50 protein-coding genes and 1 tRNA gene are annotated in these 46,358 nt (G+C 63.8%); 25 read left to right on the top strand and 26 right to left on the bottom strand.

Features of this window, described 5'->3' with window-relative positions; translation table 11 throughout:
* Positions 1 to 195 precede the first annotated feature (195 nt).
* The 6 genes from FHS78_RS18250 to FHS78_RS18225 all read right to left on the bottom strand — a co-directional run bounded on the left by FHS78_RS18250 (position 196) and on the right by FHS78_RS18225 (position 6,289).
* A complete protein-coding gene (locus FHS78_RS18250) occupies positions 196 to 1,290 on the bottom strand; it encodes an ABC transporter substrate-binding protein (RefSeq protein ID WP_205305380.1) in 1,095 nt (364 codons plus the stop codon).
* Between the two features lie 37 nt (positions 1,291 to 1,327).
* On the bottom strand, positions 1,328 to 2,188 hold the full coding sequence (locus FHS78_RS18245; RefSeq protein ID WP_167095824.1) for an ABC transporter permease: 861 nt from the start codon (positions 2,186 to 2,188) through the stop codon (positions 1,328 to 1,330).
* Entirely contained in the window at positions 2,185 to 3,216 is a 1,032-nt protein-coding gene (locus FHS78_RS18240; protein WP_167095822.1) for an isopenicillin N synthase family dioxygenase, read from the bottom strand. Before FHS78_RS18240 ends, FHS78_RS18245 begins: the two co-directional genes overlap by 4 nt.
* A complete protein-coding gene (locus FHS78_RS18235) occupies positions 3,213 to 3,923 on the bottom strand; it encodes a hypothetical protein (RefSeq protein ID WP_167095820.1) in 711 nt (236 codons plus the stop codon). The genes FHS78_RS18240 and FHS78_RS18235 overlap by 4 nt, the downstream gene beginning before the upstream one ends.
* A 167-nt stretch (positions 3,924 to 4,090) precedes the next feature.
* Positions 4,091 to 4,864 carry a lipid-binding SYLF domain-containing protein gene (locus FHS78_RS18230; protein WP_167095818.1) on the bottom strand — a complete coding sequence of 258 codons (774 nt, stop codon included), beginning with the start codon at positions 4,862 to 4,864 and terminating at the stop codon, positions 4,091 to 4,093.
* A 273-nt stretch (positions 4,865 to 5,137) separates the two neighbouring features.
* A complete protein-coding gene (locus FHS78_RS18225; protein WP_167095816.1) occupies positions 5,138 to 6,289 on the bottom strand; it encodes an acyl-CoA dehydrogenase family protein in 1,152 nt (383 codons plus the stop codon).
* A 166-nt stretch (positions 6,290 to 6,455) separates the two neighbouring features.
* On the opposite strand from FHS78_RS18225, the gene FHS78_RS18220 reads away from it, so the two are divergent.
* The 5 genes from FHS78_RS18220 to FHS78_RS18200 all read left to right on the top strand — a co-directional run bounded on the left by FHS78_RS18220 (position 6,456) and on the right by FHS78_RS18200 (position 12,022).
* Positions 6,456 to 7,127, top strand: a complete 672-nt coding sequence (locus FHS78_RS18220) for an exopolysaccharide biosynthesis protein (RefSeq protein ID WP_167095814.1) — start codon at positions 6,456 to 6,458, stop codon at positions 7,125 to 7,127.
* Positions 7,128 to 7,197: 70 nt separating this feature from the next.
* The gene (locus FHS78_RS18215; RefSeq protein ID WP_167095812.1) at positions 7,198 to 8,415 is read left to right on the top strand and encodes a glycosyltransferase family 87 protein; all 1,218 of its coding nucleotides are present in this window, start codon (positions 7,198 to 7,200) and stop codon (positions 8,413 to 8,415) included.
* Between the two features lie 80 nt (positions 8,416 to 8,495).
* A complete protein-coding gene (locus FHS78_RS18210; RefSeq protein WP_167095810.1) occupies positions 8,496 to 8,993 on the top strand; it encodes a YchJ family protein in 498 nt (165 codons plus the stop codon).
* Between the two features lie 111 nt (positions 8,994 to 9,104).
* A complete protein-coding gene (locus FHS78_RS18205) occupies positions 9,105 to 10,598 on the top strand; it encodes an MFS transporter (RefSeq protein ID WP_167095808.1) in 1,494 nt (497 codons plus the stop codon).
* On the top strand, positions 10,598 to 12,022 hold the full coding sequence (locus FHS78_RS18200; protein ID WP_167095806.1) for an MFS transporter: 1,425 nt from the start codon (positions 10,598 to 10,600) through the stop codon (positions 12,020 to 12,022). The genes FHS78_RS18205 and FHS78_RS18200 overlap by 1 nt, the downstream gene beginning before the upstream one ends.
* A 133-nt stretch (positions 12,023 to 12,155) precedes the next feature.
* Here the strand turns inward: FHS78_RS18200 and FHS78_RS18195 are convergent, their stop codons facing one another.
* Positions 12,156 to 12,476: a heavy metal-binding domain-containing protein gene (locus tag FHS78_RS18195; protein ID WP_167095804.1), complete on the bottom strand. Its 321-nt coding sequence runs from the start codon at positions 12,474 to 12,476 to the stop codon at positions 12,156 to 12,158.
* A 79-nt stretch (positions 12,477 to 12,555) separates the two neighbouring features.
* A complete protein-coding gene (gene purH / locus FHS78_RS18190) occupies positions 12,556 to 14,169 on the bottom strand; it encodes a bifunctional phosphoribosylaminoimidazolecarboxamide formyltransferase/IMP cyclohydrolase (RefSeq protein WP_167095802.1) in 1,614 nt (537 codons plus the stop codon).
* A gap of 164 nt (positions 14,170 to 14,333) precedes the next feature.
* Between purH and FHS78_RS18185 the strand changes: the two genes are divergently transcribed.
* Positions 14,334 to 14,738 (top strand): PaaI family thioesterase, encoded by a 405-nt coding sequence (locus tag FHS78_RS18185; RefSeq protein ID WP_167095800.1) that lies wholly within the window; start codon positions 14,334 to 14,336, stop codon positions 14,736 to 14,738.
* Between the two features lie 3 nt (positions 14,739 to 14,741).
* Here FHS78_RS18185 and FHS78_RS18180 read toward each other — a convergent pair whose 3' ends face one another.
* The 5 genes from FHS78_RS18180 to htpX all read right to left on the bottom strand — a co-directional run bounded on the left by FHS78_RS18180 (position 14,742) and on the right by htpX (position 21,109).
* The gene (locus FHS78_RS18180) at positions 14,742 to 16,628 is read right to left on the bottom strand and encodes a heparinase II/III family protein (RefSeq protein WP_167095798.1); all 1,887 of its coding nucleotides are present in this window, start codon (positions 16,626 to 16,628) and stop codon (positions 14,742 to 14,744) included.
* Positions 16,629 to 16,693: 65 nt separating this feature from the next.
* The gene (gene rpe / locus FHS78_RS18175; protein WP_167095796.1) at positions 16,694 to 17,356 is read right to left on the bottom strand and encodes a ribulose-phosphate 3-epimerase; all 663 of its coding nucleotides are present in this window, start codon (positions 17,354 to 17,356) and stop codon (positions 16,694 to 16,696) included.
* 103 nt (positions 17,357 to 17,459) lie between these two features.
* Positions 17,460 to 18,515, bottom strand: coding sequence for a glycosyltransferase family 9 protein (locus FHS78_RS18170; RefSeq protein WP_167095795.1), 1,056 nt, complete (start codon positions 18,513 to 18,515; stop codon positions 17,460 to 17,462).
* A 297-nt stretch (positions 18,516 to 18,812) separates the two neighbouring features.
* The gene (locus FHS78_RS18165) at positions 18,813 to 20,147 is read right to left on the bottom strand and encodes an RsmB/NOP family class I SAM-dependent RNA methyltransferase (protein WP_167095794.1); all 1,335 of its coding nucleotides are present in this window, start codon (positions 20,145 to 20,147) and stop codon (positions 18,813 to 18,815) included.
* A 98-nt stretch (positions 20,148 to 20,245) separates the two neighbouring features.
* Complete coding sequence (htpX, locus tag FHS78_RS18160; RefSeq protein WP_167095793.1) at positions 20,246 to 21,109, bottom strand: zinc metalloprotease HtpX; 864 nt, start codon at positions 21,107 to 21,109, stop codon at positions 20,246 to 20,248.
* A gap of 134 nt (positions 21,110 to 21,243) precedes the next feature.
* Between htpX and FHS78_RS18155 the strand changes: the two genes are divergently transcribed.
* On the top strand, positions 21,244 to 21,471 hold the full coding sequence (locus FHS78_RS18155; protein WP_167095792.1) for a DUF1674 domain-containing protein: 228 nt from the start codon (positions 21,244 to 21,246) through the stop codon (positions 21,469 to 21,471).
* A gap of 28 nt (positions 21,472 to 21,499) precedes the next feature.
* Positions 21,500 to 22,195, top strand: coding sequence for an extensin-like domain-containing protein (locus tag FHS78_RS18150; RefSeq protein ID WP_167095791.1), 696 nt, complete (start codon positions 21,500 to 21,502; stop codon positions 22,193 to 22,195).
* Here the strand turns inward: FHS78_RS18150 and FHS78_RS18145 are convergent, their stop codons facing one another.
* The 4 genes from FHS78_RS18145 to acs form a co-directional block, all read right to left on the bottom strand.
* Positions 22,196 to 22,606, bottom strand: a complete 411-nt coding sequence (locus tag FHS78_RS18145) for a PIN-like domain-containing protein (RefSeq protein WP_167095790.1) — start codon at positions 22,604 to 22,606, stop codon at positions 22,196 to 22,198.
* Complete coding sequence (locus FHS78_RS18140; RefSeq protein ID WP_167095789.1) at positions 22,603 to 23,301, bottom strand: MerR family transcriptional regulator; 699 nt, start codon at positions 23,299 to 23,301, stop codon at positions 22,603 to 22,605. The genes FHS78_RS18145 and FHS78_RS18140 overlap by 4 nt, the downstream gene beginning before the upstream one ends.
* Before the next feature lie 104 nt (positions 23,302 to 23,405).
* A complete protein-coding gene (locus FHS78_RS18135; protein ID WP_167095788.1) occupies positions 23,406 to 23,837 on the bottom strand; it encodes a hypothetical protein in 432 nt (143 codons plus the stop codon).
* A gap of 127 nt (positions 23,838 to 23,964) precedes the next feature.
* Positions 23,965 to 25,932, bottom strand: coding sequence for an acetate--CoA ligase (gene acs, locus FHS78_RS18130; RefSeq protein WP_167095787.1), 1,968 nt, complete (start codon positions 25,930 to 25,932; stop codon positions 23,965 to 23,967).
* A 166-nt stretch (positions 25,933 to 26,098) separates the two neighbouring features.
* On the opposite strand from acs, the gene FHS78_RS18125 reads away from it, so the two are divergent.
* Complete coding sequence (locus tag FHS78_RS18125) at positions 26,099 to 26,332, top strand: hypothetical protein (RefSeq protein ID WP_167095786.1); 234 nt, start codon at positions 26,099 to 26,101, stop codon at positions 26,330 to 26,332.
* Between the two features lie 65 nt (positions 26,333 to 26,397).
* On the top strand, positions 26,398 to 26,970 hold the full coding sequence (locus FHS78_RS18120; protein WP_167095785.1) for a sulfotransferase domain-containing protein: 573 nt from the start codon (positions 26,398 to 26,400) through the stop codon (positions 26,968 to 26,970).
* Here FHS78_RS18120 and FHS78_RS18115 read toward each other — a convergent pair.
* Both FHS78_RS18115 and FHS78_RS19515 read right to left on the bottom strand, forming a co-directional pair.
* Positions 26,967 to 28,217, bottom strand: a complete 1,251-nt coding sequence (locus FHS78_RS18115) for a CaiB/BaiF CoA transferase family protein (protein WP_246220588.1) — start codon at positions 28,215 to 28,217, stop codon at positions 26,967 to 26,969. The two genes, FHS78_RS18120 and FHS78_RS18115, sit on opposite strands and share 4 nt — an antisense overlap.
* Before the next feature lie 25 nt (positions 28,218 to 28,242).
* Complete coding sequence (locus tag FHS78_RS19515) at positions 28,243 to 28,701, bottom strand: GNAT family N-acetyltransferase (RefSeq protein WP_205305379.1); 459 nt, start codon at positions 28,699 to 28,701, stop codon at positions 28,243 to 28,245.
* 62 nt (positions 28,702 to 28,763) lie between these two features.
* Here FHS78_RS19515 and FHS78_RS18105 point away from each other — a divergent pair, with 62 nt between their 5' ends.
* The 3 genes from FHS78_RS18105 to FHS78_RS18095 are packed head-to-tail and all read left to right on the top strand — an operon-like array spanning position 28,764 to position 30,187.
* Positions 28,764 to 29,510 carry a creatininase family protein gene (locus tag FHS78_RS18105; RefSeq protein ID WP_167095783.1) on the top strand — a complete coding sequence of 249 codons (747 nt, stop codon included), beginning with the start codon at positions 28,764 to 28,766 and terminating at the stop codon, positions 29,508 to 29,510.
* Positions 29,511 to 29,553: 43 nt separating this feature from the next.
* On the top strand, positions 29,554 to 29,802 hold the full coding sequence (locus tag FHS78_RS18100) for a hypothetical protein (protein WP_167095782.1): 249 nt from the start codon (positions 29,554 to 29,556) through the stop codon (positions 29,800 to 29,802).
* 10 nt (positions 29,803 to 29,812) lie between these two features.
* Positions 29,813 to 30,187: a type II toxin-antitoxin system death-on-curing family toxin gene (locus tag FHS78_RS18095; RefSeq protein WP_167095781.1), complete on the top strand. Its 375-nt coding sequence runs from the start codon at positions 29,813 to 29,815 to the stop codon at positions 30,185 to 30,187.
* Positions 30,188 to 30,270: 83 nt separating this feature from the next.
* Here the strand turns inward: FHS78_RS18095 and FHS78_RS18090 are convergent, their stop codons facing one another.
* The 4 genes from FHS78_RS18090 to FHS78_RS18075 form a co-directional block, all read right to left on the bottom strand.
* The gene (locus FHS78_RS18090; protein ID WP_167095780.1) at positions 30,271 to 30,639 is read right to left on the bottom strand and encodes a Rieske 2Fe-2S domain-containing protein; all 369 of its coding nucleotides are present in this window, start codon (positions 30,637 to 30,639) and stop codon (positions 30,271 to 30,273) included.
* Between the two features lie 4 nt (positions 30,640 to 30,643).
* The gene (locus tag FHS78_RS18085) at positions 30,644 to 31,072 is read right to left on the bottom strand and encodes an EVE domain-containing protein (RefSeq protein WP_167095779.1); all 429 of its coding nucleotides are present in this window, start codon (positions 31,070 to 31,072) and stop codon (positions 30,644 to 30,646) included.
* A 17-nt stretch (positions 31,073 to 31,089) separates the two neighbouring features.
* Positions 31,090 to 31,377, bottom strand: coding sequence for a YciI family protein (locus FHS78_RS18080; protein WP_167095778.1), 288 nt, complete (start codon positions 31,375 to 31,377; stop codon positions 31,090 to 31,092).
* A 96-nt stretch (positions 31,378 to 31,473) separates the two neighbouring features.
* Complete coding sequence (locus tag FHS78_RS18075; RefSeq protein WP_167095777.1) at positions 31,474 to 32,475, bottom strand: NAD(P)H-dependent glycerol-3-phosphate dehydrogenase; 1,002 nt, start codon at positions 32,473 to 32,475, stop codon at positions 31,474 to 31,476.
* 89 nt (positions 32,476 to 32,564) lie between these two features.
* Between FHS78_RS18075 and FHS78_RS18070 the strand changes: the two genes are divergently transcribed.
* Together FHS78_RS18070 and FHS78_RS19625 are read left to right on the top strand one after the other, a co-directional pair.
* Complete coding sequence (locus FHS78_RS18070) at positions 32,565 to 33,206, top strand: TetR/AcrR family transcriptional regulator (RefSeq protein WP_167095776.1); 642 nt, start codon at positions 32,565 to 32,567, stop codon at positions 33,204 to 33,206.
* Between the two features lie 435 nt (positions 33,207 to 33,641).
* On the top strand, positions 33,642 to 33,770 hold the full coding sequence (locus FHS78_RS19625) for a hypothetical protein (RefSeq protein WP_281356710.1): 129 nt from the start codon (positions 33,642 to 33,644) through the stop codon (positions 33,768 to 33,770).
* 166 nt (positions 33,771 to 33,936) lie between these two features.
* Here the strand turns inward: FHS78_RS19625 and tsaD are convergent, their stop codons facing one another.
* The gene (tsaD, locus tag FHS78_RS18065) at positions 33,937 to 35,019 is read right to left on the bottom strand and encodes a tRNA (adenosine(37)-N6)-threonylcarbamoyltransferase complex transferase subunit TsaD (RefSeq protein WP_167095828.1); all 1,083 of its coding nucleotides are present in this window, start codon (positions 35,017 to 35,019) and stop codon (positions 33,937 to 33,939) included.
* A 183-nt stretch (positions 35,020 to 35,202) separates the two neighbouring features.
* Here tsaD and hemC point away from each other — a divergent pair, with 183 nt between their 5' ends.
* The 6 genes from hemC to FHS78_RS18035 all read left to right on the top strand — a co-directional run bounded on the left by hemC (position 35,203) and on the right by FHS78_RS18035 (position 41,335).
* On the top strand, positions 35,203 to 36,129 hold the full coding sequence (hemC, locus tag FHS78_RS18060) for a hydroxymethylbilane synthase (RefSeq protein ID WP_167095775.1): 927 nt from the start codon (positions 35,203 to 35,205) through the stop codon (positions 36,127 to 36,129).
* A gap of 6 nt (positions 36,130 to 36,135) precedes the next feature.
* Entirely contained in the window at positions 36,136 to 36,903 is a 768-nt protein-coding gene (locus tag FHS78_RS18055; protein ID WP_167095774.1) for a uroporphyrinogen-III synthase, read from the top strand.
* Positions 36,904 to 36,954: 51 nt separating this feature from the next.
* Positions 36,955 to 38,442, top strand: coding sequence for a COG4223 family protein (locus FHS78_RS18050; RefSeq protein ID WP_167095773.1), 1,488 nt, complete (start codon positions 36,955 to 36,957; stop codon positions 38,440 to 38,442).
* A gap of 8 nt (positions 38,443 to 38,450) precedes the next feature.
* Complete coding sequence (locus FHS78_RS18045) at positions 38,451 to 40,133, top strand: heme biosynthesis protein HemY (protein ID WP_167095772.1); 1,683 nt, start codon at positions 38,451 to 38,453, stop codon at positions 40,131 to 40,133.
* Entirely contained in the window at positions 40,127 to 41,125 is a 999-nt protein-coding gene (locus tag FHS78_RS18040; RefSeq protein WP_167095771.1) for an alpha/beta fold hydrolase, read from the top strand. Before FHS78_RS18045 ends, FHS78_RS18040 begins: the two co-directional genes overlap by 7 nt.
* Positions 41,126 to 41,259: 134 nt before the next feature.
* A tRNA-Thr gene (locus FHS78_RS18035) sits at positions 41,260 to 41,335 on the top strand.
* Positions 41,336 to 41,545: 210 nt separating this feature from the next.
* On the opposite strand, the gene FHS78_RS18030 is transcribed toward FHS78_RS18035, so the two are convergent.
* The gene (locus tag FHS78_RS18030; RefSeq protein WP_167095770.1) at positions 41,546 to 41,734 is read right to left on the bottom strand and encodes a DUF4278 domain-containing protein; all 189 of its coding nucleotides are present in this window, start codon (positions 41,732 to 41,734) and stop codon (positions 41,546 to 41,548) included.
* 445 nt (positions 41,735 to 42,179) lie between these two features.
* Here FHS78_RS18030 and FHS78_RS18025 point away from each other — a divergent pair, with 445 nt between their 5' ends.
* The 4 genes from FHS78_RS18025 to FHS78_RS18010 all read left to right on the top strand — a co-directional run bounded on the left by FHS78_RS18025 (position 42,180) and on the right by FHS78_RS18010 (position 46,100).
* On the top strand, positions 42,180 to 42,521 hold the full coding sequence (locus FHS78_RS18025) for a P-II family nitrogen regulator (RefSeq protein ID WP_167095826.1): 342 nt from the start codon (positions 42,180 to 42,182) through the stop codon (positions 42,519 to 42,521).
* Positions 42,522 to 42,777: 256 nt separating this feature from the next.
* Positions 42,778 to 43,581, top strand: a complete 804-nt coding sequence (locus tag FHS78_RS18020; RefSeq protein ID WP_167095769.1) for a sensor histidine kinase — start codon at positions 42,778 to 42,780, stop codon at positions 43,579 to 43,581.
* Positions 43,571 to 45,331: a helicase HerA domain-containing protein gene (locus tag FHS78_RS18015; protein WP_167095768.1), complete on the top strand. Its 1,761-nt coding sequence runs from the start codon at positions 43,571 to 43,573 to the stop codon at positions 45,329 to 45,331. Before FHS78_RS18020 ends, FHS78_RS18015 begins: the two co-directional genes overlap by 11 nt.
* Before the next feature lie 118 nt (positions 45,332 to 45,449).
* A complete protein-coding gene (locus tag FHS78_RS18010) occupies positions 45,450 to 46,100 on the top strand; it encodes a MarR family winged helix-turn-helix transcriptional regulator (protein ID WP_167095767.1) in 651 nt (216 codons plus the stop codon).
* Positions 46,101 to 46,149: 49 nt separating this feature from the next.
* Here the strand turns inward: FHS78_RS18010 and FHS78_RS19270 are convergent.
* On the bottom strand, positions 46,150 to 46,358 hold a 209-nt coding region (locus FHS78_RS19270; protein ID WP_205305378.1), incomplete at its 5' end, for a hypothetical protein.

The raw sequence follows: 46,358 nt of genomic DNA, 5'->3' as shown, positions 1-46,358 counted from the left end.
CATCGCATCCGCAATCCAAGCCTTCACCCCCACCGAGTGTAAAAACTATTTCGCTGCCGCAGGATATGATCAGGAATAATTTGAATCCGCTCTAGCACAGGAACGCCCCTCCCGCGGGCTCCGCGCTCGTTAAACGGAGGTCCGCGAGAGGGGCGGCCATTTGCCCCCCGGCAATGTTTCGCGCCGGCGTTCTCGTCAGTCGGCGGCGAAGCCCGACGCGGCGAGGGCCTGCATCGGCTTCAGCGACACGCCGCCATCAAAGGGAGGTTTCTCGTCGATCAGGCCGAACTTCACCCACCAGCTCGCGGTAAGGTCGAAATGGTCCTCGATCTGGCCATGGGTCTGGCCGAGGCCGGCCAGGACCGGATCGCCCTCCTTGACGCCCATGAAGCGGGCGCTGTCCTCGAAGTCATAAACGACGATGCCGCCCTTGTGCGGCTTGCCGTCCGGACCGATCACGGCTTCCACGTCCTCGACGGAAAAACCGAGCGCCTTGGCGATGATCTCGTTCGACTCGTCGGGGTGCGCGCGCCAATAGGCCACGGCGGCGTAATAGGCCTTCATGGCGAGCGCGGCGGCGCCGTTCGGATCCTCGATGAAGCCCTCGCGCATATACATGGCGTCGGCGAGGAGACCGGTCTTCGACCAGTAGGGCGTGGCCGAGGTCGCCATCACCTTGGAGCCTTCCAGATTGTCGAGCACGTTCTTGCCATAGGGCTCCCAGAACTCGCCGCCCGCGACCTGGCCGCTCAGCATGGCCGCCATGGCGCTGTCCATGATGAGGTTGACGAATTTCACGTCCTCGATGGCGACGCCGTTCTCTTCCAGCCAGATGCCCATATAGATCTGGGTGAGGCCGCCTTCCATCACGGCGACGCTCTTGCCCTTGAGATCCTCGGCGGATTCGATCTCGGGACGGACGATGATCTTGTCCGTGCCGTAGGAGGGGTTGGTGTAGGCGACCATGCGCACCGGGTTGCCCTCGGCGGCGGCGAGCGGTGCGTATTCGGCGGTGCTCGAGGTCACGTCGAGTTTGCCCGCCGCCATCAGGGCGAAGCTCTGATAGGGATCCTCGATGATCTGGATGTCGAGATTAACCTCGGGAACGAGGTTCTTTTCCTTGGCGAGGAACCAGAAGGCATAGCCCGGCCAGGAAAAGAGAGAGACGCGCGCGGTCACCGGTTCGGCGGCGCGGGCGATGCCGGAGGCGGTGAAGACCGCCAGCAGGGTGACAATCATGGCCAGCCGAAAGGCCCGGCCCGGCATGTAACCCCTGATCGAGTAAGTCATCGTCATACTCCTTGCTCGGCGGGTATTCGTCCGCCGCTCAGTTGCGTTCCCGCTCGAAGCGCTCATAGGGGAACAGGATGTTTCCGGCGAAGCGGAACAGAAGATCGAAGACGACGCCCAGCACGCCGATAGTCAGGATTCCGGCCATCACATCGTCGACGCGCACGAAGCGCTGGGCGCGCATCATCATGGCGCCGATGCCGTCCGTGGCGGCGACGATTTCGGCGATGACGAGATAGGTCCAGCTCACCGCCAGCATCTGGCGCAACCCGTCCCAGACGCGGGGAAGGGAAGCGGGCGCGATAATCCGTATAAAGACGAGGGGTGTATTGGCGCCGAGCGTGCGGGCGGATTCCACGAGTTCGCGCGGCACGCTGCGCACATGGTCGGCGATGATGGTGATGAGGAACCAGATCACGCCGAGAAAGAGAAGCGCGATTTTCTGCTCGTCGCCCGGGCCGAACCACATCAGCAGAAGCGGGACGAAGGCGGGCGCGGGCAGATAGCGAAAGGCGGAGACGACCGGCGAAAAGAACGCGGAGACCGCGGCCAGCGTGCCGATGAGAAGGCCCAGCGGATAGGCGATCGCGGTGGCGATCAGGAAGCTCAGCACGATGCGGTAGATGCTGACCATTACATCGTCGGCAAAGCCGTTTTCCAGCAGGTCGATGAGCGCGCTGCCGACCTGAAGCGGTGCGGGCAGAAGCCGGGGCGAGGTGAGGCCCAGCGTGGAGGCAAGCTGCCAGCAGAGCAGAAAGGCGCCGGCGCCCAGAACGCCCAGTGCGATCTGGCGGCGGCGGGAAATCGTCCCGTAGACCTCGAACAGGCTCCTGCGCGGCCTCGGCGAAGACGGCTTGCGGCGCGGCGCGGATGTTTCGAGGACGGGTTCCGCTGTCATGCGCCCCTCGCCCGGGCTTCGCGCCCGAAGGAGGACAGGCCGAGGCTGCCTTTCGGCATGTCGATCTCGCCGCGGGCCAGGCGCTCCTTCAGATAGGTGAAGGTCTGCACGGTCTGTGCGTGGAGATGCTCGCCCGCGACGACGGCCGGATAGGCCGCCGGATGGTCGTTTGAAACGAAGGCGGGAAGCGGTTCCACCTTCGTCCAGTAGTCGCAGGAGAAAAAGAGCGGGAAGGAATAGCGTTCCTCCTGCACCTTGCGGACGCGATGCGAGGTGGCGGTGAAGACGCCGTTCGACCAGACTTCCAGCATGTCGCCGATATTGACGACGAAAGCGCCTTCGACCGGCGGCGCGTCGATCCATTCGCCTTCGGCATTCATCACCTCGAGCCCGGGCGCGGTCGGCAGGAGCAGGGTGAAGGCCTCGTAATCCGTATGCGCGCCGATACCCTGAACGTCGGGGGCGGGATCGTAGGGGTAATGGATGAGGCGGAGCTGCGACGGCGGCTTGGTGAAATATTCGTCGAGCGCCGTCGGTTCGAGCCCCAATGCCTCGGCAAAGCCGTGCAGCAGGCGATGGCCGAGCGCGAAGACGGCGTCGTAATAGGCGGAGACGGCATCGCGGAATTCGGGCATGTCGTCCGGCCACTGATTGGGGCCGAGAAGCGGATTGCCGCTTACATAATCCGGGTCGGCGGCGGGCAGGTCGATGGACAGGTCGAAGGCTTCCTTCTTGTCCTTGCTGCCGCCGTAGAAGACTTCCTCGCCTTCGGGCACATAGCCGCGATGGTTTCGCGACTTGCCGATATAGACCTTCATCTTTTCGTCTTGCGGCCGCGCGAAGAAGGCTTCGGCGGCGGCGCGAAGGCGGGCGATGGTTTCCGGCGGAATGCCGTGGCCGCTGACATAGAGAAAGCCGACCTGCGAGGCCGCCTTGCGGATGTCCTCGACGGTTTCGGCGTGGCGCGCAGGGTCGGGATCGCCCAGGCCGGAAATGTCGACAAGCGGAATATGGCGGAAGGCCGTCATGACATTGCCTCGCCGCGGAGGGGCATTCTTTCGAAGGTGACGACGCCGCGCTCGCCGAATTTGCAGCCCGCCAGGCCCGGCGCGTCGGCGATGCTGCGGGCGATGTCGGGCCAGACGAAAGCATCGCCCGGCTTGAGCGTGTCGGAGAGCGCTTCGGCGACAATCCAGTCCCCGGCGGTTTCCCGCAGAAGCGCAAAACAGGGGCGGCCGCCTTTCCGGGGCCGACAGGCGTAAAATCCGAAATCGGCGATGCGGATGAGATAGCCGTCGCGGCATTCGCCGTCGTCCTGGAAGCGCAGCGCGTAATCCCTGGGGGAAGGCGTCGCCGCGCGGTGCCAATGTTCGAGATAGGGGCGGCGCACGCCATCCTCGCGCAATATGCCGCCCTCCCATTTGAGGGTACCTTCATCGGGATCGGCGTCGGCGGGAATGCCCTCGGCGATTTCCGGGCTCCAGCGGAAGACCCCGTCGCGCTCGCTCAGAGCGCCGGCAAAGGCCGAGGCGCCGCTTGTCGCTTTCGAGGCGGGCAGCCTTATGTCGCCGCAAAGCGAGCCGAGCTGGAGCCAGTAGACGATGCTGGTGTCGTCGCGCGAGCCGTCCGCCTCGACGAGAAGCGTGCGTTTCCAGACGCCGGCCAGATCGTCGAGCTGGACCGGTGAGGGGGACTGCGCGTCGTTGCGCGGCGAGGGGTCGAGGGTCTGTGTCATGCCTTGAGTCATAGACCCGGGCAGTAATGCCTGAAAAAGACATTATTTGCATGATAAGCATTGATTGAAACAATGTATGGTCGTGGCAGCGATCCGAAACGGAAACGGGCCGGCCCGAAGGCCGACCCGCGAATTTATTCCGAAGAGGTTTGGGGGCTCGGCCCCGTTTACCCGGAGAGGGCCTCTTCCAGCTTGCTTGCCTTGTCGCTTTCCAGGCTACCCGACACGATCTGGTTGGGGGTTACCTTCTCGCCGTAATAGCCCTTCGTGTTCTCCTTGTTGAACACGATATTCGACGCGCTCACGCCGGCGCCGGCATAGGCACCCTTGGTGTCGGACCACATCACGATGTCGCCCTTGCCATAGGAGGCCTTGGCGTCGGCGGAGTAGTTTACGATGGTGAGGCCGGCATCGGCATCGAGCGAGAAATTGTTGTCGCTCGTGAATTCCTTCATGCCGTCATCCGACAGGATGACGAAGGCCACCGAGCCGCCCTTGACGCCCGCTTCGGCGCCGAAGCTGAGGCCGCCGAAATCGTAGAAACCGGGAGCGGTCCACTCGCCATCCTCATGCGAGAGGAGGACGCCGGAGCCGCCTTCGCCGCTCACCACGGCGCCGGCCTTGCCGTATTCGGGCACGATGTAGATGCCCTTCGCCTTGGCAAGCAATGCGTCCATGCCTTCGGTCTGGCGCATCTTTTCGACGACGCCGGTCGCATCGGCAACAAGGTCGTTGGCGTCCTTCACGTCATCGGCGTCGGCCGAAACCGTGTCGGTCGTTTTCATCGGGCCCTTGTCGGCCTTCATCTCGGCGGAAGCGCCGGCGGCGCCTTTTGCCTGCATGTCCGCCGCGGCGGCCGGATTGGGGGACACCAGAGCCGTTCCGCCAAGAAGCAGGCCCATGGTCAGCGGTGCTGCGAGAAGAGATGCTGTCTTGCGCATGATCTCTCTCCTTTCCGTTTGTTTCCTTCAAGTCCGGATGCGCGACATGTTCATCAGCGCTTCCGTGCCCCGCCCTAACCGGCGGGCGACAGGAAATAACTGGGAGAGGATTGTGCGGAGATTGTGATTTTTCCGGTCACACTATCGTCATTATACGGAGAAGTGCCGCTGTGCCATGCGGTTAGCGCCAAACATGAAAAAATATTTATCTCGCTCGGGCGCCCCGGGCGTGTCCTGCGCCGGGCATGAAACATATTTCACACCCGGCGGCGGTCACTGCGAGAACTGTTTCTTGATGCGCTTGGCAAGGCTCCAGCGATGCACTTCGCTGGGGCCGTCATAGATGCGGAAGGCGCGGATTTCCCGGAAGGCCTGCTCGACCACCGTGTCGCGGGTGACGCCCGTGCCGCCCATCACCTGGACGCAACGGTCGGCCACGCGCCAGAGCGCTTCGGAGACGGCGACCTTGGCCATGGAGCTTTCCTCCGTGCCCTGCGCGCCGGTATCGAGCACGCCCGCGCACCAGTCGATCATCAGTTCGGCCTGTTTGAGGTCGATCTTGTTGTCGGCGAGCTGATAGCCGACGCCTTCATGGTCGATGAGCGGTTTGCCGAAGGCGTGGCGCTTGCAGGCATAGTCCGCCGCGATGTCATGGGCGCGTTTCGCCGTGCCCCACCAGCGCATGCAATGCGTCAGGCGGGCGGGCGCGAGACGCACCTGCGCATATTTGAAGCCCTGATGCGCCTCGCCCAGAATCTGGTCTGAGGTGAGGCGTACATTGTCGAGGGCGACGACGGCATGACCGCCGGGCATGGAACTGTCCAGCGTGTCGAGAATGCGCTCGATGCGGATGCCGGGCGTGTCCATGTCGGCAAGAAACATGGTCGCGCCTTCATCCGTCTTCGCCATGACGATGGCCGCCGTCGCGCCTTCGCCGCCGGTGATGAAGGCCTTGCGCCCGTTCACCACCCAGTGATTGCCGTCCTGCCTTGCGACGGTCTGCATCATGGAGGGGTCGGACCCCGCGCCGCCATCGGGCTCGGTCATCAGGAAGGCGGAGCGGGTTTCGCCCATGGCGAGCGGACGCAGATAGCGTTCCTTCTGTTCGGTGGAGGCGACCTTCTCCAGCAGGTGCATATTGCCTTCGTCCGGCGCCATGCAATTGAGCGCGATGGGGCCGAGCGGCGAATAGCCCGCGGCGCGGAAGACGATGGCGATTTCGGAATGGGTGAGGCCGTGACCGCCCCATTCCTCGCCGACATGCGGTGCGATGAGGCCCGCCGCGCGGGCCTTTGCCTTCAGTTCATCCGCAAGCTCGTCGGTCGGGCCGTGCCCGCCATTGCGCGGATCCTTCTCGAAGGGGATTACTTCCTCGCGGATGAATTTTTCCACCGCCGCGGCCAGTTCGCGTGCCCGTTCCGTCATCTCTGGGTCCTCCGTTCTATCTCTTATGCGACCGGTTAGACCGAAGCGGACGGGGCGGCAAGCGCTAAGTCGGCGCGGGCCGGCGGCGGCCGACGCAAGCATTTGATGACGCTGCGTCCGCTTCATTCGCCATATTCCCGCCATATCAACCCGAACACTCGCAGTCATGAGTGCACGGACAAGATACGACCGGGCGATCGAGGCGGCGGCGAGGCCGCGAAAGAACCGGGCGCGGACGCCGGACAAGGACGGGCCGGCATCGCTTGAGGATATTATCGAACTCCTGATCGAACGGGCGCGAAACGAAGAGAGCATTACGGTCGGCGACCTGATGGACGCGGTGGCTTCGCGCAGTTTCGGCCCCGTTCTCGTCGTGCCTGCGCTGATTGCCGTCCTGCCGCTGATCGGCGCCATTCCGGGCATGACGATCCTGACCGGGATGCTGGTCGTCATGATTGCCGGACAGCGTGCGATCGGGCTTGAGCATTTCTGGCTGCCGGAGCGGCTCGAAGCCATCAGGCTCGATGCCGATACCGTGAAGAAGGGCGGCGAAAAAATGCGCGGAACCGCCCGGGTCATCGACAGGCTGTTCAGGACGCGGGTCGTCTTTCTGACGGGCAGGACCGGCACCTGGGTGACGGCGCTTGTCTGTGTGGGGCTCGGCCTCATCATGCTGCCTTCCGCGCTTCTGCCCTTCGCTGTGATCGCGCCGGCGAGCGCGGTGCTTTTCCTCGCGCTGGGCATGACGGCGACGGACGGGCTGATGGTGCTGATCGGGTTCGTCCTGTCGGCGGGCTCCGCCGTGGGCGCGGTCTGGTATATCGTGCCGCATCTCTGACTTCGCGTAAGTCTCCCTTAAGTTTGCGTTTCTATGCTTGGCGGTCCGAACGACAGATCCGGGAATGTCCATGTCCACAGCGCCCGCGCGGCAGGAAATCGAGGAAGGTGCGGTCTTCGCGCCCGCCCTTTTCGACCTGGAGCGGATGCGCAACTATCCGCGCATCGTCGTGGGGATCTTTCTGCTGTCCGCGATCCTGCTGGTGGTCACCTCGCATGACGGGCTCGATCTGAAGGACCGCCCGCTGGGCTACGACTTCATTACATTCTGGGGGGCGTCCGAGCTGACGCTCGACGGGCGGCCCGAGGCCGCCTTCGACATGGACGAGGGGCATGAAGCGCAGCGGAAGGCGGTCCCGGCCACACGGGCCGACTATCTCTGGCACTATCCGCCGACCTTCCAGCTCCTCGCCGCGCCGCTGGCCCTGCTGCCCTATGCGCTTTCCTTTTTCGTTTTCACCGCGCTGGGGTTCGGCGCCTATCTCTTGGCCTGCCGTCCCTTGCTCAACCAGCCAACCCCCTATTGGCTGCTGGCGGCGTTTCCCGCAACATTGCTGTGCCTTTATCAGGGGCAGAACTCGCTTTATTCGGCGGCGCTTTTCGCGGGCGCGGCGCTGGCAAGCGAAAGGGGCGGGCGGGGCGCGCTATGGGCGGGGCTCTTTATCGGGCTTCTCGCCTTCAAACCGCAATTCGGCCTGCTCATTCCGGTTGCCCTCATCGCCGCCGGACAGTGGCGTATCTTCTTTGCCGCGGCCGCGGCGACGCTCGGCTTTTGCGGTCTGGCCACCGCCGTCTTCGGTTTCGGGCTCTGGCAGGTCTTTTTCGACAATCTGGCACTGGTGCGGACGGTCTTCGAGAACGGGCTGCTGCCCTGGGCGAAGATGCCGAGCGCGTGGGTCTTCTTCCGCTTTCTGGGCGCGGGCGACGATGTCGCCTATGCGCTGCAGGTGCTGGTGGCGCTGGGCGCGGCGGCGACGGTCGTCATTATCTGGCGGCGCATCGGCATGACGCGGGCAAGCTGGGGGGTGCTCGTATCGGCGAGCCTGCTCGTGCCGCCCTATATCTTCGATTACGAGATGGCGCTCCTGGCGATACCGCTTGCCATTGTCGCGAGCGATATGGCGGTGTCCGGGGCCTCGCGAGGCGAAAAGATCTGGCTGCTGGCGCTCGTTTTGATGCCGCCCCTGACCAGCTATTTTTCGGACGTGACCCATCTGCAGATCGGCTTTCCGCTGCTGCTGGCCGCGCTCTGGCTGGCGGTGCGGCGAAGCCTGCGCGATACGGCCTGATCCCGGGTTTTGCATTTTTCCACGGCGGGCCTTATGAGGATGGCCGATCCATCGCCCTTACTTGCCGAGGCCAAGCCCCGATGATTTCCGATACCGATGCCTGCCCTTGCCGTTCCGGCAAGACGTTCGGCGAATGCTGCGGTCCCTTCCTTTCCGGCGCGGCGCTGCCGCCGACGGCCGAAGCGCTGATGCGCTCGCGCTACACGGCCTTTGCCACGCATAATGCCGATTATCTGGAAGAGACGCTGCTGCCCGGCACGCGGGAGGATTTCGACCGCGACGCCGCGCTGGAATGGGCGAAATCCAGCCTCTGGACGGGGCTCGAAGTACGCCATTCGGAGGCCGGCGGCGAGCGGGATGAGGACGGCGTCGTCGAATTCGTCGCGCATTTCCAGGCCGACAATCAGGACCGCGTCCATCACGAGACGGCGACCTTCAGGAAGCAGGACGGGCGCTGGTGGTATGTGGACGGGATCATGGGCGCGCGTCCGCGCAAGGTCGAGAAAATCGGCCGCAACGATCCCTGTTCCTGCGGTTCGGGCAAGAAATACAAGAAATGCTGCGGGCAGGCGGCCTAGGCAGGGCCACCCGACGTTACGGCCGAATAACTTTTCCCAATCCTCCTTTCATGCTCCAATTATAAAAAAATTGGCCGTTCACCCACGCGGTGAGCGGAACGGGAGGATATCTTGGTCGATGTAACGAAGGAGGCGGGCCCCGCAGCGCAGGCGGGCCGGCAAGGGGCGGAGTCTTTTCCGCCGAGCGGTCATGACGGACATTCGCTGTCGGCCACGGGCGACAGGGCGGCGGACAAGAAAGGCCAGGTGAGCTGGGCCGTGTTCGAATGGGCCCGCAATCCTTACGTCCTTCTCATCACCATCTATATCTTCTCCCCCTATTTCACCAATGTGGTGGTCGGCGACCCGGTAAAGGGGCAGGCCATATGGGGCAATATCAATTCCATTGCCGGTTTCGCGATCGCCTGTCTCGCGCCCGTTCTCGGCGCCATCGCGGATTCCGGCGGGCGGCGCAAACCATGGCTCGCGGTGTTCGTCGGGATCATGGCGCCGGCCACATTCGCGCTCTGGTGGGCGGTGCCGGGGCCGGAGGGCCTGTCCATCGTGACGATCGCCACGCTGATCGTGATCGTCTCGGTGGCTTTCGCCTTTTCGGAAGTCTTCCATAATTCGATGCTGCCCTCGGTCGCGCCGAACGACCGGATCGGGTTTCTTTCGGGGCTGGGGCTGGCGCTGGGCAATGCGGGCGGGCTGCTCATCCTCTGCTTCATGCTCTATGCCTTCATGCTGCCGGGCCGGGTGAGCTGGGGGTTCATCCCCGACCATGCGCTGTTCGGCATCGATGTGAGTACATATCAGAACAGCCGGATTGCCGGGCCGATTGCAGGTTTGTGGCTGTTCTTCTTCACGCTGCCCTTGATGTTCTTCACGCCCGACAGACCGCGCGAGGCGCGTCCCGGTCTGGCGGACAGTATCCGGCAGGGTGGGGCGCGGGTGGTGAAGACGGTGCGCCAGCTCAAGCATTACCGCAATGTGGCGACCTATCTCATCGCGCGCATGTTCTACAATGACGGGCAGACGGCCATTCTCATCTTCGGCGGCGTCTATGCGGCGGGCGTCTTTCACTGGGATGCGCTGACGCTGACGATCTACGGCATCGTGCTGTCGATCTTCGCGGTGGGCGGCGGTTTCTTCGGCGGCTGGCTCGACGACACGTTCGGGTCGAAGACGGCGATCCTCGTTTCCATCGGGGGTACGTCGCTGGGTCTTCTGCTCGCCGTTTCGATTACGCCGACGGAACTCTTCTTTTTCTTCCCCTGGGATGCGGACGCGCCGAAAGTCTGGGATCTGCCCTTCTTCGCGACCGTGCCGGAACTTCTCTATGTCGGGGTGGTGGTGCTGATCGCGATTTTCATTACCGCGGCTTATGCCAATAGCCGGACCATGCTGGCGCGACTTGCCCCGGCGACGAAAATGTCGGAGTTTTTCGGTCTCTATGCGCTATCGGGCACGGCGACGGCCTTTCTCGGGCCGGCGATTGTGGGGTTCACAACGTCCTTCTTCCAGAGCCAGCGGGTGGGTTTTGCTTCCGTGCTGGTGCTTCTGGGCGTCGGACTGGGGCTCGTTCTTTTCGTGAAGGAAGAACGGGCGGAGGCAGCAGAGTAGTGAGTGAGATCGTCGAGGGGGCCGTGCCCCAATGGCAGCCGCCGCATGACACCGGCGGCAAGGAACCGGCCTCCAACTGGGCGCAGGGCGCCTGGGTTCTCTATGAATGGGCGAACCAGACCTATTTCTCGCTCATCACGATCTTTCTCTTTCCGCCCTTCTTTACCAATGTGCTGGCGGCGACCCCGATCGAGGGTCAGGCCTATTGGGGCTATGTGCAGGCGATTGCCGGCGCCACCATCGCGCTGATGAGCCCGCTTCTGGGCGCGATGGCGGATGCGGCGGGGCCGCGCAAACCGTGGATCGTCGCTTCCATGCTGATGTGCGCGGCGGGCTGTTTCGGCCTCTGGTTCGCGATCCCGGGCGAGCCGCTTTTTCATGTCATGGTGTCGCTCATCGTCGCGGCGGTGGGGATGGAATTCGCCATCATCTTCGCCAATGCGATGCTCCCCACCATCGCGTCGGACCGGCGCATCGGTCTCCTGTCGGGCATCGGTATCGGCATGGGCCAGCTCGCGGCGATTGCCGCGCTCATCCTCGTACTGATCTTTTTCCAGCTTCCCGGCGAAGTGAGCGCATCCTTCATTCCCGCCGAACCGCTGTTCGGGCTGTCCAAGGCCGCGCATGAGACGGACCGCATCGTCGGCCCGATTTCGGGGGCATGGTTCATCGTCTTCATGCTGCCGCTTCTCTTTCTGGTGCCCGATCAGGCGACCAGGGGGTTGGGGCGTCGCGCGGCGGCGAAGGCCGGGCTGATACGGCTTTGGGAAACGCTCAAATCGGTGCGTCATTTCCGCAATGTCGGGCTTTATCTGCTGGCGCGCATGCTGTTTTACGACGGCATGACGGCGATCTTCGTCTTCGGCGGCATTCTGGCTGCGTCCATCTTTCAATGGGGCGCGATGCAGATGGCGATTTACGGCGTCTGGGTGACGCTCTTCGCGGCGCTGGGCGGCTTCGTCGGCGGCTGGGTCGATCTCAAGATCGGGTCGAAACGCACGCTGGTCTGGGCGATTGTCGGCGTGGTGGTGTTCTTCGCCATCATCCTGTCTTTCGACAGGGACCGGATCTTCTATTTCATCACCGTGCCGGTGCCCGAACACGCGGCCGCTTTCTCCACATTGCCGCAACAGCTCTTCCTGGTGATGATCGCGCTGTTCGGCCTGATGGTCGGGCCTGTCATCGCATCGAGCCGCACCATGATGGCGCGCATTTCGCCCAAGGAAATGATGACGGAGTTTTTCGGGCTCTTTGCGCTTTGCGGCAAGGCGACCGCCTGGATCGCGCCGCTCTTCATCGGCATCGTGACGGAGCTGACGCAGAACCAGCGCTTCGGCCTGATGGTGGCGATCCCGTTGATCCTCACCGGCCTCGTTCTGCTGCTCTTCGTGAAGGAAGAGCGAGCCAGCGCGGTGGTGCATTAGAGCGTTCGATCCCCGGTCCGAAGGCCGTGAGGTAGCCGGTTCCGTCATTGCGAGCGAAGCGAAGCAATCCAGAAGCGGCCCGGCAAGGGCTGGATTGCTTCGTCGCTTCGCTCCTCGCAATGACGAGGAGGCGTCAGCCCAGCGTGACCGCCGTGCCCGAGGCGATGCAGATGAGCATGGAACCGGACTGGCCGACGACCTCATAGTCGAGATCGACACCGACAATCGCATCGGCGCCGAGGCGTTCGGCATCTTCGGTCATGTCGCGGAGCGCTTCGTCGCGGGCGGACTTCAGCACCTTTTCGTAGGAGCCGGAACGGCCGCCGACGAAATCGCGGATGGAGGCGAAGACGTCGCGAAAGACATTGGCGCCGATCACGGCTTCGCCGGAGACGAGGCCCTTATAGTCGGCGACCTTGCGGCCTTCGATGGTGTTGGTGGTGGTGACGATCATGGAGGGCCTCCTGATTCTCCAAATGTCACCCCGGCACAAGGCCGGGATGACAGTCAGCGTGAGACGAGAAGCCGTCAACTCAATGACGGAAGTGCCGCATGCCGGTGACGACCATGGCGAGGCCTTTTTCGTCCGCCGCGGCGATGACTTCCTCGTCGCGCATGGAGCCGCCCGGCTGAATGACCGCGGTGGCGCCCGCTTCGGCGGCGGAGAGCAGGCCGTCGGCAAAGGGGAAGAAGGCGTCCGACGCGACGACCGATCCGATGGTGGCAGGCTTGCTTTCGCCGGCCGCCTCTGCCGCGTCCTCCGCCTTGCGGGCCGCGATGCGGGCTGAGTCCACGCGGCTCATCTGGCCTGCGCCGATACCGACGGTCGCGCCGTTCTTCACATAGATGATCGCGTTCGACTTCACATGCTTGCAGACCTTGAAGGCGAAGCGCATGTCGGCGAGCTCTTGGTCCGAGGGCGCGCGCTTGGTCACGACCTTGAGGTCGAGATCGTCGACGCAGCCATTGTCGCGGGACTGAACCAGCATACCGCCCGACACGGATTTGTAGAAGAGGCCCGGCGAGCGCGGGTCCGGCAGGCCGTCGGTAATCAGCAGGCGGAGGTTTTTCTTCGCGGCGATAATGCGGCGCGCGTCCTCGTCCGCGTCGGGTGCGATGATGACTTCGGTGAAGATCTTCGCGATCTCCTCGGCCGTCTCGCCGGTGAGCGGCATGTTGGAAGCGACGATGCCGCCAAAGGCGGAGACCGGGTCGCAGGCAAAGGCCTTCTTGTAGGCGTCGGTAAGCGAAGCGCCCGTCGCGACGCCGCAGGGATTGGCGTGCTTGATGATGGCGATGGCGGGCGCGACGGCGGGGTCGAATTCGCCGACCAGCTCGAAGGCGGCGTCGGTGTCGTTGATATTGTTGTAGGAAAGCTCCTTGCCCTGAAGCTGGGTCGCGGTGGCAACGCCGGGGCGCCGGTCGCCCGAGACGTAGAAGGCCGCATGCTGATGCGGGTTCTCGCCATAGCGCAGCGTCTGCTTCAGCTCGCCGCCGAAGGCGCGCCATTCCGGCGCGTCGTTTTCGAGTTCCTGAGCGAACCAGTTGGAGATCGCCGCGTCATAGGCCGCGGTGCGCGCATAGGCCTTGTGGGCGAGACGCTTGCGGGTGGCGAGCGTGGTGCCGCCCTTTTCCTTCAGCTCGTCGATGAGTGCGCCGTAATCCGACGCTTCCACGATGACGGAGACATAGGCATGGTTTTTCGCCGCGGCGCGGATCATGGCCGGGCCGCCGATGTCGATATTCTCCACGCATTCCCCATAGCCCGCGCCCTTCGCGACGGTTGCCTCGAAGGGATAGAGATTGACGCAGAGAAGGTCGATGCCGGCGATGCCGTGTTTTTCCATGGCTTCCGTATGCTCGGCGTCGTCGCGCACGGCGAGAAGCCCGCCATGCACCATGGGGTGCAGGGTCTTGACCCGTCCATCCATCATTTCCGGGAAATCCGTCACCTCGGAGACGTCGCGCACGGGCAGCGCCGCCTCCTTGATCGCCCGGGCCGTGCCGCCGGTGGAAATCAGTTCCACGCCCGCCTCGTGCAGGGCGGTGGCGAATTCGATGAGCCCCGTCTTGTCGGAAACGGACAGGAGGGCGCGGCGCACGCGCTGGATATCGGCGGCGTCGGGAGCGGGCTTGGTGGAGACCATGGCTGTGCCTCGGGCATATGTGGCGGGATGCGGGGGCGATAGCACGAAACCCGGGTGGTTCCAAGCCCGGCTCGATTGCCGGAATCATACGCCCGAGGTAATCGAACCGCCTGCGGCCCCGCTCTAGCATCGGCCCCGACAACCCCGAACATGGAGCCGAACCGATGGCTACACGCCCCGATATATCGCAGCTTCCCTTCGCAAACCGTCTCGGTATGGAACTGAAGGAGGCCGGTCCCGACAAGGTCGTGGCCGCGATCGCGGTAAAGAAGGAACATTGCACCGTGCCCGACATCATGCATGGCGGCGCCATCATGTCGCTGGCCGATACGGCAGGGGCGGTGGCGACCGTGCTGAACCTGCCCGAGGGCGCGACCACCACCACGGTGGAGAGCAAGACGAATTTCCTTGCGCCCATAGTTTTGGGAGATGTCGCGACGGCCTGTTGCGAGCCGTTTCACAAGGGCGGCAAGCTGATGGTCTGGCAGACGAAGATCACGCGGGGCGACGGGCGGCTTTGCGCCGTGGTCACGCAGAGCCAGATGGTTCTCCAGCCGAAATCGAGCTGAGGCTCAGCCCTTTTCCGGCTTTTCGTCCGGCATGGCGAGTTCGGGGAGTTCCGGCATGGCGGCGGTCTCGTTTTCCTTGCCCGCATTGCGGGTGGAAAGCCGCCGCCAGGCCCAGTTCACCTTGGCCTCGCCCCGGAAGACCTCCCCGGAGACCACGATCTGCTCGGCCCGGCGGGTCGTGTCGCCCGAGCCCAGATAGACGCTCTCCTCGATATCGATCAGGCAGTCGCCTTCCGCGACACGGGCGCGGAACTGCCAGCCGTCGCCATTGGGCAGCAGCACCAGCACGTTGGAGCGGTCATGGGCGAGCGATACGCGCGCATCGGGATGGATGTGGAAGCGAACCGCATAGGACGGGTCCTCGGGCGGCTTGCGCCAGAAGCGCGGCTGCCACGGCCATTTGCGGATGGGGTGGGTCAGGGGTTCGAGCAGATCCTCGCCGCGCAGGTCTTCGCCCGAGCCGGACAGGTAAAGCCGGCGGCGATGGATCAGGCCGAAGTCGGCGGCATAGCCGTCATGCGCGGCCTCCAGCCAGATACCGGCCTCGTTTTCGTTGCGGCGGTTTTCGATATGTGCCGGGCCTTCCATGATGCGCGCGCCCAGAAGACGGCGCGAGAGGCGGCCACGCAGCATGCGCGCCGACGAGGTGTCGGCCAGCACCAGGGTGGAATGGGCCGCGGTTGCGCGGCTTGCCGCCTCCCAGTCGGGACCGAGAACGCGGGTGGCGCCGCAATTCACGATCATGCGGGCGCGGCCCGCGCTCATTTCGAGGGAGAGGCAACCGGCATGGGCATCATGGCTGAAGGGGCCGGGCGGGGGGCGGCCCGTATCGACCACGATATTGGCGGGCCCCGCCGCCAGCCGCTGATAGCCGGAATGGGGCGCGAAGCCGAAGGGGCGGCCTTTGGCGTCGTCGCGATCCAGCGCGGCGTCGATGGCGCCTTCCGGGCCTTCATTGGCGCCGTTGAAAAGGGCGAGCCTGCCGTCGCCGTGCCGGAAGAAGCGCAGCATGGGCGTCATGCGGTCGATCGCGTCGCGGATGGGCTTGGGGACGTTCATATGCCGGTCGCGCAGGCTGTCGCGCAGCATGAGCAGGTCGAGCAGGATGGAGAGCTGGGCCGACGGGTTGCGGCTGACATGGCCGCCATCCGGCAGGATCTGGCGGTCGAGTTCGTGGCAGAGCAGTTTCAGGCCCTTGTCCAGCCGGCGATGACCTTCCGATAGGCAGAGACCGGAAAAGGCAAGCCCCATGGCCGCGGTGATGCGCGGTGCGCCGTCGGGGGCGCGATGGGCGGTGCGGGCGAGGTGGCGGGCCTGACGCGCCATGTTGCGCAGCAAGGTCGAGCGGTAGACGAGTTCCGAGCCGTCGATGATGAGGGGCCCGTTGGAGACCAGCGAGATGATGCGCCGTCCGATGACATGGGGCCGCCAGGCGACCGGGTGCCAGCGCCCTTCGACCTCGATCCATTCAGACATCAGCTTGCGGGCATATTCCCGGGCGGCCGATCCGTTGTTCTGGGCGTTGGCGGCCGAGAAGTGCCGGAGCCAGGCGAACCCGTGAAGCTCTTCCGCCCAGGTCAGGCTGGGCGGATCGGCGGCGAAGGGCGAGGAGCCGCCCGGGGCGCGGACCTGTCCGCCGGGCAGGAACCAGCGGCCCTGGAACATGGCGTCGGCGCGCGAGGCGCGGCCCGGGCGCAGTTCCCTAGGGTAATGGAGCATGTGATCGGGCATGGGGCCGCGCAGCGTCTGCCCGTAGACCCATGTGCCGTAGAAGCGGTCCATGGCGGCGGTGCGGATACGGCCCGCCGCTGCGAACGCAAGGTCGATCAGCCGGTTTCCCGAGACCGGGCCGCCGTTCGCCGATGCCTTTTTCGCGCTTTCACCGGCCATCGTGTGTGACCGCCTCCCTGAAACGTCCCGAACGACGTCCCTGCCGACGTCCCGTCAAAGGGCGCCTACTTCTCGTCGCGCAGGGCCGCGATATTGCTCGCATAGGCGGACGGGCCGCCCTTGAAGGTTGCGGTGCCGGCCACAAGGACATTGGCGCCGGCCGTGATCGCGCGGGGCGCCGTCTCGAAATTGATACCGCCATCGACTTCCAGTTCGATGTCGAGGCCTTCGGCGTCGATGCGCTTGCGGATGGTTTCGATGCGGGCAAGCTGGCTTTCGATGAAGCTCTGCCCGCCGAAGCCCGGATTGACCGACATGACGAGGACGAGGTCGAGATCGCCCAGCAGCGGCCAGAGCATTTCAAGCGGCGTGCCCGGGTTGAGCGACAGGCCCGCCTTGCAGCCCGCTGCCTTGATGGACTGGATGGTGCGATGGGGGTGGTGGCCCGCTTCCGGGTGGAAGGTGACGATGTCCGCGCCCGCTTCCGCGAAGTCGGCGATGTAGGGATCGACCGGAGAGATCATCAGATGGACGTCGAAGGGTTTCGTCGAATGCGGCTTCAACGCTTTCACGACCGAGGGGCCGATGGTGATGTTGGGCACGAAATGGCCGTCCATCACATCGACATGCACATAGTCGCACCCCGCCTCGCATATGGCGCTCACTTCCTCGCCCAGTCGGGCGAAATCGGAGGCGAGGATGGAGGGGGCGATCTTGATGGCGCTCATGTGAAACTCGGTGGCGGAAATGCGGGAGACTTGCGGCAAAAAGCCTGATCTCCGTTCAGTAGCACCCGCCTTGAATCGGCGCAAGAAAGCCCGTCCGCTCCGGTCAAGGCCCGGTTTGCGCCAGCGCGGCTTCCATCTCCCGTTCCACGCGGTCGAGCGGGATGAGCGTATGGTCCATGCCGCCGAATTCCTGTGCCCAGACGGTCCTAAGGCCAGGCGCCAGCGGGGCGTATTTGGCTGGTGTGTGGCGGCCATAGAGCAGGACGAGGGGTTTGCTGGAAATGGCCAGCAAATGGCCGAGCCCGGAATCGTTCGCGATGGAGCCTGCCAGACGCCGGCCGAGAGCGGCGACCAGGAGCGGACCGGGCTTTTTGCCCGGTGGCAGGGATTGCTCCGGGAAAAGCGCTTCCGGAAAGGCCATCCTCAGCGGCTCCAGCAGGTCCGCTTCGCCGGGACCGACCATGAAGACCGGCCGGAGGCCGCGGTCCTCGAAATGTCTGGCCAGCGCGATGAAGCGCTCCAGCGGCCAGCGCTTGGCCGGATCGCCCGAGCCGGGGGCGATGCCGATATAAGGGGAGGGGGCTCTGCCGGTTGCCGAGTCCGGCAGCAGCGCGCCGGCCAGATCGTCGAGTTCGGCGGGGATTTCGACGGGCGTGTCGTCGCGCCGGAAATCCTCACCCGCCGCCAGTTCGACCAGCCGCAGCAGATGCTCGACGAAGTGCCGCGGTTTGGTGCGACGGTCGTCGGGCGGCTGGATGCTGGAAAGCCGATAGTCCATGGCCGCTGAAATGAAGCATTTCGGTTTGAGTCCGCGCCTGACCACCAGCGATTTCCAGAAAAGCGTCTGGGTGTCGATTGCGATATCGAAGGGCGTTCCCGGGATGCGGGGCGGCAGGATGAGCTGGCGCTTGTTTTTCGCCAGGCCCGTCATGGTGTGGACCCGGTCGATGAAGGGGGCGACCAGAGGGGCGAGAACGCCCGAATAGGTGCACCGATAGGCCGAGACCCAATGGATTTCCGCGTCGGGAAAGCTTGCCCGCAGGCTTCGGACGAAGGGGAGTTTGAAAAGTCCGTCGCCGAGCTGGTCGTGCCCGGAAAAGACCGCGATACGCTTGCGCGCCGCACCGGATGAAGCGGTCCCCCGACCTCTATTTGCCATATGTCCCCCATCGACTTGAGACGATAGATAGCAAATTGGGCCGATCTCTCCAAACGCGCAGCGCGGCCCCTTGTGCCTTGGCTGCGCCGATATGCCGGGCGAGCACGGTGAGCGAGGGGCTGTCGAAGAAGGTGAGGCGATGGGGCAGAAAATCGGCTTGCGGGATCGGAAGCGTTTTCCATCCTGAAAGATTAGATGGAAAATGCCCCCATGTATTTCGGAAAATTTACATAGAACAATACTTGTTCTGTAAGTATTGAAAGAATTATACCTATAGTATTATTATTTATTTTCTTTTCAGTTAGACCGGATCAACCGGGCCGCATAGAAGCCGTCCATGCCGCCCCGGTCGTCCAGATGGCAGGGCAGGCTGCGCATATCGCCTTCCGCCGTGACGAGGGCGCTCAGCTCGCCGACTTCCGAGGCGCGGATGGGCAGGCGTGAAAAGCCGGGTCGTCCGGCCAAAAATGTGTCGATCTGGCGCGGGCCTTCCTCGGGTTCCAGCGAGCAGGTGCAGTAGACGAGGATGCCGCCCGGTGCGAGCAGGCCGGATGCATGGGCCAGAATGCGGGCCTGCAGGGCGGCGAGCTTGTCGCGGTCGCCCGGCGTTTTGAGGCGCAGCACATCGGGGTGGCGGCGCGCGGTGCCGGTTGCCGAGCAGGGGGCATCGAGCAGGATGCGGGCCCATTGCCTTTTGGGCTGCCAGAGCGCGGCGTCGGCGGCGACCAGTTCGGCCGCGAGATTGACGCGGGCGAGGTTCTCGCTCACGCGCTCAAGGCGCGCCCTGGAGCGATCGAGCGCCGTGACCCGCGCGCCCATGGCGGCAAGCTCCACTGTCTTGCCGCCCGGCGCGGCGCAGAGGTCGAGCACTTCGGCGCCGGCGATCTGGCCGAGCAGGCGCGCCGGGATGGCCGCCGCGGCGTCCTGCACCCACCAGGCGCCCTGATCGAAGCCGGGCAGGGTCTCCACCCGCGTCGTTTCTCTGAGGCGCAAGCTGCCCGTCGGCAGGATTTCCGCGCCCAGCTCGTCCGCCCAGTACTGGCGTTCATGATCGTGTTTCACCGAGATGTCGAGAGGCGGGTCGGCGTAGTGGGCTTCGACGATGGCCTGCGCGGTGACGTCGCCATATGCGTGCGACCAGCTTTCGAAGAGCCAGTCCGGCGTGTCGAGCCTTGCCATGTCGAGCCCGACGAGCAGCGTCTCGCGTTCGCGGTCCGCGCGGCGGAGAATGGCGTTCACCAGTGCCTTGAAATGCCGGGCGACGCGGCTGGCATTTGCGCTTTCGACGGCCATGCCGACGGCGGCATGGGGCGCGACGCCCATGAAGAGGAGTTCGGCAAGGCCGATGCGCAGAATGTTGCGGACATGGCCGGCGCGGGCGGGCAGGGGCTTTTCCAGAAGAGCGTCCAGTACGCAATCGATGGTGCCGAGGCGACGCAGCGTGGTGGCGGCGAGCGCGCGGGCGAAAGCGCGGTCGCGCGGTTCGCAGCCGGCCAGCCTGCCGCTCGCCGCTTCCGCGGCGAAGGCTTCGTCGAGCGGACGTCGCTTTTGCAGGACGGCGCGCAGCAAGGCGGCGGCTCCGGCGCGGGGCGCGAGGCCCTGCGGCGCTTTCTGTCGGTTCGGTGTGGACATGGCAGGGTTAGATCACAAGGGGGAGGCGAAAGAAAGCATGGAAGAGGCCCTTCCGCCTACGGATGGCTCACGCTGCGTTTCGGCGGCATCGCGGCCTCTTATCCCCATGGGCGGCCGTTTGCCCGGTTGATCTCCTGCGCCAGTTTCTTCAGCGCGGTAACCCGGTTCGCGGTTGCCGGATGCGTGGAGAAGAGGCTGTCGCGGCCTTCGCCCGAAAGCGGGTTGATGATGAACATATGCGCCGTGGCGGGGTTGGCTTCCGCATAGTCGTTGCGTGACCGGTGGGCATAGTTCTCGATCTTTTCCAGCGCCGAAGCGAGCCACATGGGGTGGCCGGAAATTTCGGCACCCGCCTGGTCGGCGGAATATTCGCGGGTCCGGCTGATTGCCATCTGCACGAGGCCCGCGGCCATGGGGGCGAGGATCGCCAGCGCCAGCGTGCCGATAATGCCGCCGGCATTGCGGTTGCCGCCGAAAAAGAGCGCGAAATTGGCGAGCATGGAAACCGCGCCTGCGATGGTCGCGGTGATGGTCATGGTCAGCGTATCGCGATTGCGGATATGGCCGATCTCATGGGCCATGACACCGGCGAGCTCTTCCGGCGTCAGCATTTCGATGAGGCCGCGCGTTGCCGCTACCGCTGCGTGGTCCGGATTGCGGCCCGTGGCGAAGGCGTTGGGCTGGGGCGTGTCGACGATATAGGTGGCGGGCATGGGGATGCCGGCATTCTCGGCCAGGCGGCGCACGAGGCGCACATATTCCGGCGCGGTACGCTCGTCCACGGGCTGCGCGTTATACATGCGCAGCACCATCTTGTCGGAGTTCCAATAGGCGAAGAGGTTCATACCCGCGGCAAGCATGAATGCGAAGGCCATGCCCGCGCCGCCGCCGATCAGATAGCCGAGCCCCATGAAAAGGGCCGTCATGGCGGCGAGCAGAATGCCGGTCCTGAACGTGTTCATCTGTTCGTCTATCGCTCCTTTGTTCGATCCGAGTTGTCCGATCCGGGGATCCCGTCGGCGCGGGGTGGCGCGGGGCGGAACCTCGCTCTATATGTGGACAATCGTCATGGGCTTCAAGCAGATCCGGAGCGGATATGAGCGTCGAAAATCCCCGTAACAACGACGAAGAGCCGGAAAACGCGCCGAAAAAGGAGTTGTCCCCGGCGGCGCAGCGCGCGCTGGCCGAAGCCGATGCGCGCCGGAAGGAGGCCGACCGCCTCGCCGCCGAGAATCCCACGCCGAAAGAGGTCGACGGGCGCGGCGGGAAAGACCCGGCGCGTTATGGCGACTGGGAAGTGAAGGGGATCATTTCCGATTTCTAGATGGCGCAAGGACGGTCATAAGGATGGGTTGAACCGGTGGGCTGTCGCGGCGCGGGTGGCCCTGTTCTCCGGCATGGCTTTTCTGGCGGGCTGGGGCTTGTGGAACCTGCCCGACAGCATCAACCCCTTCTCTCCGCTCGAGATCGCCGACAAGCCAACGCTCGCCACCCCTATCAAGATGCGCATTCTCGAACATCGGCCGGAGGCCTGCGTTGCCACGGTGCGGCGCTCACGGGCCGAGGTGGTGCGCGCGCCGATCGCCTCCGACACGCAAGGCTGCGGCGTGGATGACGGACTGACGCTCGACCGTTCGGATGTGAGCTATGGCGGCGGGGTGCGTCTGTCCTGCATCTCCATGACGGCGCTCCTCATCTGGGAGCGGCATGTGGCCGAACCGGCGGCGGCGGAAATTCTCGGCTCGAAGCTCACCCGCATTGTCCATTACGGCACCTATCAATGCCGCAATATCAACCACGATCCCGACGCACGGCTTTCATACCACGCCACAGGCCGGGCCATCGACATCGCCGCTTTCGTGCTGGCGGATGGACGGAAGATCAGTGTCCTGAAGGATTGGGGCAAGGACACGCCGGAGGGGCAGTTCCTCGCGCGTGTGCATGACGGCGCCTGCGGGGTCTTTCGCGGCGTGCTGGGCCCCGATTACAACAAGCTCCACGCCAATCATTTCCACCTGGAGATGGGGCGGTGGAGCTTCTGCAAGTAGTTATAGAGGCATCTGCTTGATTTTGCCTTTGAAGTTCATGGGTAGTTCATGCAATGAGCCTCCGCCGACGATCCCTGTCAATCTTTCAATGTCTGGCCATCGCCACAACAAATATGACGCTACCTTGTTCATCGGTGTCTTCTGGTAGGCGGGGCTAAGAACGAATCCGATCAATCCGGACTGGCGAAACGCTGTCCGTTCTGGCTTGTTCTTTCTGATGCGTGTATCGCCCGTAATCACAATCCATACGGAGTTGTCATTCGCGAGCATTTCGATCCATTCGATATCGGTCGCACTACGCCCGCATTTAGCATCTTTGATGTGAGTTGCTGAATGACCGAGATGGTCTAGAAAGCCTCCGAGGGTGGAGGCTAGGACCGGTGAAGTGCAATTGTCGAAAAAGACCTTCACGCTGCTTTTTGCGGTTGTACGCGCTGTCGGAATTCAACGGCGTGTTTTATGGAGGAAACCGGAACTTGCCAAACCGTTGCGGCAGCTTCGATAGAACCCTCGGCTTCCACTGCCTGAAACAGCACGTCGGCAGGGACGCCGCTTTGATCATCTATCGGCTGCCCGAAGGACCGCTCGGGATCCACTACGATGTGCTTTCCCTTGCCTATCGGCCACCACCGGGCGGGAACCCCATCTTCGAAATCGATATTTCGTAGACTCGGCTCGATTATCTTCTTGAACGCGAATTGACTTCGGAAAAGATCGATGAGTTTCGTTTCGCCGTCCTCTGCAAGTACTTCAAGAAAGACGCTTCGCCCGTCCGTTCGGAAACGAGTGGTGGAAAGAGGGCGCTCTTCGCGGATCATTTCGCGGGCGACTTCAATAGCGCGCCGCACTTTGTGAGCGCTCAGGCCTTGTTGGATGAATGCGTCCGCTACACGGACTTCCATCAGGTCTCTGAAGCCAAGATAGGTGTGACCATCTTCAAGATTCACTTGGGAGTGCCACAATGGTTCATAGGTCTTGTCGCCTATCGAGTGACCGCGAAGCCAACGCGTGATTTTGGGTGCGGAAACTCCAATGAGTTGGGCCGCTTCACTGGGTGTGTAAAGACCAATGCCTACTAGGCTGGCTTTATTTTCGACAAAGTTCACTGTGAAATCCGCTGTCCGAGCTTGCGGTATTGTGAAGATTCTACACCAGATCAGTATCTTGGCTAGGTGATACTAATTCTTTCGTGTTTTCAGGGGATTAATGGTCACTGCGCTCTCACATAGATCGAGATATTGGTCGGCTTGGTGCCGTCGGGCAGCAGCACGGCCTGTATGAGGCGCATGGCGCCGCCCGTGTCGTCGAGCTGGCGCGAGGCGATCATCCGTTCCTGCCCCTTGTAGAAAGCGGCGGAGTTCAGCTCGCGCGCCGAGACCGGCGTGACCGACAGGGAATCGGCCAGGTCGCCGCCCGCGAAAGGCTCAGGCTCGCCGTTCGGTGTGCCGGTGAAGCTTGCCTTGTGTTCCTCGCCGGTGGCGTCCACCCATTCCATGTGAAAGCTCAAGCGACCGTCCGGCGTTTCCTCGATCCGATAGCTGCCCGCGCGGGGCGGGTCGCCCTGTTCGTACTGGCAGCTCTCGGGATCGAGCACCCAAAGGCCAAGAAAGCCCTGCCAGAGCAGGTCGGGTTTGTCGGACATGAAGCATGGCCTCCTTTGCAGATGACGGATTCCCCGTTACTCGCGGAGAGAAGCCGCCACGTCAATGGCTCCCGGCAAAAGGGCCGCTCGAACGAGCGGCCCTTTCAGCTTCGCGAGGTAACGATATTCAACCGGCCTTGTTCTGGCGGTTGTCGATGAGGTCTTCCACCACGCCGGGATCGGCCAGCGTGGAGGTGTCGCCGAGATTGGAGAAATCGTCTTCGGCAATCTTGCGCAGGATGCGGCGCATGATCTTGCCGGAGCGCGTTTTGGGCAGGCCCGGTGCCCACTGGATGAGATCGGGCGAGGCGATGGGGCCGATTTCCTTGCGCACCCATTGCACCAGTTCCTTGCGCAACTCCTCGCTCGGCTCGTCGCCGGCGTTGAGCGTCACATAGGCGTAGATGCCCTGACCCTTGAGGTCGTGCGGATAGCCGACGACCGCGGCCTCGGCGACTTTCGGATGCGCGACCAGCGCACTTTCCACTTCCGCCGTGCCCATGCGGTGGCCGGAGACGTTCAGCACGTCGTCCACGCGACCCGTGATCCAGTAATAGCCGTCTTCGTCGCGGCGGCAGCCGTCGCCGGTAAAGTAGCGGCCCGGATACTGGATGAAGTAGGTGTTCACGAAACGCTCGTGATCGCCATAGACGGTGCGCATCTGGCCGGGCCAGCTGTCGTCGATGCAGAGATTGCCCTCCGTCGCACCCTCCAGCACATTGCCTTCGTGATCGACGATGACGGGCTTCACGCCGAAGAAGGGGCGCGTCGCCGAACCGGGCTTGAGGTCGGTCGCGCCGGGCAGTGGCGTGATGAGGATGCCGCCCGTTTCCGTCTGCCACCATGTGTCGACGATGGGGCAGCGCTCGTCGCCGACCACCTTGTGGTACCAGAGCCAGGCTTCCGGGTTGATCGGCTCGCCGACCGAACCCAGCAGGCGCAGCGATTTGCGGCTTGTCTTTTTCACCGGGCCTTCGCCTTCGCGCATCAGCGCGCGGATGGCGGTGGGAGCGGTGTAGAAGATGTTGACGTTGTGCTTGTCGCAAACATCCCAGAAGCGCGAGCTGTCCGGATAGTTCGGCACGCCCTCGAACATCAGCGTCGTCGCGCCATTGGCGAGCGGTCCATAAACGATGTAGCTGTGGCCTGTGACCCAGCCGACATCCGCCGTGCACCAGTAAATGTCGCCGTCGTGATAGTCGAAGACATATTGATGCGTCATGGACGCATAGACCATGTAGCCGCCGGTCGTGTGCATCACGCCCTTGGGCTTGCCGGTCGAGCCGGAGGTGTAGAGAATGAAGAGCGGGTCTTCCGCGTTCATTTCTTCCGGCGAGCAATCGGGCGAGACCTTCGCCGCTTCTTCCTCGTACCAGATGTCGCGGCCGGACTGCATGTTCACATTGCCGCCGGTGCGCTTCACCACGACGACCGTATCCACGTCCGGGCATTGTTTCAGCGCTTCGTCGGTGTTGGCTTTCAGCGGGATCTTGCGGCCGCCGCGCACGCCTTCATCCGCCGTGACGATACAGCGCGAGTCGCAATCGACCACGCGGTTCGCCAGGCTGTCGGGCGAGAAGCCGCCGAACACCACGGAGTGCACCGCGCCGATGCGCGCGCAGGCGAGCATGGCATAGGCCGCTTCCGGGATCATCGGCATGTAGATGGTGACGCGGTCGCCTTTCTTCACGTTGCGCGCCTTCAGCACATTGGCGAAGCGGCAGACATGTTCGTGAAGCTCGCGATAGGTGATCTTCTTGTCCTGGTCGGGCTCGTCGCCTTCCCAGATGATGGCGACCCGGTCGCCATTTTTTTCAAGGTGACGGTCGATGCAGTTGGCGGCGGCGTTGAGCGAGCCGTCCTCGAACCATTTGATCGACACGTTGTGCGGATCGTAGCTGGTGTCCTTCACCCTGGTATAGGGCTTGATCCAGTCGATGCGCTGGCCGTGTTCGCGCCAGAAGCCTTCCGGGTCGTTGACGCTGGCGTCGTACATTTCCCGGTACTTCTTCTCATCCACCAGCGCGCGCGTTTTCCACTCGTCGGGGACGGGGATTACGGTTGCCGGTTGCGTGTCGGCTTCTGCCTTGGACATGGGGACGCCTCCTTCCCGAAAATTGAGGGCTTTTCTTCTTTGGCGGCATTATGCGCAGCGGGACAGTGAGCAGCAAGGTGGTTGCCGATTTCGGTTCGCCACCGTATCTCGTCATCCATTTCCAGCAGTGGTAGCGTTTTTCGCCACAAATCGATAATAGGGTTTCATGGGCTCTTCACTTGACAATAAATGTTTCATCCTCGGCGTGGGCGCACAGAAAGCGGGCACAAGTTGGCTGCATGATTATCTGGAGCGCCGCCCGGAGGTGTTTATGCCTTCGCCATGGAAAGAATTGCATTATTTCGATGCCAGATATTGCCCCATTTCGATGCCAGATATTGCCCCGATCTCTGCTCGCATTTCGACGATGTTTATCGCGACTTGGCGGCAGCCCGGCTAAGGGTATTGTCCCCGCCATGGTCGCAGAAAGTGCGCGGGCGAAAGCAAGCTGCATGGCGCGTCCGCATGATCTCAGAGCCGGAAGCCTATCGCGCCTATTTCGAGCGTTATGTACCCAAGCGTTGCCGGTTGTTCGGTGAAATCACGCCGTCTTATTCGCTTCTCCCCGTGGCCGGCTTTGAGGATGTGGCTCGCCGGTTCAACGAAGTGAAAGTGATTTTCCTGATGCGCGACCCGGTAGAGCGCGTCTACTCGCAGCTTCGTATGCACAAGCGCAACGGTACTGCGCATAGCGACGGGGAAGCGGCGTTCCTCAAGGCGCTGGAAGATCCGGTCTATCTGGAGCGCGGCTACTACCACAAGACACTGACACGGCTTTATTCAGTCTTCTCCCGCGATCGCGTGTTCACCGGGTTTTACGAGAACCTCTTCAGCGATGCCGAGGTGGCAAGGCTGTGCGATTTTCTTGGTATCCCTTTCCAGCCGGGTGCGTATGGCAAGATGATCAATGCGGCGCCGGAGCGAACTGCACTCGCGCCGCATCTTGTGGCCGAAGCCCGAGCTCGGTTTGCCGAAGCCTACGACTTCTGTTTCACCGAGTTCGGGGAGCGTGTTCCTGAAAGCTGGCGCCGAGACTAGGATTCTGGTTTCAGCTTTCCAATCTCGTCCTCGCTGAAGCCCGCCTCGCGCAGCACCTCTTCGGTGTCCGCGCCGAGGCGCGGCGGGTGACGGCGAATGGTGGAGGGCGTTTGGGAAAAACGGACCGGCGGGCGCAGCGCGAAATAACCGCCTGCGTCGGGATGTTCGTAGCGCGCGAAGAAATCCACCGCCTTCAGATGCGGATCGTCCTGCAGATCGCCCAGCCGGTTCGCCTTCACGGCGGGAATGGAGAGCGGCTGCAGCACCTCGAGCCATTCCTGCGTGGTCTTGGTCTGCGTCGTTTCCTCGATCATCGCATAGAGCTCGCGAATGTGCTGGGTGCGCGTCTTGTAGTCCTTGAAGCGCGGATCGTTCCTGTATTCGTCGAGGCGGCCGGCGAGTTCGAAGAACTGTTCCCACTGCTTGTCGGAATAGGGCAGCAGGCCGATATAGCCGTCCTTGGTCTTGTAGGGGCGGCGGTCGGGATTGGTGATGCGGCCATAGGTCCAATCGCCCGTGGGCGGGTCGTAGACATGATCGTAGAAATGCTCCGCCAGCACGAAGGAGGTGACCGCCTCATACATGGGTACTTCCACGAACTGGCCCTGGCCGGTCTTCTCCTTGTGATAGAGCGCGGAGGTGATAGCGGAGACCATGAAGAGGCCCGACACCTTGTCGGCGACGATCGTCGGCATGTAGCGGGGTTGTTCGTTGCCGTCCATGTGGGGCAGCAGGTCCGACGCGCCGGAGCCTGCCTGGATGAGATCGTCATAGGCGGGGAGACCGGCATAGGGTCCGTTGGAGCCATAGCCCGCCGCATGGACGAAGATGATCGACGGGTTCACCGCCTTCACGTCTTCATAGGAGAGGCCGAGACGGACCATGCCGTCATAGCGGATGTTGGAGGTCAGCACGTCCGCCGTGGCGATGAGTTTCAGCAGCGCCTCGCGGCCTTCCTCGGAGCGGAGGTCCAGGAGGACGGAGCGCTTGTTGCGGTTGATGGTCATGAAGATCGGACCGAGATCGGCGGGTGCGCCTTCCGGCGTGTGGCCGGGCCAGCGCATGATGTCGCCGCCCATGCCGCCGCCGCCCGTGGCGGAAGGCGCTTCCACCTTCAGCACGTCCGCGCCCATATCGGCCAGGATCTGGGTTGCATAGGCGCCGAACACCACAGCGGTCAGATCCACAATGCGCACGCCCTTCAGCGGGCCCGTATTCTCGGCGGCCAGCTCATTCGTTGTCGTCAACGCCTCTACTCCCTGACTTCTTTTCTCAAATTTTCTTATGGCCCGGCCAGCGCAGCAGCATGTCGGGCAGTTTTTCTTCGTTTTCGGCGCCGTCGGTCGCCTTGACCAGACGGCAGCCATGGCGCCGGTAGAAGCGCCGCGCGCCGAGATTGGCCTGAAAAACCCAGAGCGAAAAGCCTTGGGGCATGGATTTCTTTACTTCCGCCATGAGACGGGAGCCTGCCGCTGCGTTCTGGCGGTCGGGGCGGACGTAAAGATGATGGAGCCAGTTGTCGCCGCTTCGAGGCTCCATGGCGGCAAATCCCGCTATGCCGCCGTTTTCCGCGATCCAGACTGTCTGACTGCTGACGACATTGTAGATAAAGCCGCGCGTCTCCGCCCGGCTGTGAAGGCCGGGATCGAGATAGGGCATGTGTGCGCGGGCGGCGATGAAGATAGCGGCGAGCGCATCGGCATCGGCTGTTGCGGCCTGTCTGATCCTCACTATGTCCCTCCCGGGTGGAGATCGGTCCCTTAAACGGTCACAATAGGGCGCAGGAGGCAATCATGCTGTTGCACAAATCGAGCTGGCCCGAAGTCGAAGACTATCTCACGCGGTCGAAGGGCATCGTCATTCCCATCGGGTCCACCGAGCAGCATGGGCCCAACGGGCTCATCGGTACGGACGCGATCTGTCCGGAAGCGATCGCCCATCGCGCGGGCGAGGAGGCGGGCATTCTCGTCGGGCCGACCTTCAATGTCGGGATCGCGCAGCATCATCTGGGGTTTGCCGGATCGATGACGCTTCGCCCCTCCACCATGATCGCCGCGATCTATGACTGGGTGGCCTCGCTCGCGCATCACGGCTTCGAACGAGTCTATTTCTTCAACGGGCATGGCGGGAATGTCGCGACCATCGATGCCGCCTTTGCCGAAATCTATGCCGACCGCTCGCTCGGACGCGCCGCGTCCAATCGCGGGCCGGTGAAGCTCAAGCGCGTCAACTGGTGGGATTACAAGCCGGTCTTCGACCATTGCAAGAAGCTCTATGGCGCCTCGCATGGCAGCCATGCGACACCGTCGGAAGTCGCCGTCACCTATTACGCCTATCCGGACGCGATCAAAAAGGTGGAGATGAACCCGAAGGTCGCGCCCAATGGCCGCTTTACCGATGCCGAAGATTATCGCGCGAAATTTCCCGACGGGCGGATCGGGTCCGACCCGTCGCTGGCGAAGCCGGAAGACGGCAAGGTGCTGCTGGAGATGTCGGCCAAGGCGCTGATCGAGGATTTCCGGGCGTTCGAGGCGAGTTAGCGGGTTGAAATCCGCCCCTCACGCGATATCATGATACTGCTTGATGAAACTTGATGGGGTCGTTTCCATGACCGCGCGTGAAAAATTTGCCAGCCAGGCCGATCCGGAGCTTCTCGCCAGGATGCGAGAGCTTGCCAAGACGGAAGGTCGTCAGTTTCAGGCCGTGGTGGAAGAGGCATTCCGGAGCTATCTGGAAAGCCGGGAGGCCGTGCGTCCGCGCGAGCAGGTCATGGCGCATTTCCGCGACAGCGTCCGGCGCAACGCCGAGCTTTACAAGCGTCTCGCCAAATAGCGGCTGAGCGATGCCCGATTATCTGACGCTGGCCGAAATCCTCGCCATGCAGGCGGAACTGATCGACCTTTATGGCGGCGCGCATGGCGTGCGCGATATGGGGGCGGCGGAGTCTGCCCTGTTCCGTCCGCAGACCGGCTATTACGAAGACGTGATTGCGGAGGCGGCCGCGCTGCTCGAAAGCCTGGCGGTCAATCACCCTTTCATCGACGGCAACAAGCGTATCGCCTTCGCGGCGGCAGATGTTTTTCTCCGTCTCAACGGCTATGTCTTCGAGGCCGATCCGGTCGAGGCCTATGACTTCATGATCGGACTCTTCGATCGCGGCGAATTCCGCTTCGAGAAGCTGGAGCCGTGGCTGAGGGAGAATACGCGCAAGGTTTAGAATGCCGGCGACAAAGACATTTGTCGTTCCGGGCTTGTCTCCGGGACGACGTTGCAGCGGGTGGCCGGTCCGGGCGGAAAGCTTTAGCTCCCGATCCTTACCTCGCCGTCCACGACTTCGACCGGGATCGGGATCAGCGATTTTCCAGCGCAGGGGCCGGAGGTGCAATGGCCGTCCTCGATGCGGAAGAGGGCGGCGTGCGTCGAGCAGATGATACGTTCCTCATCCAGCGTCAGGAACTTGTCGGGCCATGTCTCGAGCGGCGTGAAGGCGTGCGGGCATTCATTGACGTAGGCCCTGACCGCGCCGTTTTTCCGTACAAGGAACATGTCGAAGCGGTCCGCGCCCTTGCCGAAAAGGAACCCTTTGGCGCCCGGTTCGTCGATGTCGTCGAGCGCGCAGAGGCGCGTGCCGGGGGCGGGCGCGCCGGGCCGGGCGAGCGGGTTCTTCACGGGTTTATTTGGGGAGTTTCTTCAGCCCGCCCATGGCGCAGATCTTTTTCCACGCATCGGGTTCGACGGGCTGGACCGAAAGACGAGACTGCTTGATGAGCGACATTTCATGCAGATCCGGTTCGCCCTTCACGTCGTCGAGCGTTACCGGGTTCGGCATGTCGCAGACGGCTTCGATGTCGACGAGGCCGAACTTGCCTTTCTCGTCGGTCGGGTCCGGGCGATGTTCGCCGATGACGCGCACGATGCCGACGATCCGCTTCTCGTTCACCGAGTGATAGAAGAAGCCGAGATCGCCTTTCTTCATGGCCTTCATATTGTTGTTGGCCTGGTAGTTGCGCACGCCGTCCCAGGGTTCGCCCTTGGCGCCCTTCTTTTTCTGGTCTTCCCAGGACCAGGTGCCGGGTTCGGATTTGAAAAGCCAGTAAGCCATCGCGTTCGTCCCTCCCGTCAGCCCTGTTGCGGTCCCAGCAGCCATTTCCAGGCGCGGATTTCGGCGGACTGGAAGAGACCCGCCTTGTTGTAGGGATCGTTCTCGACCAGCGCTTGGGCTTTCGCCTTGTCCGCGACATCGATCACCAGCATCGAGCCGTTCATGGTGGCGCCGTCATCGGTGGTGAAGGGGCCGCCGATCTTCACGCAGCCCGCATCGGCCCAATACTTCAGATGGGCATCGCGATTGGCGAGGCGGATATCGACCGAATCCGGTTTGTCGGTGCAGTAGAGACAGAAAAGCATGTCGGGGAACCTTCCATAGGCGTGGTTTGGCGCGAGACTATCCGGAACGGCCCCCATGCCCAAGAGGGATCGGACCCGACGGCATGGCGGCGTCGCCTATTCGCCTTCCGCGCGGAACGGGCGGGAGAGGAGCGCGACCATCGCCTCGTCGACTTCCATGCGGCCCGTCACGATGGCCGCGACGGCCTGCGCGATCGGCATATCGACCTGCCTGGCATTGGCAAGGTCGGCGAGCGCGGTGGCGGTATGGACGCCTTCGCTCACCGAATTGCGCGCGCCCATGATCTCGTCGAGCGGTTTGCCCTCGCCCAATGCGATGCCGAGCGACATGTTGCGCGATTGAGGCGAGTTGCAGGTGAGGATGAGATCGCCAAGGCCGGAAAGCCCGGTCAGCGTTTCGCGTTTCGCGCCAAGGGCGAGGCCGAGGCGGGTCATTTCCGCGAAGCCGCGCGTGGTCAGCGCAGCGCGGGCGCTGGCGCCGAGCCGGCGGCCTTCCACCACGCCGCAGGCAATGGCGAGGACGTTTTTCACCGCGCCGCCGATCTCGGCGCCGGTGAGGTCGGTCGAGTAATAGGGGCGGAAGGTGCGCGAGCCGACGGCCTTAGCCAGTGCGTGGCCGAGGGTCTCGTCGGCGCAGGCCAGCGTCACCGCAGTGGGCAGGCCCATGGCGACCTCGCGGGCGAAGCTCGGGCCGGAAAGAACCGCTGCGGCGGCTTGCGGCACCGTCTCCGTCAGCACTTGCGTCAGCAGGGAGCCAGTTCGTTGCTCGATCCCCTTGGCGCAGAGTATGACGGGTGTGCCGGGAGCCAGATGCGGCGCCATCTCTTTCAGCGTGGCGCGCACGAACTGGGCGGGCGTGACGATCAGCAGCGCATCGGCGCGGGCGGCGGCGGTGAGATCGCCGGTTGCGTCGATGCCGCGATCGAGGTCCACGCCGGACAGAAAGGTCGCATTTTCGTGTGTGGCGTTTATACTTTCGACGACGTCGGGCTCGCGGGCCCATATGGTGACGTCCCGCCCGGCGTCCGCCGCCACCTGTGCCAGCGCCGTTCCCCAGGCGCCTGCGCCTATGACGCCGATTTTTTCAAACTGCCGCATTGGACCTCTCGTATTTCGCCGCCCGGAACACGCGGCTGAAGATTGAACGGTTCATTGATCGTTCAATGGTCTTGCTTATAATCGTTCAAATGACAGATAGCGACGATCCCAGAACAAAAATCATCGAAGCCGCCCGCAGCCGTTTCAAGCATTACGGCTACACGAAGACAACCATGGCCGAGCTTGCGGAAGACTGCGAGATGTCGCCGGGCAATATCTATCGTTATTTTCCGGGCAAGCTCGATATTGCGGAAGAAATCTGCCGCAATGCCTCGATCCAGAATGCGACGGCGCTCTCCCGTATCCTCACGCAACCGGGCCGCAGCGCTTCGGAACGCCTGCACGATTTCCTGTTCGAGGATTTGCGGGAGACGTTCCACACGCTGGAGAAGGATCCGAAACTCGTTCAGATGGCCCAGATCGTCGCGACCGAGCGGCCGAATTTCTTCAATGAAGGCCTGAGCCGCGAGCGCGAGGTGCTGCGCAGGATCATCGAGTTCGGCAATGCCTCGGGCGAATTCCGGGTGGCCGATCCCGCCTTCGTCTCCGAGGTCATCCAGTCCGCCACGATGAAGTTCATGTATCCCCAGCTTTTCACGAGCCTGTCGCTCGAACAGCTCGAGCGGGAACTCGAAGGGGTCTATGCGCTCATTGCCGGCGCCATGCGGGCCGGTATGGAGATGGCGGATCCGGGCGTTCCGGCTGTGGAAACCGCGTCTGTCGAGGCCTGACGGGCCTTTTTTCTCGCACTGCACAAAAATTTTTCGCAGCTTGGTGCGATTGCAGCAAGCTGCGTAAGTAGTTGATTTTGCTTAATTTACTTGATTTTTTCGTGTAAATATCTGTTGCATCGCGGCAACATGAATGCTGAACGGTGAATATTTTTTGTTTTGTTCATTGTTTTTCGTTCAGGGGTCTCCTAAATCCTCGTCATCGGCACTGGAGAGCGCCGAGACGCTGCCCTCCTACAGGCACAGGAGAAGACCCATGATGAACATTCAGCCCCGCAAGGTTTCCTACAAGCTCGCCGCCCTCACGCTTGCGAGCTACGCGGTCGCGCTTTTTGCGCAGGTCGTCACCCAGTACGGCGTCTGAGACGCCGAAGATTCGACGGCAGGCCGGTTCGCCGGGCTGCCGGGCCGCCAGCCGCAATCGAGGATCGGAAGATGAAACACACCGCACATAATCTGGACGCGCTTCTGGACAGGGGCACCGGCCTCGCCGCCGCCGCGGTCCTCGCAGCCTATGCGGTGTCGCTGATCCTGCTGTCGGGTGGCGTTGCAACGATCATGTAAGGCGAGGGGCGATCCTCCCCCCGACCTCCGCCTTTCAAGGGCGTTCCCTCAGCCGGCTTTCACCCTCCCCCTTTGGAGAGCCGGCGACCCCCCGGGCCTTGTATGAGGTCCATTTGCCCCGATACCGTTTCCCCGGTATCGGGGCCTTTTTTAATTGGAGACGCGGTCAGGCTTTCACGCCGGCGCCCCGGGCGGGGGCGGCGTCGGGGTCGAGCGGCCAGCGCGCGCGGGGCGCGACGTCCAGCGCATCGGTTTCGCCGCGGGCGAGATGTTCCGCGCCGGCCCAGGCGATCATCGCCGCATTGTCGGTGCAGAGTCTGAGCGGCAGGGTGACGAACTCGTAGCCGCAGGCATGGGCGGTGCCGAGAAGGCGTTCGCGCAGTGCCATATTGGCGGCGACGCCGCCGGCCACCGCAAAGCGACGATACCCTTCCGGGATGACGAGATCGGCTTGCGCCATCGCGATCTCCGCGCGGTCGGAGAGCACGTCGGCCACGGCCGCCTGGAAGGAGGCGGCGATATCGGCCTTGTCCTTTTCCGTCAGCGGGTCGAAAGCCTCGATGGCCTGGCGCACGGCGGTCTTCAGGCCGGAAAAGGAAAAGTCGCAACCGGGCCTGTTGAGGAGCGGGCGGGGGAAGGCAAAGCGCGCGGCATCGCCTTTTCTTGCCAGTTTCTCCACCGCCGGACCGCCCGGATAGCCGATCCCCATCAGCTTGGCGACCTTGTCGAAGGCCTCGCCCACAGCGTCGTCGATGGTGGTGCCGAGGCGGCGGTATTTCCCGACATCTTCCACGACGAGAAGCTGGCTGTGGCCGCCCGAGACGAGCAGCAACAGATAGGGGAAGGGCAGACCGTCGGTCAGCCGCGCGGTCAGCGCATGGCCTTCCAGATGGTTGACGCCGATGAGCGGCAGGCCGCGCGCGGCGGCGATGCCCTTGGCCGTCATCAGGCCGACGATCACGCCGCCGATGAGGCCCGGGCCGGAGGTCGCCGCGATACCGTCGAGATCGTCCCAGCCGAGCCCGGCTTCCGACAGGGCGCGCTCGATCAGCCCGTCCAGATGTTCGATATGGGCGCGGGCGGCGATTTCCGGCACCACGCCGCCATAGGGCGCATGATCGTCGATCTGGGAAAAGACCACATTGGAGAGGATCTCGCCTCTGATCCCGATGGCCGTATCGCCGGGCTCCAGACGCACCACGGCCGCCGCGGTCTCGTCGCAGCTCGTCTCGATGCCCAGAACGGTCAGTATGGGTTGCACGTGTGGTGCCTTTCCCGGGTTTTCTTTGGCCAATGCGGCCATGCGCCCCTCTCGAAAGAGGGACGAAACACTATATAAGGGGCGCGTCGGAGTTTGGCGCCCCTTTGAAAGCGGGCGCTTGCAGGAATGGTCCGCGCTCCAGAAGGGGCGCATACAGGAACGGTAAGACGCATGCAACGCCGCTATCGCATCGGCACACGCGGGTCCAGGCTCGCGCTCATTCAGGCAAACGATGTCGCGGCGCGGCTCGCGGCGGCGCTGGGCCGTCCGGTGGAAGAGGCGACGGAGGTCGTCGTCATCTCCACGCAGGGCGACCGGGTGCAGGACCGCAATCTCTCCGAACTCGGCGGCAAGGGGCTTTTCACGCAGGAAATCGAGGACGGGCTCATCGACAAGAGCATCGATATCGCCGTCCATTCCATGAAGGACATGCCGACGGTGCTGCCGGACGGGCTGCTGATCGACTGCATTCTGGAAAGGGTGGATCCGCGCGATGCGTTCCTGTCGTTCAAGGCGGGTTCGCTGGCCGATCTGCCGGAAGGCGCGGTGGTCGGCACGTCTTCCCTGCGCCGCGCCGCGCAGGTGAAGCTGCGCCGGCCCGACATCGAAATCGTTCCGTTTCGCGGCAATGTGGATACGCGGCTGCGCAAGCTCGAAGAGGGCGTGGCCGACGCAACGCTGCTGGCCATGGCGGGGCTTACCCGCATGGGACTGACGGACCGCGTGACGGCGCCGCTGTCGGCGGACGAAATTCTTCCCGCCGTCGCCCAGGGCGCGGTGGGCGTGGAGCGCCGGGCCGATGACGACGAGGCGGCGGAAGCGCTTTCCCTGATCCATCATGCCGCGACGGGGTTGCGCGTTACGGCGGAGCGCGCGCTGCTGCGGGTGCTGGACGGGTCCTGCCGCACGCCGATCGCGGCGCTGGCGGAGATTTCCGGCAAGCGGATGCGGCTTACCGGCATGATCCTGACGCCGGACGGGGCGGAAGTCGTCGAGACCTCGCGAGAAGGCCTTGCCGGCGAGGCGGAAAGCCTTGGCGTCGAAGCGGGCGAGGATCTCAAATCCCGCGCCGGCCCCCAATTCTTCCAGACGGTATGAGGCGATATGCGGCTCCTCGTCACGAGACCGGAAGCCGATGCGGGCAAGCTGATGGCGGCTCTGGCCGAAAGCGGGCATGAAGCCGTTCTCGCCCCGCTGATGGAAATCGATTTTCACGACACCGCCGAGCTGCCGGCGGGGGAGTGGCAGGCGATCCTCGTCACCAGCGCCAATGGCGCCAGGGCGCTGGCGGCGCGCAGCGAGGCCATGGCGATGAAGGCCGTTCCCGTATATGCGGTCGGGCAGGCGTCGGCGGCGGCGGCCCGCGCGGCGGGGTTTGCCCGGGTCCGCAGCGCCGACGGCGATGTGGAGGCGCTGGCCGATCTCGTCTGCGCCGAGCTTTCGCCCGGTGCCGGGCGGCTTCTGCATGTCGCGGGCAGCGTGACGGCGGGCGACCTGCAGGCCATGCTGGGCGTGAAGGGGTTCGAGGTGGTTCGCGCGGTGCTTTACGAGGCGCGCCCGGTTCGCTTCCTGCCCGATGTGGCGCATGCCGCGCTGGAGGCCCGCGATGTGGACGGCGTGCTGCTCTATTCGCCGCGCACGGCGGCGCTTTTCATGTCGCTGGTGCATGAGGCGGGCCTCGACGGGGCGCTGGCCGGGCTCGAGGCGTTCTGCCTGTCCGGCGCCGTTGCCGGGGCGCTGGCCGATGCCCCGGGGCGCGAAAGCGGAACCGCCGTCTTCAGGCGGGTTCATGTTGCCGCAAGGCCGGAACAGGCCGCGTTGATTGAGCTTGTGAACAAGACGGGCCTTGCGGCCCGCGACGACCTGACCTGAGGGCCCCGAGCCCTTATAGTATCGAGTCGACAAATAGATGGATGCCCCCCGATGAGCGATGCGAACGGTCCGAAAAAACCCGGCTCCCAGAAACCCGCGGACGGCGATGCCGGTGCCGAGAGCGGGAAAGCATCTCCCGATGCGGAGGTGCTGAAGCCCGGTGCGCAGGGGCAGGGCAAGGGGGCCGGCGCAGAGCCCCAGCGGAAACGCCCCAAGGTGCTGGACGGCAAGGCGGAGGAAGTGAAGGCCGACGCGCCGAAGGGGGCCGCAGGCACGGAAAAGGCGGGGGGCTCTTCCGAAAGTGCGGGGTCAAAGAGCGCTGCCTCGGAAGCAGGCAAGCCGAAAACCGCTTCAACGGGCGGCAAGGGCGGCGGTAACGGCAATGGCGGAGACGATGCGAAATCTCCGCCGCCGCTGGCCGCGTCGCCGGCCAGCCATCTCCACCTCATCAGCGGTCTCATTTCCGGGATCGCGGGCGCCGCGGCGGTGGTCGTCATCGCCTGGCATTTCGGCATTGCCGAGCCCGACGGCACCTCCGGGACGGCGGACGCGGTGGATGCGAACAAGCAGGCCATCGCCGATATTGCCGACAGGATGGAGAGCGTGGAAAGCGGGCAGCCGGATGTGCAGGCCGCCATCGGCAAGGCGCTTGAGCCTCTGGATGCGCGTCTTGGCGGTCTCGAACAGGAAGTGGCCGCGCGCGACGAAACCGCGGGTGCGGGCGGCGGGGCTTCGACGGAGGCGGTGGAAAAACTGACCGCCCGTCTCGACGCGCTCGAAGAACGCAATGCCGGGCTGGCGGACACGATCACCGAGGCGAACAAGGCCGCCGTCGCCGCGCAGAACCGGCTTGGCGAAATGCAGGCGCAACTGCCCTCCGCCGGTCTCGACGACAAGGTGGCGCGTCTCGATGCGATGATCGGCAAACTCGGCGCCCAGATCGAGAAGCTGGAGCCGCAGCTTCAGCGGATGGAAACGCGCCTCGCCGCGCTGGAGCAGAAGGCTGACGATCCGGATGCCGCACAACGTGCCGCGCTTGCGCTGGCGTTGGCCAATCTTTCCCGCGCCATTGAAGGGGCGGGCCCGTTCGAGACCGAGCTCGAGACGGTCTCCTCCTTCCTGCCGAAGGAGGAAGTGCCGGCGGCGCTCGACGAGGCGGCGGCGAACGGCGTGCCGACGCGCGCGGCGCTGAAAGATCGTTTCGAGCCGCTGATCGAGAAGATTTTCGACGCCGCCCGCCGCGAAGGCGACAGCAGCATCTGGGATCGTTTCCTTGCCAATGCCGCCTCGCTCGTCACCGTGCGGCGGACCGGCGAGATTTCCGGCGACAGCACGGAAGCCGTCGTGGCGCGGATGGAAGAAAAGCTGAAGGAAGGCGACCTCGCCGGCGCGGTGGCGCAGGGCGAGACGCTGAAAGGCGCGGCCGCCGACGCCGCGGCGCCCTGGATGGCGGATGCGCGGAAGCGTCTCGATGCGGAGAAACTCGTCCGTGAGCTGACGGCTCGTGTCACGGCGCGTCTTGCCGAACTGAAAGGCTGAGTTGCCCCATGCTGCGTGCCTTTTACATATTTCTCGTGATCGCGGCGCTGTCCGCCATCGGCATCTGGCTCGCCGACAATCCCGGCCAGCTCGTCATGCATTGGCGCGGCTATGAGATCCGCACGAGCTTCGTTGTCGGGATCGCGCTGCTCGCCGTCGTTGCTTTCCTCGCACTCTTTATCTATCGCCTCTTCGTCAGCGCGATGGGCAGCCCGGCGGAACTGACGCGCTATTTTCAGGAGCGACGGCAGAAGAAGGGCTTCCTGGCGCTTTCGCGCGGCATGGTGGCGGTGGCCGCCGGCGATGCGGGCGATGCGAAACGCTTTGCCAAGGATGCGCGCGAGCTTCTCGATGCGCCGTCGCTGACGCTACTCTTGTCGGCGCAGGCCGCTCAGCTTGAAGGCGACGATCATGCCGCGGCGGGATATTTCCGCCAGATGATCGCGACGCCGGAAACGGAATTTCTCGGGCTTCGCGGTCTTTTCATTCAGGCCAAGCGTGCGGGCGACCGCGATGAGGCGCTCAAGATCGCCAGGCGTGCCTTCAAGCTGCGCCCCAACACGCCCTGGGCGGCGCAGGCCGTTTTCGAGATCGAGGCGGCGGAAGAAAACTGGAAGGCCGCGCTCGACGTGCTGGACGCGGAGCTCGCTTCCAAGCTCGTCGACCGGGAGAGCGCCCGAAGGCGCCGCGCCGTGCTGCTGACGGCACAGGCCCAGGAGGCGGAAGTTGCCGCGCGTATGCAGCCGGGCGATGCAGGCCGCAAGGCATTCGGCCGGGCCTATCGGCTGGCGTCGGAAGCCCTGTCACTCGTTCCCTATTTCCCGCCGGCCATGGGGCTTGCCGTGCGCGCCGCCGCGGCAACGGGACGGACGCGTAAGGCGATGAAGCTCGTTCGGGACGGCTGGGCGCATGACCCTCATCCCGATCTTGCCGGCGCCTGGCTGGAAATGGTGGAGGGCGAGAGCGCCTATGACCGTCTGACGCGGGCCCATGAACTGGAGAAGCTGGCGCCCGATCATGCCGAGAGCCGGATCCTGGTGGCGCGCGCGGCCATTGGCGCGCGCGACTGGCAGGCCGCGCGCAAGGCGCTCGCTCCCTTTACCGGTCCCGGCGCGGAAGAGGCGCCGACGCGCCGGGTCTGCGAATTGATGGCGGAGATCGAGGAAGGCGAGTTCGGCAATCGCGGCTCGTCGCGCGGCTGGCTTGCCCGCGCGCTGCATGCGCCGGACGATCCGCAATGGGTGGGCGAGGCCTATCGCTCGCCGCGCTGGTCGCCGATCAATCCCGTCACCGGCGAATTCGATGCGCTGACCTGGGCGACGCCGTCCATCCGGCTGCCCGCCTCCGGCATGCCGGGCGGCGCGGAAGGCGCGCCGGAAGACCGGCATGAGAGCGTGGTCACCGAAGCGGTCGAGCCGGAGCCCTTCTCCGCGCCGGGCGACGATGCCCGGGACGTGACGGAAAAGCTTCGCTCGCCGGTCGCGCAACCTGGCGCGTCGAGCGCGGAGACGGCCGGAAAATCCGCGCCGGAAAAAGCCGACGCCCCGCAACCCGATACTCCCGCGAAGGCGTCTCCCGCCAAAGACGGGACGAAAGCGGAAGAAGACCTTGTCATCGTGCCGCCCGTGCCCGACGATCCCGGTCCCGATGGGGATGAGGACGAGGCGCGGGAGGGCTCGACGAAATGGTGAAACGCTTTGTCTGGGGGATCGCAGGGCTGGTCCTTGCCGCGCTGGTCGTCATCGCCATCGCGGCGGTCCGCTTCGACATTCCCAGGGATGAACTCGTTGCCGAATATGCGCAGCCGCCATCGCGGTTCATCGAGCTGCCGGGAGGCGCGGATGCGCATGTGCGGGTGCAGGGCGATGAGGCCGGGCCGGTGCTTTTGTTGTTGCACGGGTCCAACGCCTCGCTCCAGACCTGGGAGCCATGGGCGGCGCAACTGGGCGACAGCTACCGTATCGTGACCATGGACCTGCCGGGGCACGGGCTCACCGGGGCCGTGCCGGGCGACGATTACAGCCGCAAGGGGATGGCCGATTTCGTCGATGAGGTGATGGTGAAGCTCGGCATGGACCGTTTCGCTATCGGCGGCAATTCCATGGGCGGCGGGGTTGCCGCTCAATATACGGTCGACCATCCGGATAAGGTCTCGGCGCTGATCCTTGTCGATTCCGCCGGTATTCCGCGCCGGCATTCCGAGGACGAGAAGGCGCCGCTCGCCTTTCAACTCGCCAGCAGTTCCATCGGGCGCGTCGTCATGCGCTGGGTAACGCCGCGCGCCCTCGTCGAGGAAGGCGTGAAGAGCGTCTTCGCCGATCCGTCCAAGGTGACGCCGGCGATGGTGGACCGCTATTACGATCTCACGCTTTACGACGGCAATCGCCGGGCGACGGCCCTTCGGTTCGCCGGTTTCAAGCCGGACGACGACAGCCTCGCCGTAAGGCTGCCGGAGATCGAGGTGCCGGTGCTGGTGATGTGGGGCGCGCAGGACCATCTCATTCCGGTTTCCGTGGCGGCGGCGTTCAAGAAGCGTATTCCGCAGGCGCAAATCGTCACCTATCCCGATGCGGGGCATGTGCCAATGGAAGAGGTGCCGGAAAAAAGCGCGGCGGATGTGCGAGGGTTTCTGAGTTTCGCGCTGGGCGGGACCGCGAAGCCTGCCTTGCCGGACGCCCCTTAGGGTGGCGTCCGCGTCTTTGCGGGAAAATCTTCGCGGCTTGCGCGTTTCCCTGTCGCAGGGATATTGCCAAAGGGCGCGCGCCGCGTTATTTGAGGGCCTCTTTCGGCGGCGTTTTCGAAACGCCTGCCATGCGGGCCGCTTTAGCTCAGTTGGTAGAGCACATCATTCGTAATGATGGGGTCGGGTGTTCGAGTCACCCAAGCGGCACCACTTTTCCCTGAAATCGCTTCATCTTTTCCGGCTTCGGACAAACAGAAGCCACTCCCGCGCGTGCCGGCGCATGGAGTGGCCTTTCGAGTCTGGTCCGGCTTTTTATTGTTGGTCGTGCTCCCTGGGGGAAGCGGCCGGGATGCTGCGCCGGCGGCGGCATCCGAGCAAGTTACGTCCGGGTAACGCCCCGGACACGTCCGATACCAAAGGTCAGTGCTGCTGCACGCCGCGATAGAGCAGGCCCTCATGGTCGCGCTTCTTAGGGCTTTCGGCGTGCTGCTGCTTGTCGGAGCGGAAGTCGGTGCCGCGATAGTGCATGTCGGTCGGCTTGCCCTTCGGGCCCTTCTTCGCTTCGCCATGATGATGCGCGCCGCGATAGTTCAGTTCGTCGTCCATCATTGCATCCTCCAAATCGGCCGGCCTCTCAATGCGGTTGGCGCGGGCCTTTGCTGTTCCTTTCCGGACCTCCCTTCCGGTCCGTTGCAAGCATTATATGGGTAAGATGTGTAAGTTTGTCAATATCAGCGTTTGGTGCGATTTCACAAAGTTTGGACAGGGCCCCCGTCGGATGCTAGAAAGTCAAGAATAGCAGGGGGTTAGGTCACTCACGCCGGGCCGGCCTCATCATGTGACAGTCGAGTCAGGCGGGCGGATTCTGACGAAGTCGGCCCCGCGCCGGAGTGGTTTCATGGAAAAACTGGATCAGCGCATCCAGCTCGTCGCCTCCAGGGAGTTCAACGATCTGGTGGATCAATGGAGACGGGCGCAGTCCGACCTGCCCTCCCGGTCGGAGGCGATCCGGCGGCTCGTCCATTATGGCCTTCAATACGACCAGGAATTTCCCATGCGCATGATCACGGCGATTATCCGGCCCCATAAGTATGATGAGCTGCGCGATGCGCTGGTGGCGCTGGGGATCGAAGGGATCACCAAGACGCAGGTGGCCGGTTTCGGCCGCCAGCGGGGGCAGACGGAAATCTATCGCGGGCGTGAATATGAAGTGACCGACGTGCCCAAGCTGCGGATCGATGTCGCCGTGCCCTCCGGCATGGTGGACAAGGCGCTGGCCGAGATCGAGAAGGTCACCCATACGGGCAAGATCGGCGACGGCAAGATTTTCGTCACGCCGCTGGAGCGGGTGATCCGGATCCGGACCGGCGAGCAGAACGAAAACGCCCTGGATTAGGGCGGACAGGCCGGATCGGGCAGGCACCGGGCGTCGCCTGCGAGCCATGCCCCGGCGGCCTCGCAGCGCGGCCCCGTATGTGATTTAGCCTTAAACTTCTCGTTTTTCCTAACGACCCGTTTACCTCCCCGAAACGAAGCGCGTCCTAAGGTCAAGGCGACCTGTTGATAGCCTTTCGGGGGCCTTTCGCATGTATGCGGAGCGCATGGGGCGGAAGCGGCGGCAAAGTTCGCTTCTCTCTCAGTACACGGAAAACATGGGCGAATTGATGTCGCGGCGGCGCTCCGAGGAGGCGCTGCGCGCAGCCAAGCTCGAATCCGACCTCGCCAGCCGCGCGAAATCGGAGTTTCTGGCCAATATGAGCCATGAACTCAGAACGCCCCTCAATGCCATTATCGGTTTTTCCGAATTCATCCAGCACATGCAGGACACCGCCGCCCAGCAGGATCGGGTGGTCGAATATGCCACCCATATTTCCGGCGCGGGTCGGCACCTTCTCAACATTATCGGCGATATTCTCGACATCTCGAAAATCGAGAGCGGGAATTTCAAACTCGATCTCGGCCGGCACGATCCGGCGGAGATCGTGGAATCCTGCGTCTCCATGGTGCGTCCGCGGATCGGCGAGAAGAGCCAGGCGCTCGAGGTCAAGGTAACGCCGGACCTGCCCCCGCTGATGCTCGACGAGCGGCGGGTGAAGCAGGTCCTCATCAATCTCCTGTCCAATGCCCACAAGTTCACGCCCGCGGGCGGCCGGATCGTGCTGGTGGTGGCGGGCAACCGGAACAACAGCGTCAGCTTTGCCGTCGCCGACAGCGGTATCGGCATGAACGAGACGCAGGTCGCCAGGGCGATGACGCCGTTCGGTCAGGTCGAGTCGGCTTTTTCCCGCAGTCAGGAAGGCACCGGCCTGGGACTTCCGATCGCCGCGGCGCTGACGCGGCTGCATGGCGGCGAATTCCATATTTCCAGCGAGCCCGGGCAGGGCACCACAGTCGTATTCACGCTGCCTGCGACCAATATGGCAGCGTTCCAAGGTGAAAAAGGCGGTGAAGCGTGACAAAGGGCATTACAGCACCTCGTCAGGCACCTCTGACGGTTCTGGCATGAAAGCCGGCGGCGACGGTTCGGAGCGGCGGGGAAAGCCCGCCTCGCCGCCGGTGCGGATCGCGCATATCGTTTCGGTGTCGGGCGCGCAGGCCGTGGCCGTGATGGAAAAGCTGCCGGGCGACAAAGGCGGTTTTCGCCGGCGCATCGAAATCGGTCAGCTGGTCAAGGTGCCGACGCGCGAACATCAGGTCGTCGGGATCGTCTCGGCGGTCAGCGCGCCCGCGCCTTCGGATGGGGACGATCAGGTCGATATGGGTCTGGTCGAGATCAACCTGGCCGGCGAAGTGGTTGTCGACAGCAAGGACGGAAGGCTCAGGTTTCAACGCGGTGTGTCCAGTCTTCCAACGCTTGGCGATCCCGTTCTGCTCGCCGACCGGCACGACCTGACGCGCGTCTACAACCAGCCGGGCAAGGCGACGGTGGAAGTCGGCAGCCTGTTTCAGGATGCCAATGTGCCTGCGAGACTTCTGCTCGACGACCTTCTGGCCAAGCATTTCATCGTTGTCGGGACGACGGGCTGCGGCAAGTCGTGCGCGCTGACGAGTATCCTGCAGCGTGTGCTTGCCGGTCACGAATATGCGCATGTAGTGGTCCTCGATATTCACAACGAGTATCCCAGCGCTTTCGGTGACCAGGCCGAACTCATCAATGCCCGCAATCTCAACCTGCCGTTCTGGCTCCTGAACTTTCAGGAGCTGACGGCGGCGCTGGTCAGCCATGACGGCCATTACGACGCCGAAGTGGAAATTCTGAGCGACGCGGTTCTCTATGCGAAGCGGCGTTTCCACGACGCCTCGTCGGGCCGCGCCGCCATTGCGCGCCGCGTCGGCGAGACGGGAGGCATCACCGTCGAAACGCCGACGCCTTTCCGTCTGTCCGACGTGCTGTTCTATATCGACGATCAGCTCGGCAAGCTCGAACGCACGCGCACGACGGTGCCCTACCGCCGGCTCAAAAGCCGCATCGAAACGATGGTCAGCGACCAGCGCTACAGTTTCATGTTCGGCAGCCTGACCGTTCAGGACAATATGGCCGACGTTCTTGGCAAACTCTTCCGTATACCGAGCGATGGCAAGCCGATCACCGTCATCGACCTTTCGACCGTGCCGCCGGAAATTCTCGATGTCGTGGTGTCTGTGATTTCGCGTATCGCCTTCGATCTCGCGGTCTGGAGCAAGGGAGGGCTTCCCATGCTTCTGGTCTGCGAAGAGGCGCATCGATACGCACCGGCTCATGGCGGCGACAAGTTCATGCCGACGCGCCAGGCGCTGTCGCGTATTGCCAAGGAAGGCCGCAAATACGGCTTGTCGCTCGCGCTGGTCAGCCAGAGGCCCTCCGAACTCGACCCGACCATCCTGTCGCAATGTTCCACGGCGGTCGCCATGCGGCTTTCCACCGAGCGCGACCAGCAGGTGATGCGGGCCAATACGCATGACGGCGCGCTCGACCTTCTCGATTTCCTGCCGCTGCTCGGCGACCGCGAAGCGATCATCCTCGGGCAGGGCGTCGCCATGCCGATGCGTATCCGCTTCCACGATCTCGCGGCCGACACGCTGCCGCGCAACGTGAACGCGGCTTTCTCGCAATCGTGGAGTGCGCCCAATCTCGACCGCCAGGGGCTGGAACAGATCGTGGCGCGCTGGCGTGTCAGCGGGCGCGAATGCGAGGCCGCCGAGCCGGGCGATCCCCAGGAAATCTGACGACCCCGTTTCGACAGCTTTCGTCGGAACGTCGTTTGACACGCCGACAGCCGACCCTAGGATGCGGATATCCGCATATGCTTTCTCACGCATTTTTGCATGCATTCTCGAGGGTCCGATGGGGAAGAAGCGTCAGTATTCGGAAAGGGAACAGCCGGAGAGTGCCGAAGGTGCGTCCCCGAAAGGATCCGAGGACGCACCGACAGGTGCCGTCCCCGGTTCGCTGACCCTTATTCCGGGCCAGCAGGGCAAGAAGCTCCAGACCCTTCTCGAACTCATCGATACGGTGAACCGGCTCCATTTCGAACTGGGAGCGATGGCTGCGCGTATTCATGGCGAGGCCGATGCCAGCGCGCCGCACCGGGCGTTGCTGCGCAATCTCATCGAGATGGGGCCGCGGACCGTGCCGCAGCTCGCGAGCCTCAGATCGGTTTCCCGGCAGTTCATCCAGAAGCTCGTCAACCGGCTGCTGAAAGAGGGGATGGTGGAGTATATCGACAATCCCGCCCATAAGCGTTCGCGGCTGGTGCGCATCGCCCCGCGTGGCTATGCCGCCTACCGCGCGATGCGGGACCGCGAGACGCCGGCGGGCAAATGGCTGGCGGGCGGATTGTCGAAATCGGACCTTCGAACGGCGCTGGACGTGTTGAGCGCGATCGAAGCGAAAGCGACCGGCTATACGGTCGCCGGACGCGGCGAGCCGGCCGGGGAAGCCGGCGAGGAGGCTGACGCTACCTCTGCCGGGCGCGAACGGACAGCCTCTTCCTGAAATTTTTCCAACCGCTCGCCTGCTGGCCTGTCGGGGGCGTCCATTTACCTCATAAGACAGATTCGATTCGACAGTAGTTTATGTTGCGTTGCACATAATCAGTGTGCGGTGCAATATATTCCGGTAACGGTCCCTTCTCGCCTCTCCGCCGTGTCAAAAATGTGTAAGCGGTGTTGTAGCCCCACCTTTCGCATTTTGAGGTGATGATTGATTTTGCTTCCCGTTGATTGGCGGGAAGGAGTTTCTCCATGGAGGCTA

This window comes from Parvibaculum indicum, from assembly GCF_011762095.1.
In the GTDB taxonomy this organism is placed as follows: Bacteria; Pseudomonadota; Alphaproteobacteria; order Parvibaculales; family Parvibaculaceae; genus Parvibaculum; species Parvibaculum indicum.
The sequence above is the reverse complement of the archived record's forward strand: the minus strand, read 5'-3'. Positions and strand labels throughout refer to the sequence as shown.

Coding starts and splice junctions, on each gene's coding strand:
- FHS78_RS19625 (WP_281356710.1), top strand. CDS start 33,642: ATGAAACACACCGCACATAATCTGGACGCGCTTCTGGACAGGGGCACC.
- FHS78_RS18165 (WP_167095794.1), bottom strand. CDS start 20,147: ATGTCCACACCGAACCGACAGAAAGCGCCGCAGGGCCTCGCGCCCCGC.
- FHS78_RS18080 (WP_167095778.1), bottom strand. CDS start 31,377: ATGCTTTTCTGTCTCTACTGCACCGACAAACCGGATTCGGTCGATATC.
- rpe (WP_167095796.1), bottom strand. CDS start 17,356: ATGAGCGCCATCAAGATCGCCCCCTCCATCCTCGCCTCCGATTTCGCC.
- htpX (WP_167095793.1), bottom strand. CDS start 21,109: ATGAACACGTTCAGGACCGGCATTCTGCTCGCCGCCATGACGGCCCTT.
- FHS78_RS18135 (WP_167095788.1), bottom strand. CDS start 23,837: ATGTCCGACAAACCCGACCTGCTCTGGCAGGGCTTTCTTGGCCTTTGG.
- FHS78_RS18095 (WP_167095781.1), top strand. CDS start 29,813: ATGCCCGATTATCTGACGCTGGCCGAAATCCTCGCCATGCAGGCGGAA.
- acs (WP_167095787.1), bottom strand. CDS start 25,932: ATGTCCAAGGCAGAAGCCGACACGCAACCGGCAACCGTAATCCCCGTC.
- FHS78_RS18070 (WP_167095776.1), top strand. CDS start 32,565: ATGACAGATAGCGACGATCCCAGAACAAAAATCATCGAAGCCGCCCGC.
- FHS78_RS18020 (WP_167095769.1), top strand. CDS start 42,778: ATGGGCGAATTGATGTCGCGGCGGCGCTCCGAGGAGGCGCTGCGCGCA.
- FHS78_RS18045 (WP_167095772.1), top strand. CDS start 38,451: ATGCTGCGTGCCTTTTACATATTTCTCGTGATCGCGGCGCTGTCCGCC.
- FHS78_RS18185 (WP_167095800.1), top strand. CDS start 14,334: ATGGCTACACGCCCCGATATATCGCAGCTTCCCTTCGCAAACCGTCTC.
- FHS78_RS18245 (WP_167095824.1), bottom strand. CDS start 2,188: ATGACAGCGGAACCCGTCCTCGAAACATCCGCGCCGCGCCGCAAGCCG.
- FHS78_RS18120 (WP_167095785.1), top strand. CDS start 26,398: ATGATCTCAGAGCCGGAAGCCTATCGCGCCTATTTCGAGCGTTATGTA.
- FHS78_RS18240 (WP_167095822.1), bottom strand. CDS start 3,216: ATGACGGCCTTCCGCCATATTCCGCTTGTCGACATTTCCGGCCTGGGC.
- FHS78_RS18210 (WP_167095810.1), top strand. CDS start 8,496: ATGATTTCCGATACCGATGCCTGCCCTTGCCGTTCCGGCAAGACGTTC.
- FHS78_RS18230 (WP_167095818.1), bottom strand. CDS start 4,864: ATGCGCAAGACAGCATCTCTTCTCGCAGCACCGCTGACCATGGGCCTG.
- FHS78_RS18250 (WP_205305380.1), bottom strand. CDS start 1,290: ATGACTTACTCGATCAGGGGTTACATGCCGGGCCGGGCCTTTCGGCTG.
- FHS78_RS18100 (WP_167095782.1), top strand. CDS start 29,554: ATGAAACTTGATGGGGTCGTTTCCATGACCGCGCGTGAAAAATTTGCC.
- FHS78_RS18010 (WP_167095767.1), top strand. CDS start 45,450: ATGGGGAAGAAGCGTCAGTATTCGGAAAGGGAACAGCCGGAGAGTGCC.
- FHS78_RS18155 (WP_167095792.1), top strand. CDS start 21,244: ATGAGCGTCGAAAATCCCCGTAACAACGACGAAGAGCCGGAAAACGCG.
- FHS78_RS18235 (WP_167095820.1), bottom strand. CDS start 3,923: ATGACACAGACCCTCGACCCCTCGCCGCGCAACGACGCGCAGTCCCCC.
- FHS78_RS18220 (WP_167095814.1), top strand. CDS start 6,456: ATGAGTGCACGGACAAGATACGACCGGGCGATCGAGGCGGCGGCGAGG.
- FHS78_RS18025 (WP_167095826.1), top strand. CDS start 42,180: ATGCGCATGATCACGGCGATTATCCGGCCCCATAAGTATGATGAGCTG.
- FHS78_RS18055 (WP_167095774.1), top strand. CDS start 36,136: ATGCGGCTCCTCGTCACGAGACCGGAAGCCGATGCGGGCAAGCTGATG.
- purH (WP_167095802.1), bottom strand. CDS start 14,169: ATGGTCTCCACCAAGCCCGCTCCCGACGCCGCCGATATCCAGCGCGTG.
- FHS78_RS18170 (WP_167095795.1), bottom strand. CDS start 18,515: ATGGCAAATAGAGGTCGGGGGACCGCTTCATCCGGTGCGGCGCGCAAG.
- FHS78_RS18105 (WP_167095783.1), top strand. CDS start 28,764: ATGCTGTTGCACAAATCGAGCTGGCCCGAAGTCGAAGACTATCTCACG.
- FHS78_RS18225 (WP_167095816.1), bottom strand. CDS start 6,289: ATGACGGAACGGGCACGCGAACTGGCCGCGGCGGTGGAAAAATTCATC.
- FHS78_RS18040 (WP_167095771.1), top strand. CDS start 40,127: ATGGTGAAACGCTTTGTCTGGGGGATCGCAGGGCTGGTCCTTGCCGCG.
- FHS78_RS18030 (WP_167095770.1), bottom strand. CDS start 41,734: ATGATGGACGACGAACTGAACTATCGCGGCGCGCATCATCATGGCGAA.
- FHS78_RS18125 (WP_167095786.1), top strand. CDS start 26,099: ATGGGCTCTTCACTTGACAATAAATGTTTCATCCTCGGCGTGGGCGCA.
- FHS78_RS18085 (WP_167095779.1), bottom strand. CDS start 31,072: ATGGCTTACTGGCTTTTCAAATCCGAACCCGGCACCTGGTCCTGGGAA.
- FHS78_RS18075 (WP_167095777.1), bottom strand. CDS start 32,475: ATGCGGCAGTTTGAAAAAATCGGCGTCATAGGCGCAGGCGCCTGGGGA.
- FHS78_RS18050 (WP_167095773.1), top strand. CDS start 36,955: ATGAGCGATGCGAACGGTCCGAAAAAACCCGGCTCCCAGAAACCCGCG.
- FHS78_RS18180 (WP_167095798.1), bottom strand. CDS start 16,628: ATGGCCGGTGAAAGCGCGAAAAAGGCATCGGCGAACGGCGGCCCGGTC.
- hemC (WP_167095775.1), top strand. CDS start 35,203: ATGCAACGCCGCTATCGCATCGGCACACGCGGGTCCAGGCTCGCGCTC.
- FHS78_RS18195 (WP_167095804.1), bottom strand. CDS start 12,476: ATGATCGTCACCACCACCAACACCATCGAAGGCCGCAAGGTCGCCGAC.
- FHS78_RS18215 (WP_167095812.1), top strand. CDS start 7,198: ATGTCCACAGCGCCCGCGCGGCAGGAAATCGAGGAAGGTGCGGTCTTC.